This window comes from Photorhabdus tasmaniensis (assembly GCF_011189505.1).
GTDB classification, from domain to species: domain Bacteria; phylum Pseudomonadota; class Gammaproteobacteria; order Enterobacterales; family Enterobacteriaceae; genus Photorhabdus; species Photorhabdus tasmaniensis.
The window spans coordinates 1-52,498 of sequence record NZ_PUJU01000034.1 but is presented as its reverse complement, the minus strand read 5'-3'; the positions used below and the strand labels follow the sequence as shown (position 1 = coordinate 52,498).

The window sequence follows — 52,498 nt, the reverse complement described above, 5'->3', positions numbered from 1 at the left end:
AAAGTGCCCGTCGGGACGAGTTGATAGGTTCTTTAACAGGGTGGGAAAACGCGGCGGAGAAAAAGGCTGCTAAATCAAGGGGAAAAGTCCGCTCAACGGTATGATGGCGTCGGGATAGTCCCTAAGATCCGATCGGGTTGAGAGGGGGCCTGAACGTATACACTTATGCCCCCAATCCGATGATGTGGATCGATCCTCTCGGACTATACAAAGGGGAAGGTCAGCGGGGTTTAGGGAAGTATCATGTTTTCCATGAACATACGCTGAACCCGTCTGAATATCAGTTATCTGATGGCCAGCACTTTAAGCGGGGTAACCAATCTGTATATGAAAGAATGCAGCGAGATCCGGCGTTCAGACGTGAAATGCAAACTAAATATCCGGGGGCAGTTGAGCATGTTCAACCAAATGCCAGAGGGAATTTCAGTAGTCGTCCTCCCAAAAATATGACTTGGCATCATGAAAACACGTCAGGGAAATTAAGTTTGGTTGATTACAATGACCATAAGTCTTATCACAAAATATACCATCCTGATGGTTCTGGGGGGCGTAAAAAGTGGGGCGGTGGCAATGGATGCCGTTAACAGGAGAAATGAATGAAAACAGCCAAAGGGTTTGATGAATTATTGGTCATCTACAAAGAGTGTCCAGATGCAATGGGATTTTTTGTTGATCCAGATTTTATGAATGAAATTAACTATATCAACAGTGCAACCTACTATCTTTCTGAAACGAGAGATGAAGATTTTGATATGGATGAAATGGAAGATAAGTATAAAGGCTGGCTGGATTATCAAACATTTCGTGCCATCATCGACAATAAGCTGGAACATCATCCCAATGCAACCCGCGATGAACTGTTAGAAGCTGTGGTTTATTATCTCGAAGAAGATGATTTCTTGGATTAATAGATCAACCGGAAGATCTCCGCGATCTTCCGGCCTTATATCATGATCTACCGGGGCGCATATTACTTCACTGATCTGGACTGGTCATCAAAGGGCTTTAGCTTTAGGCGAAATTTGCGCTACGCGGGCCAATACTTTGATAAAGACAAATTTGTCGGGAACAAATTTGAATAGCGCGCAGCGCTCCCCTAAAAGGGCGAGTATCAGGATGATACGAGTAAACCGGGCTGCATTTTAATACGTTCAGGTATTACGCCCGACCCGATTGGCTTGGCAGGTGGATTGAATCTGTATACGTATGCGCCGAATCCGTTGTTATGGATCGATCCGCTGGGATTATACAAAGGGGAAGGGCAACGGGGTTTAGGGAAATATCATATGTTCCATGAACATACCCTGAACCCGTCTGAATATCAGTTATCCGATCGCCAGCATTTTAAACGGGGTAATGCATCCGTCTATAAACGCTTACAGACTGACCTAGAGTTCAGGCGTGAAATGCAGACTAAATATCCCGGGACAGTAGAGCATGTCCAGCCTAGTAGCCGTGGCCATTTCAAAGGTGATGCTCCTACGGGAATGACTTGGCATCATGAAAATGAATCAGGCAAGTTAAGCTTAGTTGATCGTAAAGATCATAATTCTTATCATAAAATCTATCACCCCGATGGTTCAGGCGGTCGAAAAAAGTGGGGTGGTGGCAATGGATGTCGTTAAGGGGGAACACTGAATGCGGACAATCAAAGGTTTTGATGGGTTGCTGTCCATCTATAAAGAGCGCCCAGAAGCATGGTATTTTTTTGTTAACGCTGATTTTATGAGTGAAATCAGCTGTATTAATAATGCAATATATTATCTTCCGGAAACGAGAGATGAAGAAGAAGACATGGATGAAATGGAAGATAAATATAAAGGTTGGCTGGAATATGCAACATTTTTAGATATTATCGACAACAAACTAGAGCATCATCCCAATGCAACCCGCGATGAATTGTTAGAAGCTGTGGTTTATTATCTCGAAAAAGATGATTTCTTGGATTAATAGATCAACCGGAAGATCTCCGCGATCTTCCGGCTTTATTCATGATCTATCGAGGTGCATAGCCACGGTAGGCCAGCGCTTCAATATGGGTTAACTAAATATCCTGTAAATTGTGTTGTGTTTTCACCATAAACATTGATTCGCCGTGTATAGCTGCTGAAAACAAGGAATGCTAAAAATATCAGTACAAAGAGAGTAGGCAGTACGCTAATTATCCAAGTTGGCATTCCAGATATTAGCAATGCTTTTTCTACCCATTTGACGCGTTGATGTTCAGCAGCTTCTTTCCGAAATAAATCCCATATAAAATCCATATTCTAGAGATAATCTCTAGATTCGATTGCAATTTAATCGAAAAAATAACATGAGTAGAAATAGTGGGTTATTTTTAATAATCAACTTTCATTTTCACACACTAATATCCAGTAGGAATAACCATATAAAAATCCCATGCGTTATTACTTTGGCTCTAATTATCTTTACATAAAATGCTATTGTCGTTTACGTGTTATATAGAATGGTAATTTTTATAATATGGGGGAATGTAATCAAATGCAACCTCTTTGAAAAGGTGAATAAGGTTCAATTATATCGATATCTACCTAATTTTTCATTTGTTTTTAATTGCTTTTCTATTAATAAAATAGGGTGCTTGAGGTGAGCTATCAGGGAAATATCCATTCCGCCATATTTGGCACGTCATTTATAAAAATAGGCGCTGCTAATACCGTGTTAATGGCAGAATTCGAGAACCGGTGTGCCTAATCCACTTTTTATATGGAGTTGGCTTGATTAATATGGGAAATAAATGTAGCATGTTAGGGTGACTTATTAAATTGTATCTTTATGTAATGATTATATTTGCTTATACCTTGGTTTCTTACTTATATAGAAATATGGGAAGTATTTCTCACTCATTTTATGTGCTCCTCATTTTTACTATTTTTTTCCTTTATTTATAAGTTATTGGAACAAAGCATCATTAATAACATATAAGACGACTTTAATCCAATGTATATCAATACAATGCATCAGGATATAACTAAATGATTATTATATGGAGTAAAAATATGAAATCGGCCATATTGAATATTATTAGTCTTTGTATTGCTCTAGCATTGATTAACTTATCATCAATTAATGTTTTGCATCATGGTGAGAATAATATCCCTGATATAGTTCTTTGCATTCTGTCTTTTTGGGGGGCGAGATATGCGCTCTTAATTTCTATTAAGATTTATTCTGGATTGCAAGGCAATGCAAAATAATTTTCTTGTCATGATAATTGTGTTTTATATCCATTAAGATCTTGTTCACTCGAAAGCTGGGATCGCCTGCTCACACCAAACGTCAGTTTGTCAAAGCGCAGCATTTACCTGTATTGGAGGTTCTGGATGAACGAAACTGGGTACCTTTCGAACGCCATTATGCTTCAACAGGCAGGACACTGTATTCTCCCCGTTCAATGATGGGGCTCCTGCTTTATGGGGTCATGAAAGGCCACTGCTCGTTCAGAGCACTTGAATACCTGGCGCGTTTAGATTTGGGGTGTATTTTTGTCAGTTATGGCGTGGCACCTGATCACGCCAGAATACCAAATATGACTTTACTCTATATCGGTTCTGTTCAAGCAAGATTAGAGGATATATTTTCAGTACCTAGCTGTCCTTCAAGCTACCGAAAGTATATTTAATTGGAAGGATCTTGTTGTAGCTTTAAACTTGTCATTTAGTTATCCCGTAGTCTCAAAACTACGACAATACGACCGATATCCCTCGAAGAAAAAGCAGGTTATGGTTTTGTCGAATTAGCCAGCAGGCTTGCTACGCAAATAGCTTACTGCCGCACGCACCATCCTCGGTCAGCCCAAGGTACAGGAGCCAGCGGTAAGCAACATTGACCTGGATTTCCTGTACCAGACGGTGTTTACTGGGCACCCCCAAATAAATAGCCCAGCAACATCATCAATCTGAAGGAACCCTGATGGGTTCCTTTCTATAGATAAAAAATTATTGGCTCAGGAATGAATTACTTCTCGTCATGTGCACTACTGTTTTCGCGACAATTACCTGCGGAGCAATGACCATATAAATAAAGACTGTGGTTTGAGAGTTTGATCCCATAACGTTCAGCGATATTCTTCTGGCGTTTTTCGATCTGTTTATCTCTGAATTCAATGACTTTACCGCAGTCCAGACAGATTAAATGGTCGTGGTGGTGCTGTTGAGTGAGTTCAAAAACCGATTTGCCACCTTCAAAATTATGACGGGTAACAATGCCGGCGTCATCAAACTGATTCAACACGCGGTAGACAGTAGCGAGGCCAATCTCTTCACCGTTATCAATCAGTTTTTTGTAGAGATCTTCCGCACTGACGTGGTGGTATTCAGGATCCTGTAACACTTCCAGTATTTTCAGTCGAGGAAGTGTAACTTTAAGCCCAGCATCTTTTAATGCCTTATTGTTGTCGGTCATGCGGATTCAGTCCTGTTACTCAGTAAAGTGAACTTAGCGATACTTCAAAAAGTACCAGTTAGTTATCAGATTATGATTATAGGCATGGCTAGTGAAAATGAAAACCACGTTAACCTTAACTATCATTACACATTTTGCCAGAATAATCATTTGTAAAACGCAGGAATAACCTTACTATTTATAATGTTTAGGTTATTTTTTTGCCATTCTTCATAATAAAAGAGCGGATATGAGCAGTGTGTTGACAAAAGCGATAGCTTTTGAACGCGACCCCATTGGGTGAGCAGAGCGAATGGCTCTTCACCTACCGCGTATTCACTATTGGTAAGAAATGGCCTGCACCAATATACGTCTATTGAGGTAAATTCCTATCCGGCAATAATTTCCGCCAGACTCATCTCTTCGTAGATCTGTTTAGTCCAGGAATTAACCCGTTCTTCGGTTAATTCTGGTTGGCGATCTTCATCAATAGCCAGCCCGATGAAATGGTTATCATCAGCCAGACCTTTTGATTCTTCAAAGTGATAACCCGCTGTTGGCCAGTGACCAACAATAATTGCTCCACGGGGTTCAATAATGTCACGGATAGTTCCCATCGCATCACAGAAATATTCCGCGTAATCTTCCTGATCGCCGCAACCGAAAAGAGCAACTAGCTTCCCGTCAAAATCGATCTCCTCCAGAGTAGGAAAGAAATCATCCCAGTCACACTGAGCTTCTCCGTAGTACCAGGTGGGGATGCCGAGCAGCAGAATATCGAACTGTTCGATATCTTCTTTACTGCTCTTGGCAATATCGTGGACTTCAGCAACATCGGAACCCAGAATTTTCTGGATTTTTTTGGCAATATTTTCTGTGTTGCCGGTATCGCTGCCAAAGAATATACCTATAATTGCCATAAAATGATATAACCTCTTGTTTTATTTGTATATTTATGTTTGGGATATACGTATAAAATGTCAAAATCAGCAGAAAAATTCTGATTGTATTAATAAAAAAACAAAATCCTATTCTGACTAAACAGCAAGGACAATTCTGTCAAATTTGTGTGATTTCGTGCCTTCAATGCTATCAAGCAGTGTTGTTACTTTCTGCTAACTGGGCCAGCAAAATCTGCTCAATGAGTTCACTGCGGCTGATATTGCGTTGCTGCGCAAGAAAGTTCAGCGCATCGACTGCGTCAGCATTTATTTTCAATTCCACACGACGCAGACCACGCACCTTATCACGGCGAAGCTGGTTACGTTTATTGATTCTGAGCTGTTCATCCCTGGAAAGTGGGTTGGTTTTTGGGCGCCCCGGTCTGCGTTCATTTGCGAACAAATCCAGAGTAGTGCGATCCATTTGTTCTTTTGCCATAAATTCAACTACTAAAGGGCGTATACCATAAAATATAGCACGCCATGATACCCCAGCTTCCCATGTATCGCTACTGCCTGATAAAGATAAAAAGCCGTGTCACTGTTTATTCGTAAAGGATGTCCATTGCGTTCCGATTTTAACGGTACTGGTATTTTTTGCGATACTCGATTGGTGTTAACCCATTCAATTTCTTAAATAACTCTCTGAAGTAGCGAGTATCTTCATAGCCAACTTCATGGCTGATTTCTTCTATGGTCTTATTCGATTTTTCTAAGCAGTATTTTGCCAGGGATAACCGAATTTGCTGGATATATTGAATCGGTGTCTGGCCGGTCGCTGTTTTAAAGCGCCGCTTCATCTGCCTTTCACACAAATGAATTTTATCTGCCAAATCGCTGACCGATAATATGTCTGATGGGGTAGAATGCATCCAATCCTGTAGTTTGTGGATTAATGTGTCTGAGTGCTGGCGGTATGGTACAAAACTTGCCAGAGTATGTGGGGGGACGCCTTTTATATTACCAAATATCAGTTGGCTACAGGCTTCTCTGGTATTTTGACCATATATCTGTTCAATAATATGCATCATCACATTATTGTATTCATAGGGGCCGGAAGTACAAAAAATATTGTTATCGCGGGTGACTTTTATTTCTGAATGTAACTGTACTTGCGGAAACATGTCCTTGAATAAGTTGGTAAATAGCCAGTGTGTGGTGGCTTTGCGGTTATTGAGTAAATTAGCTTTAGCCAGTATAAAAGAACCTGTACAAACGGAAACGATAGGAATATTTTTTTCTTCCATCATCTGGAGCCAATCTAAGGTTTCTTGAGTACAAAGATCGAAATCGCAATAAGGGGCCCCAATTGAACCCACCAAGACAATATCTGTTTGTTTTATTTCTCCTATGAGTTTATTGGGTTTTAGCCGAACACCACCCATCCCGACAGCGTCCTGATTATCCTGTGTGACAATATTGATTTCTGGATCTGGCGCTCCGGCTAAACGAGCGGCAATGGTTAAAGCTTCTATTGGGCCAGTAATAGAAGTCAGAGATCCGCCTGAAAATACTAACACGCTTAAAGAAACTGGATTCCTGTCCATAAGAATTCTCCAACTTAAAAATTAAGATGTATCAAGATATTTCATTGTCTAACATTTTAATAACTTATTGTAACAATTTAAGTAAGTTAATTACATTGAGATATTTTTTTAAACAAACAAGTAAAATAAGAAATAATTTCAGCCAAAACCTATTCCATCTTTATTAAGCGTTGGCTGAATTGTCATTTAGTTTTCGCCAACTTGTTGATGCCACAGATGCGCGTATAAGCCGCCTTGCTGGAGCAATTGGTCATGCGAGTCAAATTCGATAATTTGCCCCTGATCTAACACACAGATTTTATCCGCGTGGCGAATTGTATTGAGCCTGTGAGCAATGCTGATAACTGTTCTGCTACGGCATATTTCGTCCATATTTGCCATGATTGCCGCTTCGGATTCATAGTCCAATGCTGAGGTGGCTTCATCAAGGATCAGAATAGTTGGGTTGACCAGGAGCGCTCTTGCTAATGCGATTCTCTGTCTTTGACCACCTGAAAGATTTGCGCCTTTTTCCCCAACGGGATGCGCAAAACCGTGAGGAAGCGATTGAATAAATTTAATGGCCCCGGCTAACTCAGCGGCACGATAGACCTCTGCATCTGTTGCGTTGGGCTTACACAGCCGAATGTTATCGGTGATGCTGCCAGAAAACAGGATGCTTTCCTGGAGCACAACACTCATATTGCGGCGTAAAGAGACGGGATCAGCAATAGCTAAATCCATGCCATCAATCAAAACTTGTCCATGTTGAGGTACGTACAGCCTTTGTAGTAAACGGGTGAGAGTACTTTTACCTGAACCGGACGGTCCAGTTATACCAATAAATTGACCCGATTTTATCAATAACGATAAGTTCGCCAGAACTTCCGGCGTGTCGTCATGGTAGCGGAAGCGAATATTTTTGAATTCAATCTGGCCTTCCAGCTCAGGTACAGAAGCTAATCCCTGTTTACTGTTTTCCATTGGCTCATCAAGAATATCCCCCACACGTTTCAAGGCGATTAACGTATGCTGAAAATCTTGCCAAACCTGTGCGAGCCGGAGGATAGGTTGCGTGACGTGTCCGGCCAGCATATTGAAGGCGATCAGTTGCCCCGGAGTCAGTTCACCGCGTAAGACTTTTGTCACTCCCCACCATAGGAGGATCGCGGCGGTAAATTTCTGGACAAAATCGATTCCTTGTCCTGCGATTAAACCGCTTTTCTGTGCCGCGAAGCTTTTAGTCAACTGCTGGCTGAGAATACGTTGCCACTGATGTAAGAAACGGTTTTCAGTCGCGGTGGTTTTAATGGTTTCAATCCCGGTGACGGCTTCGGTCAGAAAGCTGGTTGCATTTGCATCGGTTTCATATTCTGCTTCTACTTTGCGGCGAATAATCGGCCCGGCGACTACCCAGAATGCGAAGTAAACAAAAAGTGAGCCAATAACAATCCAGGTTAGTATCCAGGCATAATAAAACATGATGCCAATAAACATGATGACGAAAATTAAATCCAGCAACAGCATCAGGGTAGAACCTGTCAGAAACTGGCGGATTTGAGACATTTCTCTGACTCTGGCAATAATCTGCCCTGTTTGCCGTTGCTTAAAATATTGCAGCGGTAATCCTGCCAGATGACGATACAGTCGCCCGGAGAGCTCAGAATTTATCTGGCTTGCCATGTGCCCAAATATGGTATTGCGCATAAAACTATACAAAGGCTCGGCAAGGGCGATGGCTAGCATAGCGATACCTAATATATGCAGGCTGGATAAACTTCGGCCTACCAAGACTTTGTCGATGATGTTTTCAAACAGTATCGGGCTGACCAGTGCAAATAACTGGAGAACGATGGCAAACAAAAACAGATCTCTTATCTGACTTTTCTGCCGGAAAATTGAAGGATAAAACCAACTCAAGCCGAATTTGATATGTTTCTTGGTTAATTCCTGATCTGCGATCAACAGAATTTTATAGCCACTTTCTTTATCATCAGCAGGTAAAGGGAATGACCGCGTTTGTTTAGTCGCAGGATCGAGAACGGTAATATTGTCATTATCGACTTCAATAAGTACCCACCACTGTTGTTCCCGTTCGATCAATGCCGGTAAGGGCAGCGTCGGCGTTGTATTGGCGGTTAACCGATCAATTTTACTGTGCAGCCCAATCGCGTTGGCAGCTTCACGCAGTTGTAAATCACTCAGATATAAGGAGTCAAAACCCAGGCTGTGTTGAAGTTGCTCGATAGTGGCTGACTTATGAAATTGTTTCCCCACATAGACGATGCAATTCAGCGCTTGATTATGAGTGTAGTTACTAGAATCAGTAGAAGAAGATAATAGGTTCATGATTATTTCTCCCTCAATGCTTCAGATTGATACTCTCTGATAGGGCTCAGGAGATAATCGATAACACGGCGTTGATCAGTTTTTATTTCGGCGACAATGGACATACCCGGAGTAATTTCAACCTGGGTATCGTCTATGGCAATGCTATTACGTTTAAGACTGACTTGAGCAGGAAAGACCAATCCTAGCTGTTCATCTGTGGTTGAGTCTCTGGATATGCTCAACAGTTCACCGTCGATAGTGCCATAACGCGTATATGGGAAGGCATCGACTTTAATGGTGACTTGTTGCCCCGAATAAATAAATCCGGCGTCTTTGTTTAAAATTTGCACTTCCGCCAACTGTACATTGTCATCAGGAACGATCACCATCAAGTTTTGAGCCGGTTGCAGTACCGCACCTAATGTATGGACGCTGAGTTGTTGAACTGTTCCTGTGACGGGTGAGCGAATGACTTCAAGTTGCTCCCGTACCTGAGCTTTTGCCAGCTCTTGCTCTAAAACGACCAATTGAACTTCGGCTTGTTTTCTTTTATCAAACCATTCACGCTCTTTTTGGGTTTTCAGGCTGTTTAAGCGTTCTTCCAGGCTAATATATTGCGATTGCAGAACATGAAATTCCGCATTTTGTTGGGCAATCAGGCGCTCTGTTTCCAGAAACTCTTTTTCCTGTTCAAGATACTCAACTTTACTGATCACCTGTTTTTGACTTAAGGTCTGACGTGCTTTTAAACGCTGGCTGATATTTTGCCGGAGCTTGGTGAGCGCATGAATATCGCTTTTTCGTGATTGTTGAGAAGAGAGATTCACGTTCATCTCTGCTTTCAGATTTGTTACTCCTGCTTCATATTCTCTTTTCTCACGGGAATAGTTTTCAACCACTTGTGTTTGTTGAGATGCCGGTAATGATTGAAACAGTGTCTGGGCTGTGGGTTCCTGCCCTTCGGTTAAAGCCTGATAACGAATTTTTTCGTGGGCTTGATACTCGATCTGCTTGAGTAACCGGGTGATATCCTGGTTAACACCGAGTGTGTTGAGGGTCAGAAGTGGGGCGTTTTTCTCTACCCGCAGCCCATTCTGAACATGGATAGCGGTCACCCGGCTCTGTTCGTATGCTTGAATTATCTGAGAACGGCCAGAGACAATCAGGCGACCGGTTGCGGTTGCCTGAACATCCAACTTACCCAGATAAGCCCAGAGCAAGGCGATGATCATGCCGATACTGAGTGTTATGGCGGTGTAGCGGGCGAAAGGTGACGGTGGGCGTTGTGATAACGCTAAGTGTGTCGGTAAAAAGTCATAGTGCTGTGGGCGACAGCGCAACCGTGATTTCATTCTATCCTTAAACGCTTTAATCATGGCAAGGCACCTCCTGTTTTAATTCCTGTTGTAATTGCCAGAGTTTCCGGTACTGTTTGCCGTAGTTAAGCAACTGATCGTGAGAGCCTTGTTCGATAATTTCCCCCTGATTAAGCACAATGATGCGATCACAATGACGCACGGTTGAAAGCCGGTGGGCGATAGTGATAACGGTTCTGTCCCGGGCAATTTTTGCCATATTTGCTTGAATGCGTGATTGTGATTCGTCATCAAGCGCGCTGGTTGCTTCATCAAGAATGAGGATTTTGGGGTCAGCAAGGAGAGTCCGGGCAATAGCAAGCCGCTGACGCTGACCACCAGACAAAGATTGCCCGCCTTCTGCAATGGTTGTGTCATATCCCATCGGCTGCCTGAGAATAAATTCATGAGCGCCTGCCAGTTTGGCGACTTTAATCACCGATTCCAGGCTGGCATCGGGTCTCGACTGAGCGATATTTTCATATACTGTTTTGTTAAATAAGAAATTTTCTTGCAAAACGACACCAACTTGTTGTCTGAGTGTTTCGATACCTATGTTTTGCAATGGAATACCATCTATGGTGATTGTGCCTGTTTCCGGGGAATAAAGGCGGAGTAATAAACGTGCCAGCGTGCTTTTCCCGGAACCGGAAGTACCCACAATACCAATGGTTTCTCCAGCTCTGATATTAAGGGTCAGTCCTTTGATGGTTGGCGGAATATCTGGTTGATAGCGAAAGACAATGTTATTAAACGAAACTGCACCATGCAGCGTGACCTGTTGCTGGCCAGATTGTTGCTCGGTGGGTAGATTTAACATATCGCCTAATTTATCTACGGCTACCCGGGTTTTGATAAATTGCCCCCACAACTCCACCAGCCGGGCTAACGGTTGGGAAGTGTGGTTGACCATCATATTGAAAGCGATCAACTGACCAATGGTCATTTGCAGTGATAAAACCTCTGATGCTCCTAACCAGAGAATCGCGGCATTGGTAACTTTTTGCAGTAGCATGACAATATGGTTTGAGCGATTACTCAATTGCTGTACTGCATAACTGGTCTCGACCATCTTCTCTGTCTGGCTATCCCAGCGGCGAATGAATCTCGGTTCTACAGCCAGGCTTTTAAGGGTTTCAGAACCGGAAACGGTTTCGGTCAGAAAAGAGGTATTTATCGCGGCATGAGTGAACTGTTCTTCAACCGCCTTCTCCATACGGGGAGTCAGCCACCACGCCAGAATGGCATAAAAAGGGATAGTGGCGATAAAAACCCAGGTAAGTGTGCTGGATAACAGGCTCATCACATAGATAAAAACAAACATAAACAGGACATCAACGGATAAAGTGAACATTGAACCGGTCAGAAACTCCCTGACGGTATCCAGTTCACGAACCCGCGTGACAATCGCACCCACCTGACGGGATTTAAAGAAGAGTAAAGGCAGACCGAACAGATGCTTGACCAGTTTTAATCCCAGTTTGATATCGATTCGGTTGGCGGTATGAGCGTATTGGTATTCACGTAACCCACGTAAAATCACCTCTATGATGCCTGCGATAATTAAGCCAAAGACTAATACATCAAGGGTTGATAGTGCCTGATGGATTAAGACCTTATCCATAACCACCTGAATAACTAATGGTGAAATTAGGGCAAGAATTTGCAGTACAAAAGAAAATAACAATACTTCACATAGGTTTTTCTTTTGCGCCAAAAATTCTGGAATAAACCAGCTAATGTCAAATTTATTTTGTTTTTGTTTTACTTTAATCCATTTTCCATTCCACTCTTCCATTAGTTTTTCTGTAGACCATACTTTTGGGGTTTCTTCGTTCACTTTCTGAATGAGTGAATTATCTTTGTTCGATTTGGCTAAAACAAAAGGCAGGCCATTATTATCAAACAAGATTGCGGGTAATGGTATGTCATGATATTTCTTTCTGACAGAGTGCTTATTTACAAGAGATAAGTTAAATTTTTTCTCTATATCCTTTATATAAGTATGGTAACAATTAGAGTTTTTTAAGTTATCAATATCACTGATATTGTTCTTTCCATTGCAAATCATCAGTATTAACTTTAATGATGATAGGGTTAATTTCTCAATCTCATTCATGAATAAATATCTTTAGAATTTGTATAAACAATGTTTGCATAATATATTAATAGAACCAGATTATTATGTTACCTGTTTGTTGTGTTGTAATTTAATGTCACTTAATTATCTTATATTTGTTGTCGGTAACAGTGTGGGTAAATAGGACTATATATGGGGGGTAAAGAGACTTTTTATGTGTAAAATATTGATTTTGAGTTTTTTCTCTATATTATTTTATTGATTCACTCACCTTTCAAACATTATGGATATATAAATTCAGGACACTTCTGAATTAAATTTTACTTGTTAGAAATGTTGTTTAATTTTATTGGTAAATTGTTTATTTTTGGTAAATAAAAAATATGTCTGAAAAATTCGTACAAACTATCTCTAGTGTCAATTATAACAAGGGCGTTTTTTCTCTTTATTTCGTTGGTCAGGAACAAAACCGGATGGCGAATGGAATAATGGCAGAAAATGATAATGAACTTGAATTAAAGCAAGTCATCCATATGCCTGCATCAGGATTTATGTATATGGTTTCTATGGTTAAAAATATGTTGGAAGATCCACGTATGGCGGCTGAGTTTGACAAACTGGTCGCGGCCGGGTTTTTACCTGCTCCGCAAGTCACAGAAGAACAAACAGCGTTAGAATCTATGGTGGAAGAACCTGCTAATTCTAAGAAACGCCCATCTAAAAACGCAAAATAACACCTGACGGTTAAGTAACGCATGGCGATTATACATCAACCAGCGAAACTGAATACCGCAGAAATTCAGGCAATGATCGGAGGAGTGATGCTGCTGAGTCAGTATTCTCCTCTGCATCGAAGGTACCTTGTGTCCGAGTGGCAACAGCGTATCTTGCCTGCGTTTGAACTGAATCAGTTTTGCTACTATGCAGATGAACAAGGGCGCCCAATTGCTTTTTGTAATTGGGCTTTTTTATCTGAACAAAACCGGGAAGAGATTCTTTCCGGAGAAAGAGAGATTATCCATACGGACTGGCGTTCAGGACCGTATATTTTTTTTCCCGAAATGATTGCGCCTTTTGGACATGGCCGCGAAGTTGCCAGGGATTTACGCCGCCGTGTCTTTTTGCCGTGGAAAGGCCAGAAGGCTTGTACTGTCCGTGGGAAACTTGATGTCCAAAACAATCGCTGTATTCGTCAGGTGCAGTGGTTTTTTGTTTAATTTCTATATTATTATTTAAAGGCTTTCTCATGGGGAAATCATCGAATAGAAGTACCGAGTACTTCTTTACTGGAAAATACTACGACGATAATGATGGTAATAGTATTACTGCTATTGGTGTTGGTGGTGAAGTTTATGCTTATGGCGGAAATGATGATGTTACTGTTGGTTCATTTAAAGTCGATGTATACCATACAGATGGTGACCTTGCGGTAAAGGGAGCTTCAGGTTACACCGGCATTAGTAAAACGGGAAATGGTAGTCTGTCATTTGCGGGTGCAGCCGGTGCAGCTTTTATTAATCACACGGGTGATACGGGAAATTTAAATTATTCGGGTGCCGCCGGCTACAACAAACTGGTTCGTAAAGGTTTGTCTGGTGATACAAATTTTAAAGGGGTCGGTGGATACAATAAGTTATGGCATGAAACTAACAGGGGAAATTTAGATTTTGCCGGTGCAGGGGCATACAATGACATTGACCATACCTGGTTTAACCGTTATCAAGATTCACAGGGAAATGTGACTTTTAATGGCGCAGGCGCTGCAAACAGCATCAATTCACGAGTAGAGAGCGGTAACGTTACATTTCATGGGGCAGGTGCTGATAATCACATCGTACGCAAAGGTAAAGAAGGTAACATTATCTTACGTGGTGCGGGGGCATCGAATCGCATTGAGCGTGTACGCCAAAATGAAGATCGGTATGAACAGACCGGCGGTGATATTACTTTTGAAGGTGCGGGCGGTTATAACAAACTCTATTCTGATGTCGCACATGGCAATATTAATTTCTCCGGTGCGGGTGCTTACAATGAAATCACCAGAATAGACGCGAATAGCAATTTCGATGATGAGACACTGGAATTTGCTAAAGCTAAAGAAATCGTATTGATGACAGCAACGATGGGAGGAAACGGGAGCCAGGAGTTTCAGCACGTTACAGGTATTAAATCAACCGTCGAACCGGATACCTATCTTTTTGCGTTTGCTGACAAAATGTACACTAAAATCAGCAAAGTCCAGCTTCAAAATAATCCCACCACGGGTAGACTCGGTTATCATGCCACTTCTTGGTATAAAGCAGGTAATCACCTTAAAGATCTTGCTGTGAAAGAAATTTCGTCAGGCAATGGATTTGTCGCGGTAAACGCTAATGGCGCTTACCGTCTCTCCAGTTTGGTTTTTGAGCATCAGCAACCCATCGAGATTCATGCTATTGAGGAAAGCCTGCTGATAGATCAGTGGGTAACCTATGCGGATGGCATGGTGATTAAAGCAGAGGATATCTTGCTAGGTGATGCCAAAATGGGGGGATATGCGATCTTCTCTGATGGTCGCAAAGTCGATGTTTCCCCAGTCAAATCGAACCGGCAGCCCAATACTTATGTATATGCCAAGGTCATGGGGCGATATACCAAAATCGTTGAAGTTCAGTTGAAAAACGATCCTGATACAAGGCAACTGAAATACAACGCACTAGCATGGTACAAAGCAGGCGATCATACGCGTAATTTGGCTAATAAAGAGCTTTCCTATGCTAACGGATATACCTCTATTGGTCCCGGTTACACGTTAAGCCAGCTTCAATATGGTGTTAATACGGTGCGCCGTACCTCCCATCGATTAGTACATAGTGAAGAATATCGTCAGCAAGACTTTGTAAAGTCATCCACAAGCAGTGGTTACGTTAATTTTAGCGGTGTGGGTGGTGGAAACGTTATTAAATCTAATGTCACGCGAGGAAATGTTAATTTTAAGGGTGCAGGGGCGGCGAACGTCATTTTACACGGCTCAGAATTCGGTGATACGAGTTTTGATGGAGCTGGTGCAGCTAACGTCATTGTAAAACGTGGTGAAAAGGGCGATCTGACATTTCATGGTGCGGGTTTAGCCAATGTTCTGGTTCACCAAAGCCAGAGCGGGAAAATGGATGTTTATGCTGGTGGCGCGGTAAATGTTCTTGTGCGTGTTGGGGATGGACAATACCTGGCTCATCTTTTGGCTTATGGCAATATTTCGATCCACAAAGGCGGTGGTAACAGCCGGGTGCTGATGTTGGGCGGGTACAACACTCATACCCAAATCGGTAATGGCAATGGGAACTGGTCTGGTGTGGGCGGTTTTAATGTCATCACCCAGGCGGGAACAGGGGATATCTCCTCCGTACTTTTGGGGGGCGCTAACGTGCTCACTAAGCTCGGTGCGGGAGATCTGGTTTCCGGTATGTTCGGTGGCGCCAATATTATCACTCATCTCAGTGATGAGATCGAAACTGCTGACACCACCGTCATTGCGCTGGGTGGAGCCAACATCTTTACCAAGAAAGGGAAAGGCAATGCCTTGGCGGTAATGGGTGGTGGTGCCAATGTTCTCACGCATATCGGTGACGGTAATACCACGGGCGTTATGCTCGGGGGCGCTAATGTTTTGACCAAAGTTGGAAAGGGTGACACGACCGGCATCATGTTTGGCATTGGTAACGTATTGACCCATGTTGGTGAAGGTTTGACACTGGGTGTGATGGTCGCGGCAGGAAATATCTTCACCACAGTCGGGGAGGGTACATCGATTGCGGCCATGATTGGTGCAGGCAACCTGTTTACTCAGGTCGGCAAAGGGGATGCATGGGCGTTAATGGGCGGTGCAGTGAACGTCTTTACCAAAGTGGGTAACGGTAACGCGCTGGCATTGATGGTAGCTGCGGGCAATGTGTTTACTCATATTGGCGACGGTACCAGCGTTGCTCTGATGCTGGCAAAAGGCAATATCGCCACCAAAGTGGGTAACGGCATGGCTCTGTCAGCAATGATTGGTCAGGCCAATATCTTTACCCATGTGGGGGATGGCGATACTTTTGCCGCCATGATTGGTGGCGCCAATGTGCTGACCAAAGTCGGTAATAACCTGACCGCCGCCTTAATGATAGGGAAAACCAATATCTATTCGCATATGGGTGATGGCACCAGTATCGGTTTGGTTGCCGGTGAACTGAACGTGATGACCAAAGTCGGTGAGGGTACAACGCTGGCGGCAATGTTTGGTAAAGCCAATATTATGACCCATGTCGGGAGTGGTTTAACCGGCGTGTTAGCACTAGGTGAGGCCAATATCGTTACCAAAGTGGGTGATGATTTTATGGGGGTTGTTGCCGCGGCGAAAGCGAATGTTGTTACGCATGTTGGCGGCGCGACAACCGCTGGTATCCTGTTTGGCAAAGGCAATATTCTGACCAAAGTGGGAGACGGTACCACGATCGGCCTGCTTATTTCCGATGTGGGTAACGTGATGACTCATGTTGGAAAAGGGACGACGGTGGGTTTTGCCAAAGGTAAAGCCAATCTTATTACCAAAATTGGAGATGGTGCCGGGGTGAACGCGGCTTGGGGGGAAGTCAATATTCTGACGCAGGTTGGTGATGGCGACCGTTACAACTTCGCCAAAGGTAAAGCCAATCTCATTACCAAAGTGGGGAATGGACAAGAAGTCACGGTGGTTCAGGGTGATGCCAATATCATTACTCATGTGGGTAACGGAGATGACTACACGGGTGCTTGGGGCGAAGCTAACGTTATCACCAAGGTAGGAGATGGACGCAATGTGGTGCTTGCTAAAGGCAAGGCTAATATTGTTACTCAGGTAGGTAAGGGCGACAGTTTTAACGTCTTATGGAGCGAAGGCAATGTCGTCACCAAAGTGGGTGACGGTATGCAGGTGACGGTGGCAAAAGGGAAAGCTAACGTAACCGCGACAGTAGGCAATGGCTTAAATGTAACTGCTGCTCATGGTGACACTAATATTAACACCCATGTGGGTGATGGTATTTCGGTTAACGTGGCGTGGGGGAAATATAACGTCAATACCAAAGTTGGCAATGGCCTCAATATTGCGGTAATGAAAGGCCAGGGCAACGCTAATATTCAGGTTGGCCATGGTTTAGATGTAAATGCCTCTTATGCACATAACAACGTGGCAATTAAGATTGGTGATGGTGATTTTTACAGCTTGGCGGTTGCATCGAGTAATACAGAAAGCAACAAACTTGCTTCTTTCTTCGACAATATTAAACAAACTGTACTCGGTGTAGGAGGTAGTCAGGCGATTAACTATCTGGTGCATGGGGATGAGGCTAATACGTCAGGCACTCACAAAGGCAGAGGTGCAATTAACTTAACCGAAGTTTCTACCATTGATGGTTTTAAGATGGATGAAATTGATCAAGTTGGTTCGGACTTAAGTGGTCGTCTGAGTTGTTCTGTAACAGCGGTAGAAGTGCCTGATATTGACTCAATAGAAAGTTCTTTAGCTGGTTCGCTGAATCGAAAAACGCGATCGGGATCGGATCGGAACCAAAACCTGATCGTCAATGGTGACTTTGAACAAGGTAATCAAGGTTGGCAGTCAACTCATGGTGTTGAGGCATATAATCCGGCGAATGCTTACGGCCTTAATAATGCGGGTCATGGAAAACGAGTCAGTGAACTTGATGTAAATGTTAACACCACGCTTTCGCAGGAGCTGCAAAATCTGTCTGAAGGCGAAGTGGTTTCACTGAGCTTTGACTTTGCTAAACGTTCAGGTCTTGCTTCAAGCGAAGGTATGGACGTGCTATGGAATGGTAAAAGTATCTTCTCAACCTCTGGCAACGAAGTTGAATGGCAAAACAAGACACTGCAATTAACCGCACAAGAAGGTACTAACCGAATTGAATTTAAAGGTATGGGCTGGAATGATGGGCTAGGCTATATCTTAGATAATGTCGTTGTAAAATCTGAAATGTCATTGATTCTGAATGGTGACTTTGAACGAGGTGATCAAAGCTGGCAGTCAACCAATGGCGTTGAAGCCTATAATGCGGCAAGTGCTTACGGCCTTGATAACACAGGTCATGGCTCACGGGTCAGTGAACTTGATGTGGATACCAGTACGACTATTTACCAGGATCTGAAAAACCGGTTTGAAGGTGAAGTCATTTCATTAAGCTTTGATTTTGCAAAACGTGCAAATAGCATTACGTTTAATGAAGGCATGGAAGTTATTTGGAATGGTGAAAGTAAATTTACCATTACAAATGGTGATGCTGCGTGGCAGCATAAGACACTGGAATTAATCGCGAAAGCGGGTATTAACCGAATCGAATTTAAAGGTATCGGTGATGATAATGGTATTGGCTATATTCTGGACAATATTGTTGCGAAATCTGAAAGTCCATTGCAAGTCAATATGGTTACCGAACAGGCGAAGCAGGATAAAACTGCTCAAAGTGCGTTAAGTGATAAAGAAAGAGCCGAAAAAGATCGTCAGCATTTAGAACAAGAAAAAAATAATCAACTGGCGGCCATTGCAAAATCACAATCTCAATTGGAATCAACAGATCGGGAAGCGCTTAACCGGAATGGGCAAGTGCAGAGTGATGCAATAAAAGAAGAAGCTCAGGCAGTGACTGAAGAGCTGACTTTAATAGCTGACAGGTTTAAACAACTTAAAGATGAGACTGATAATAGCCGTGAGTTAGATAGCCATTATCTCGACTATACGGGAGGAATCTCTGAGGAGATCCAGAAACGGCTGGATGACATCAAACCGACATTAGAAAAACGGCTGGCAGATATACATCGGGATACTATTGATACACAGCAAAAAGTAAAAGATACCGTGGTGCTATCAGAAGCTGGTGCCGAAAAAGGTAAACAAAATCGTGATAAGGCAATTCTTGATGGTGTAGGTGCGCAATTCAAAGCAGATCGGAGAAAAGAAGACGCACTTTCACAGCAGCAGCAGGCAGAAAAGGCGAAGGATAACGCCAATATTGCGTATCAGAATGCAGAAAGCCGTGGTAAGCGTGATACCGCAGCGGCGGAGAGTCAAGCCGCTCAGACTCAAGCTGATGCTAAAGGGGCGAAATTGAGTGATTCCAAACCTGCTCGCATTGGTGCAAGTGGCAGCGGTTTGTCAGGAGAAAAAGCCTATGAGTCAACAGGAGCGGGGGAAACCGGCAGCCATATTGATCCTGAATCGATGCCAGAAGCGAGAAACAGATATTATCAAGGGCTGACTGAAGAAGAATTGCAAGCGTTAGAGAATGCTAAACAGGCTGTTAGCCGGTTGCAGATCAACGCGGGAGTTCGTGCGAAAAATACCGGTGTTTCGCTTACTCCGCGGTCTGTTGAAACACAATCTGACAACATTGTGATACCTCCTTTACATGAGACGCGTGAACTCATCAGAAAAGCGCCGATAATGTCTGGTATCAATCTGGAAGGATTGGGGGAAAGCAAAAAGAAGGCGATCGAGTCTTCCGTACTCAGTCGTGCACAGAAAGTCGCTCACATCTACCGTTGGCTTGATAATGGTAACCATAGTGCGTCGGACGGATATATTCCTGTTCCCGGATTTAAGCGTGTTAATGCAGATATTTCTGATAAAACCAGGCAACGTATAGTAACTTTTGTTGAAAAGCATCTCAGGAATCCCAATGCCAAAAACAATGTACCTGAGAATGAAATTGCATCTTTAGCGAAACTGTTTGTTGACGCGACTCTGGATTATGACTGGAATAAACGAGTTGAATTTATTGCCAAAATAGACAGCTATGGCTATAGCTTTGAACCTGCTCGTGATGACAAAAGTATTGTTTCATTCTGGTCCGGGAAGAGTTTTAGAAAGCATCGAGATGTTCTTGAGGCAGCACAACCGGATGGTAAGAAAATTGTTTACGATCTTGATGTGCAGGGAAATGCTTTTGCGATTCAACTCAATCAGCAACTCATGCGTTGGGGAATCATGTACCTTGCCGATCTGGAAAATAGTGAGCATAAAGCGCTAAGAGCGGCAATTGATGCTGCTACGTATAGCAACACTGGTTTCTGGAGTTCCGTCTATGCAGCAGGATCGCGTGGTGATGTTTATTTGATCTCTGAGGGGGGCTTACGTCTTGGTAACTATTTCTGGAATGTTGAATTACCTGTATTGCGTAAACTACAACGTGAAGGATTAGTGGGTGAAATTCGATTGTTGGATAAACCGGCAAGTGAATATAAAGGGTTGCCGACAGAATCTATTGGCCGCAAATTAACCGAGGCGGGGATTACTGTGCAGGCACGGTTTGATGCTTTGACTATTGAAGAGCAAGAAAAACGGCAGGCAGTTAACCCCGGTGGTTATAAAGCCGATACCGTTGTTGATCTCGATATTAAGCTCAGCGCTGTCGACACGATGCTGAATCAAGCATTGCCGTTTTATGGATTACGTACAGAACGTAACTTATTAGTACAAAAGAGTGATGAAGGATTTGAGGTGCGTTCATGGCCTGGTAGTGGCAATGAGATTAAGAGAATTATTGTAAAAAATACGACCAGTAATAATCTGCTGAAAGCAGTTGAACGTTTTATTCTTGCTAATTATGACAATTATGCACAGTTACCTGATGAGTTATATTTCATGGCAGATCGGATTATATCACATCATCAAGGACATACCCGAATTCTTACTGAGAAAGTGAATGGCATCTGGAGGCCCGTGCCAAAATTGATGTCGGTGAGTGAGTTCCAGGAAGCTGCATCTGTTTTGGGTAAAATGCGTGGGGACAGTTACCAAAAAGTCATTGATGCATTAGAGAGTTATCAGAATACCCGACAAGGAAGGAAAGACGATGGATTGGATATGATTGAAAAATTATCCAATTTGCGCCAACAGGTTGAAGGCTATCTCTTAGGTCATCCTGATTCAGATCGTGTACCGGCAATGAAGGCCTTGTTGTCTCAAATTAACACACGCTTTGAAGAATCGATGATATTTACTGAATCTACAGTGAGGATCTCAGAACCAAGGGATTTCAGTAGCTTGTACGATAAGCTTGTCAATGCCAATCTTAAGGATTCAAAACACCTTTATATTGATGAAAATGGTGATTTTGTCACTCGAGGCAAGGCAAATATTCATATTAATCAGAAAGCGGAAAGTGCTGATAAAGCGGTTGAGCAAGTCAAAGCGGCGGTTATTAAAGAATATGGTCAGGATGTTTCTGATGCCGTTTTCTCGAATCTGAAAGCCAGTGATTTATCGAACGATGGTAAAGGTATTGATATTTCTGGTTTAAGAAAGATCCATCAGGCGATTGAGCATGTGTCGATACCTTCTGGCTCTCAGAGCGAAAATCATGATGTGGCAAAAAAAAACTTATTCCAAGAAGTGGGTTATACCATTTTTGACCTTAAAGCAGGTGGAAAACAACTGGCTGATTACTCATTCCACTTTAGTCAGAATGAGGATTTGTTGGGCGAGCTTAAGAAGCTTGTGCCAGAAATTGGTCATGTTCGCCTGACCAATGGTAATGACGTTCAGTCTAAAGAGTTTCTGGAAGGAATATGCTTTGCTCTGTCTTCCCGCTATATGATGGAAGAACGTGTGAATGGCGTGGGAGGCGGAAAAGCTTATATGGCATGGTTGAAGGATGTGGTTAAAGCCTACAACGACAACGCCGTGAATAAGAAAACCGACATCAACTCTGTTGAATCTTCTTTGCTTAATCAATATCGCCGTCAGAAAGCTGGCCCCGCTATCGAAAAGTTGTTGTCAATACAACATTTTCAACAACTTGATGCTGGCAGTTTGATCGAGAAGGCGAAGGGAAATATTGACTATAGTGCAAGGTTAAAAGCAAATGGGTTAACAGGAGCGAGGAGCGGTGATCCGTTGAATCATGATTCTGGTGGCTATGAGTCTGTTATGGAGCAACTGCGCAATGTGAAGCAATCGACTTATATGACATTTATGTCTGAAGATCATGCCATGTCGGTAGTTGTGCATAAGAGCGAAGCTCGGACAATCTGGTCATTCTTCGATCCTAACTTTGGCGCTAACTCGTTTGATCACTATGATGATTTTCGCCGTTTTATGGATTCTTTCCATAAGAGCATTGTCACAGGTTACCGATCTCTTATAGGTTATCAATATGCTCCTGCCAGCCCAGAGGGCAGTTCAAAACTAAGCTTCAATATTAACTATAATATATTTGAAGGTAGTGATGTTACGGATTATGACAGTACTTGGAAACAGGCGCGTGAGGGTGAACAAAGTTATGTATTGCGTGCACTGAAAGAGCAGGAAAAAATGTTTTCGCTGGATTCAGGTGTCAAAGGGCGGATCGTGGATTACCGTGAAGATGTTATCACTCTGGAAGTCACGGATAAGAAAGGCCGGAAGGTTTCTGTTGAAGTAGAAAGCAACAACTTTAAACAAGCAGCCAGTTTCGTACAGTTGAATATCGGTCAGATATTTGCTGATCCGACTGTCAGTAAATTGATATTGAAAGGTTCGGCGAATGGTGATGTAACGGTATCTGTGCTGGGAAAATTATCGTCAGACACTGTTCTAAAAAACAAAGATGTTGAATCTTGGGATCGCATTGCCGTTACACAACAAACCGATGGTAGCGAAACGCGCTTTGATGGTCAGATCATTATCCAGATGGAAGATGATCCTGTGGCAGCCAAAGCGGCGGCAGACTTGGCGGGTAAACACCCAGATTCCAGTGTGGTTGTTCAGCTTGATTCTGATGGTCAACACCGTGTCGTCTATGGTGATGCCTCTAAATTTAAACCATCGGATAAGCTACGCTGGCAGGTTGTGGGGCATGGACGTGATGAATCAACACAGAATCATACCCATATAAGTGGTTACAGTGCGGATGAACTAGCAAGAAACCTGAAACAGTTCAGTCAGAACTTTAGTCAGGCAGGTAAGCCAGATCACATCAGTATTGTGGGCTGTTCACTGATTAGTGATGATAAACGGGATGGTTTTGCCCGTCACTTTATCACTGCTTTAAAGGCGCAAGATATCCACACGAGTGTTTCGGCTCGCCGTAGTGATGTTGCTGTTGATGTCACCGGACGTAAATTTACCCGGGATGAAAATAATCAATGGGTCAATAACCTGGCTGATAACAAAATCGTATTGAGCTGGGATGAGAAAGGCGAACTTGAAACCCATTCAGAGCGGGTTCGTCGTGGTATTGCTGAAGGGGATATTGACCTCTCCCGTGTTGGTATCACGGATGTGGATACACCGGCTAAAGGCGTTATTGCGGATAATGCCGATATTTTCACTGCGCCAGAGAAGCGTAAAAACAAGACTGAAATTGACTCAGGTAACGTATCAAATAATCAGCTCAGTTACTCCGGCAATATCCAGGTGCATGTGGGGAATGGTGAAACGACCTTACTTAACTGGGGGACGTCGAACTTAGGTATCAAGGTGGGCAATGGCGGTTTTAAATCATTAGCTTTCGGTGACAACAATGTGATGGTTCACATTGGTCATGGCGGCAGTAAACATAGCGTGAATATCGGCGGCTATCAGGCGCTTGAAGGGGCACAAATGTTTATTGGTAACCGTAACGTTAGCTTCAACGTGGGCCGCAGTAATGACCTGATGATCATGATGGATAAATCAATCCCGACGCCACCACTGGTTAATCCATTTGATGGTGCCGCACGTATTTCCGGCGTACTGCAAAACATTGCCGATTCCGGTGAGAAACAAGATTGGTTAGCGGTACAAGATCAGCAATGGACATTGTCTGGTGCGAAGAAATTTGTTCAGGATATGTCTGGCTTAGACCAGACCAGCAGTGTGGATTACAACACTTTGGTTGATCTGGATTCTCAGCATGAACGCAGCAGCCGTGGCCAGAGAAATGATACTGAAGCCGCGTTGAATAAGAAATTTAACCAGTGGTTAAGTAGTAATAGCAATAACGCTGATATGGGCAAAATGAGCCGTGCAGATAAATTCCGTCAAGCCAATGAGAAACTGGCCTTTAACTTTGCGGTCGGTGGTCAGGGTGCGGATATTCAGGTGACAACCGGTAACTGGAACTTGATGTTTGGTGACAATATCCACTCTATTCTGGATACTAACCTAGGTTCCTTACTTGGTTTGATGACTCAGCAATATTCGGCAACGGGTATGGCGAAGACCACCTTCACCTATAACCCGCAGGATTTGCCGCGTCAGCTTAAAAACAAGCTGCTTGGTCGATTGGCGGAAGTGGGGGCTGATACCACTTTAGCGGATATCTTTGGTGTGGATTACACCGCGGATGGCCGGATTGTTTCCCGCACAGGCGAGCCTGTGGATGGCGTGGCTATTCTGAAAGAGATGATTGAAGTCATTGGGCAATTCAGTGGTGAACAACTGCAAGCCTTCACTGATCCAAGTAAACTGCTTGATGGCTTGAAATCTCATCTCAACATGGGTAAGGATGGCATCAGATCATTTGCGGAAAGCCATGGCCTGAAAGAGAAAGAGCCTGATGGAAATGAAACAGGCAAAGTTTCAGTAGTCGATACTGAAAAAGCACAAATCAGTGCTCCAGTTACTGACAGCACTAAACTGGAGCGTGCGTTTGGCTTTAATTCACTGAATCTGCCTAACCTGTTTGCGACGATATTCAGTAAAGACAAGCAAGAAGAGATGGCATCGTTGGTGACCAATCTCAAAGAGAATCTGACGGCTGATTTGCTCAATATGCAAGAGAAAACATTCGATTTCCTGCGTAATAGTGGTCATTTGCAAGGGGATGGCGACATCCACATATCGTTGGGTAACTACAACTTAAACTGGGGCGGCGACGGAAAAGATCTCGGTGCTTATCTGGGCGATAACAACAACTTCTGGGGAGGTCGTGGTGATGACGTTTACTACGCGACAGGGGTATCCAATATTTTCACCGGAGGTGAAGGTCAGGATCTGGGGGTCCTGATGGGGCGTGAAAATACGATGTTTGGCGGCCAAGGGGATGATACCGCAGTTGTTGCCGGGCGTATTAACCATGTCTTTATGGGTGAGGGTGATGATCAAGCATTTGTCTTTGGTGAAGGCGGTTTGATTGATGCTGGAAAAGGCCGGGATTATGTCGTGGCCTCAGGGAACTACAACCAGGTGGATGCCGGAGAAGATCAGGATTATGTCGTGACCATCGGTAATAACAACCGGGTTGAGCTTGGTAAAGGGAATGATTTTGCCAGGGTCTTTGGTAATGACAACTGGATCGGCGGTCATTCAGGCAATGATAGCATTAAGCTGATGGGCTACCATGCGGTTATCAATGGTGGTGATGGTGATGATCATCTGATAGCGGAAACCATTTCGAAGTTCAGCCAGTTTGATGGCGGTGATGGTCAGGATCTGCTGGTGCTGGGCGGTTACCAGAATAAATTTACAGGCGGCGCAGGTGTAGACAGCTTTGTGGTCAGCGGCAAGGTGATTGATAACCTGGTAAATGATATCAGTGCAGAAGATATGATCGTCTTTAATGATATTAACTGGCAAAACCTATGGTTCCAGCGTAGTGGATACGATTTGGTATTGTCAGTGAACCGTTATACTCAGGATAAAACCGCTCAGGGTATCTTTGAATCGTTAGGTTCAGTTACCTTTAATAATTACTTTAATGGCAATCGCGCTAAATTGGTGGTTCAGATGAGTGATAAGAACGCATTGGGAGAGCGTGAATTTACTGCGCTTTCAGATAACGCGGTTGATTCATTGATCCAGGCAATGAGTAGTTTTGCACCTACCGCGGGCGATAATGGTTTTATTGAAAATTTAGTCGGTAAAGCGAAAGTTGCTATTACGACGGCGTGGACAGATACCATTATAGAGAAAGGAAAATTTGCTTAGTTAACTCTCTATACTAAAAGTAGAATGAATAATGAAAATGGCTCACAGAATAGGTGAGCCATTCTTTTACGTATGAATAACGAGTGGTTATTATAGATTTCTCGTTAACTAATTGTTATTTATTTGATGAAATTTTTTGCTAAAAAAGTAGGATGTTATTATCTAATTTACTTATATGATTTTACTCGTTATAATTTTTTAATGTTTTTACTTTGGTGGAATAAAATAATTGGTTCTAATTAATAAGAAGTTATATCTTAGTTTAGCAATGACTTTATTATCTTTTCTGTATTTTTAGTGTTCTTGTCGAAAAATACATGTACATTAAATATTTTTGAATTTTTTATTCCTTTAATTTTTCTGGAATGAAACAGGCTAATGGATGAAATAACTTTGAATTAGGTATTTTATATAAGCGATATAATTGATTTTTATTATTGGGGATTTTTCTGTTAAAAGATCAGAAAATTTTAACTGTTTTTCAGGAAATTGAATATTCAAAGCAACCGCTGTATTCATTAAATACCGTGGTTTTCTGCTTAACCTCAGCTATAAATTAAAGGATTATTTATGGGGAAATCATCAAATAGAAGTACAGAGTATTTCTTTACTGGAAAGTATTACGACGATAATGATGGTAATAATATTACTGCTATTGGTGTTGGTGGTGACGTTTATGCTTATGGCGGGGATGACAATGTTACGGTTGGTTCATTTAAAGTCGATGTATACCATACAAATGGTGAACTTTCGGTAAAAGGCGCGGCAGGTTACGCAGGTATTTGTAAAACGGGAAATGGCGGCCTGTCATTTGCGGGTGGGGCAGGCGCTGCTTTCATTGATCATATGGGTGAAAAGGGGGATTTGTATTATTCAGGGGCTGCCGGCTATAACAAACTGGTTCGTAAAGGCTTATCGGGTGACACCCGTTTTAAGGGGGCGGGAGGATATAATGAGTTATGGCATGAAACTGACCAGGGCAATTTGTATTTTGTCGGCGCAGGGGCAGCTAATGATATTGACCGTACCTGGTTTAACCGTTATCAGGGGACTCAAGGTGATGTGACATTTAATGGCGCGGGTGCGGCAAACAGCATTAATTCGCGGATGGAAAGTGGTGATATCACTTTTGAAGGTGCCGGCGCGGATAATCATATTGTGCGGAAAGGCAGAGAAGGCAGCATTATCTTACGTGGCGCAGGAGCATCAAACCGCATTGAGCGTATACGCCACAGTGAGGATGTGTATGAACAGACTCGCGGTGATATCACTTTTGAAGGTGCCGGTGGCTATAACAAGCTCTATGCCGATATTGCCCATAGCAATATCAATTTCTCTGGTGCAGGGGCTTATAACGAAATTACCCGGGTGGGTGCGGAGAATGAAATAGAATTTGCGCAAGCCAAAGATATTGTTATGACATCGGCAACAATGGAAGGGGGTTGGATTGAGCAACCTCAGCCAGTTAACGCAATTAAATCCACCATAGAGCCTGACACTTATCTGTTTGCATTTGCCGATAATGTTAATACTAAAGTCGTTGCCGTGCGACTCCAGAATGATCCTGATACCGGTAAACTCCGTTATTACGCTACTGCCTGGTATAAGGAAGGTCATCATCTTAAAGATTTGGCTGCGGAAAAGATCGCAATGAATAATGGATTTTTTCCGATTGAAAACGAAGAGGATATTAATCTTGCCAGTATTAACCTTCTATATCGACAAACAACCACGATACATGGTATCGAGGAAGCGGTATTGCCAAGTAAGTGGGTGACTTATGCTGGTGGTACCCATGTTAAAGCGGAAAATGTCACACTGAGTGATGCCAAAATAGGAGGATATGCCATCTCTGCGGATGGTTCGAAAATTGATGTATCCGCAGTTAAATCAAACAGTTTGCCGAATACCTATGTGTATGCAACCTTTTTGGAACCCTATACCAAAGTGGTTGAAGTTAAACTGGCCAATGATTATGAAACAGGGAAACTGAAATATATTACAAAAGCCTGGTATAAAAAGGGTGACTATACGGGTCGTTTAGCGAATGAAATATTTTCCTGTCCTCATGGCTATAAATCAATCGGAGCGGGTTATACGTTAAGCCAGCTTCACTATGATTTAAATGTTGATCACAGTATTCCTGATCGTTTAGCTCGTCTTGAAGGCGATTCTGAGCAAGATCTTACCAAATCATCAATAACCAGTGGTGATAGCTCTGGCGATATTTATTTTAGCGGGGCGGGTGGTGGAAACGTTATTAGATCCAGCGTTACGGACGGTGATGTTAATTTCAACGGTGCGGGGGCGGCTAACGTTATTTTGCACAGTTCGAAATTCGGTAATACGCATTTTGAAGGTGCTGGTGCCGCCAATGTCATTGTGAAAAGTGGTGAAGAGGGCAATCTGACATTTCGTGGTGCGGGTTTAGCTAACGTCCTTGTTCACCAAAGCCTGAGGGGAGAAATGGATGCTTACGCCGGTGGTGCGGCAAATGTTCTTGTGCGGGTTGGTGACGGGCGATATCTGGCTCATCTTCTGGCTTATGGCAATATCTCGATCCACAAAGGCCATGGTGACAGCCAGATACAGATGTTGGGTGGTTACAACACCCATACCCAAATAGGTGATGGCAGTGCGAACTGGTCAGGGGCAGGCGGTTTTAATGTTATCACCCAAGCAGGAAAAGGGAATCTCTCCTCGGTACTTTTGGGCGGCGCTAACGTGCTGACTAAACTCGGTGCCGGTGATCTGGTTGCCGGTATGCTCGGCGGCGCCAACATTATCACCCATCTCGGTGATGAAATTGAAACATCAGACACGACGGCGATAGCACTGGGCGGAGCCAATATCCTCACCAAAAAAGGGCCGGGTAATACACTGGCGGTAATGAGTGGCGGTACAAACGTACTGACTCACATCGGTGACGGCAACACGACTGGGGTCATGCTGGGTGGCGCTAATATCCTGACTAAAGTAGGCGACGGCAATACGACCGGTACTATGCTTGAGGTGGGTAACGTGTTTACCCATGTCGGTGATGGGCTGACGTTGGGTGTCATGGGAGCAGCCGGAAACATCTTCACTAAAGTTGGGGATGGCACTGCGATTGCGGCTATGCTTGGTGCGGGGAACATTTTTACTCATGTTGGCAACGGTGACGCGTGGGCGCTGATGGGTGGCATCGCAAACATCTTCACTAAAGTGGGTGATGGCGACGCATTAGCATTGATGATAGCCGCCGGTAACGTGTTTACCCATGTTGGTGATGGCATGAGCGTTGCCTTGATGCTGGCAAAAGGCAATATCGCGACCAAAGTGGGCAACGGCATAACGCTGTCGGCAATGATTGGCAAGGCGAATATCTTTACCCATGTGGGTGATGGCAATACCTTTGCTGCCATGATTGGTGGTGCCAATGTGTTGACCAAGGTTGGTGACGATCTGACTGCGGCTTTGATGGTGGGTAAAGCCAATATCTACTCGCATGTGGGTGATGGCACCAGTATTGGCTTGTTTGCTGGTGAGCTGAATGTCATGACTAAAGTCGGTGATGGCACAACGCTGGCGGCAATGTTTGGCCGGGCCAATATCATGACCCATGCCGGCAAGGGTTTAACCGGTGTTTTGGCGCTGGGTGAGGCCAATATTGTCACCAAAGTGGGTGATGATTTTATGGGGGTGGTTGCGACGGCGAAAGCTAACGTCATCACGCATGTCGGCGATTCGACAACTGCGGCGGTACTGCTTGGCAAAGGCAATATTCTGACTAAAGTGGGAGAAGGCACGACAGTTGGTCTGCTTATTTCCGATGTGGGTAATGTCATGACACATATTGGTGATGGTACAACCGTGGGTTTCGCCAAAGGTAAAGCCAATATCATCACTAAAGTGGGGAATGGTACTGGGGTGAACGCCGTTTGGGGTGAGGCCAATGTCCTGACTCAGGTGGGTGATGGCGATCGTTACAACTTTGCCAAAGGTAAAGCGAACATCATTGCTAAAGTGGGGGATGAGCAGGAAGTCACGGTCGTTCAGGGTGATGCCAATATTATCACTCATATCGGTAACGGTGATGACTACACGGGAGCCTGGGGCAAAGCTAACGTTATCACCCGGGTAGGTGACGGGCGTAATGTGGTGCTGGCTAAAGCCGATGCAAACATTGTGACTCAGGTTGGTCACGGTGACAGCTTTAATGCGTTGTGGAGTAAAGGCAATATCGTCACCAAAGTGGGTGATGGTATACAGGTGACCGCTGCGAAAGGCGAAGCCAATATCACGACTACGGTGGGGAATGGTTTAAATGTGACGGCCACGCATGGCGACCTTAATGTGAATACCAAAGTGGGTGACGGTGTTTCCGTTAACGTGGTGTGGGGTGAATATAACGCTAATACCAAAGTCGGAAATGGCCTGAATGTGGCGGTTATGAAAGGCGCAGGCAACGCCAATATTCAGGTTGGTGATGGTCTGGCTATCAACGCCTCTTATGCCCGCAATAACGTGGCGATTAAGATTGGCAACGGTGATTTTTACAGTTTTTCTGTTGCAGAAAGCAACAAACTCTCTTCCCTCTTTGAAAATATCAAACAAACTGCGTTAGGTGTGGCAGGCAGTCAGGCGATCAACTATCTGGTTCAGGGTGATGAAGCTAACACGCCTGGGACATATAAAGGCAGAGGCGCAATTAACTTAGTGGAAGTTTCTGCAATTGATGGTTTTCAGATGGATGAAATTGCGCCGGTAGATTCAGATTTAAGCCGTCGTCTCAGTGGTTCTGTAACTGCGGTGGAAAGGCCTGATATTGACTCGATAGAAAGCGCTTTGCATCGAAAAACAAGATCTATACCGAACCAGAATGGAAACCTGATCGTCAATGGTAACTTTGAGCAAGGTGGCTTGGGTTGGCAATCAACCAATGATATTGAGGCATATAACCCAGCGAGTGCTTATGGTCTTGATAATACCGGTTATGGCAAACGGGTCAGTGAACTTGATGTTGATAAAAACACGACGATTTCGCAGGAGTTGCAAAATCTGTCTGAGGGAGAAGTGATTTCGCTGACTTTTGATTTTGCGAGTCGTTTAAATGAGATAGGTCATGATCTCAGTGACAATGGAATCATGGTGTTGTGGAATGGTGAATCAGTATTCTCAGCTTCTGGGGAGCGGGCTATCTGGCACAGCCAAAAACTTGATTTAATGGCAAAAGCGGGGACTAACCGGATTGAATTTAAAGGTACAGGCCAGGATGATGGATTGGGCTATATCTTGGACAATATCGTTGCGCAATCTGAGCATCAACGACAAACCAATGCGGTTACCGAACACGCGAAACAGAATAAAGCGGCGCAAAATGCGTTAAACGATAAAGAAAAAGCCGAAAAAGATCGCTTATTGCTGGAGCAGGAAAAAGATAATCAACTGACAGCTATTGAAAAATCGCAATTCCAATTGGAATTAACGGATAAGAAAGCCCTTAGCCAAAATGGATTGATGCAGCGCAATGCGATAGAAGCAGAAGCGCAAATGGAGACTGACAAACTGATTTCCATGACTCAGGGCTTGGAGGTGCTGGATGATTATGCCAATTACGACGGTGAAGCAAGTGACCCGTGGCGCGATCAATTTGCTGCCGAGTTTTTGGGGCGTGTTCAGTATGAGTTGGATTACACCAAATTGATTGCACAGAGAAAATTAGCGTCTGCTCAACAATATATTACTGATAACCAACAACAAATAGAAAAAACGGTAGCGAAATCAGAAGCGGGTGTAGCAAAAAGTGAGCAGCATCATGCCAGTGCAAAACAAGATATTGCCGACGCCAAGAAAAAAGCTGGGTTAAGAAAAGAAGAAGCGTTATCGCAGCAACAGCGGGCCGAAAAAGCTAAAAATAACGCTAATATTGCGTATCAGGATGCTAAAAAGCAGGGTGAGCGCGATACGGCTACGGCTGAAAATAAAGTTACTCAAGTACAAGCAGATGCTAAAGGCGCTAAACAGAGCGACGCCAGACCTGATCGCGTTGGGGCTGGTGGTAGTGGTTTATCTGGTAAAGCCTACGAATCAACAGGGGCAGGGGAAACCGGTAGCCATATAGATCCTGAATCTATGCCGGCAGTTAAAGGCAAATTCTACAAGGGCTTGGCCGAAAAAGAGCTACAGGCGCTGGCGGGCGCTAAACAAGCGATTAATTGTTTACAGATAAATGCAGGCGTTCGCGCAGCAAAGACAGGCGTTTTGGATACTTCAACGTTTGCCAAAACACAATCTGACAACCTGGCGGCTCCAACCTTAAACAGCTCCGGTGAGTTTGTCAGAAGATCCCTGCGAATTTCAGGCGTTGATTTGCAATCGTTGGGGAATGATCTGCAAGGAGAGCAGCATAATTCCGTTATTTTTGACAAGCTAAAATTTAATTTATTGAAAGAAGGAAACAAGCTGTTTATCCATTCCGATGAGGGAACATTAGGCCAGAAAAAACAGCTGAGTAAGGTGTTGAACGCTGTACATGAAATTTTCAACAAAAAAATGATGCCCCATTTTGATGAAGAGCATGTATTGCAATTTGAACAGGCACTTTCTTATTGGCAACAACGTAACCTGGCGGAATTTGCCCGGCGTAGCAGTCAAGTGGACTTAGTACGCTTTAAGACCGGCAGGATGATTGAACACTTGCAAGCCCAGAGAGCCGCCTCAGTTGGGATCCTTGGGATTACGGTGGCACCTCAACATGTTGAACAACTGAATCCGCAGATAATACTGGATGGAATTGGACGTGTTGTCGGTCTGAAAGGTGGTGGTGTAACCAAAGACGACATTGATCGCCTTATTGAATGGCAAGTGACACCGTTGACCCGAACAAACTCAATGGCTGAACGGGAAGTACCCAGGACCGAAAGTGAAAGCCTCATTGCTTTCATGAGCCGACTGGAAGAGGTGGATATCCCGGAAACGACATCTTTGGTTGAGCGGGCTAGGGAACTCTGGCTCACCGGGCAGGTGACATCCAAAAAAACCATCAAGTTATTTAATGACGCTGCCACTCAGTTACAGGCATACCCTGAATTACACGCTTTGGTGCTTTCATTACAGACTGATGCCCGCAGAAAAAAGGCAACTACCCAATATATTGATAACTTATTTGGCCGCCGTTTTGATTCAGAATTGGCTCATGGGTTGGTGAAAACCGTGTCACCGGATGCGATAGTGGCAGCCCGGCGGACAGGTCAATTCCTGGTGCAGGAGTTTGAACAATGGATGAAAAATACCTCTGTTGCACCCGTGCGTGATATTGACCTCAGAATGCAAGCCTTTGCCAATACCATTAAGAAGGATATTCGCCCTTGGTTCAGCCGGGTACCTGAACTGACCACATTCTTGCAACAGCCGACCTTTGATAACTTTAAAACCATGATGACCAAAGTGGATAACGGTTTTGAAATGATCAAAATACCGTTTCTGGCGGTAAAAATGTCGAACGTGGATGGCATGGGGTTGAGTTCATCTCAATGGAAGGCGCAAGGGGATATTTTCTATCGGGAAGAAATCTACAAGAGCCGTTCGACCAGCAGTCAGTTAGCCAAATGGGCTGATGTAACACACAAAGTGAAGATAACGGAGCAGCAAACCAATGATTACGGTATTGCGCTGCCTTACCAGCCATCGGGTGAGCGGTACGAAGACTTTCTGTCTGGCAGGAAGGTTGCCGCCGGCAGAATTCTGACGCCCGGACATGAAACAGCGCTTGAACGTAACGCGCTGGCGCAAGGGCATTCCGTAGTGACGGGGGCCTCTGGCTCGACCAATATCATGGTTCACCTCAATAACTATATCGCCAGTCAAGATCCCACTTTCCCGGCGGATCAGGGATATCTAAATACATTGGTGTTCCTGGTGTTTGATGGCGGTCATTCCGTTAATGAAAGTCTGGTCGTTTACAAAGCGTTACAAGCGACGGGCGATGGACGCAGGCAGGTACTGCAAAACTACACAGCCAGTTATATGGACCTGATGGATATCGCCGGAGATAAAGGGAAGCTATGGATAAGTCAGGCATTAAATAGTGCTTTTGAGAAAACTCAGCACCTCTATCGGCAATATGATTTGGAGAAAAAACAGGGTGGTTCTCCTGTGGAAACGTTACACGCGTTATCTGACAAAAATAACGTTTCAGAGTCAGTGGTAATCAGGAATGACGACACTCCGCCGCATGATCATGGATCTTTAAATCCGCTGACTCAATTCTTTAACAACGAACTTTATGGTCTTAAAGAAGATCGCCGTTATATCAGTGATGAGACTCAGGTGGACTTGAACGAGGCTGTTAATCATGGCAAATCAAGCAAAATCACCCTAAAAGGTGGGCAGGGGCGTTTAACCGGATATTATCATCTGGGGGACGTGGGATCTGGCAGCCCTTCAACAACGGCAACGAAAAAAGTGGTGCTGTTTATTCATGGTTCAGGATTATCCGCAGAGGAACAAGCCAGCGCTATCCAAAGTCATTATCAAAAACAAGGTATTGATATGCTTGCCATCAACATGCGTGGATATGGTGGCAGTGATGGTGGGCCAAGTGAGAAAGGGCTTTATCAAGATGCCCGGACAATGTTCCGGTATTTGGTGAAAGATCGTGGTATTGATCCGGGTAACATCATCCTTCATGGTTATTCCATTGGAGGGCCAGTTGCGGCTGATCTTGCCCGCTATGCAGCACAAAATAATCAAGCCGTGTCCGGTTTGTTACTCGACAGGCCGATGCCGAATGTGGCCGAAGCCATAACCGCGCATGAAATACCAAACCCTGGCGGCATCACAGGGGCATTGGCAAAAGTGATGAATGGGCAATTTTCAGTAGAAAAAAACCTTAAAGGTTTGCCGATCAATACGCCAATCATGTTGTTGACTGACAATCAAAATCTTGGTCATCAGGGGGAAAAGCTACGTACGAGGCTAATCTCCTCCGGTTACCACGTATCGGGTGAACAAACTTTCCACGGTCATGAAGAAAGTAGCGCCTTGATGAGTCAATATGCAGACAGAATAGTCTCGACTTTCTCTGATGCTCAAAATAAACATCGTGCTGTGGTAAAGAACCTTGCGCAAAAGCGTGAAGCCCGTGGAACCCGCTTTGATGGTCAGCTCATTATTCAAATGGAAAATGATCCAGTTGTAGCGAAAGCCGCGATCAACCTGGCGGGGAAACACCCGAGATCCAGCGTCGTCGTTAAACTTGAACCTGACGGGAAATATCATGTCGTTTATGGCGATCCCGACGAATTATCAGGCAAATTACGCTGGCAGATTGTCGGTCATGGCCGGGAAGAATCAGCTCAAAATAACACACGTCTGAGTGGCTACAGTGCCGACGAACTGGCGATAAAACTGAAACAGTTCAGACAAAACTTTCGCCAGGCGGGGGAACCTGAACGAATTAGTATAGTGGGTTGCTCACTGATTAGTGATGATAAACGGGATGGTTTTGCCTATCGTTTTATTGTTGCCTTAAATGAACAAGGTATCCGCAGTGAGGTTTCTGCGCGTCGCAGTGAAGTTGCGGTTGATGCAACTGGCCGTAAATTTACCCGCGATAAAAATCACCAGTGGGTTAACAAACTGGACGATAACAAACGGGTATTGTGCTGGAATGAACAGGGTGAACCGGCGACCAGAACAGAAAAAGTGCGTCGTGGCATTGCAGAGAGTGATATCAACCTTGCCAGTGTGGGGTACAGAGAGGCTGATGCGGTGAGCAGAGGGATAATTGCGGATAACGTTAATATTTTCACTGCACCGGGGAAGAGAAAAAACAGGATTGAAGTCAGCTCAAACCATCGACCGGATAAATCGCTGACTTACTCCGGTAACATTCAGGTGAACGTGGGTAACGGTGAATTTACGGCGATCAACTGGGGAACATCAAACGTGGGTGTCAAAATCGGGACCGGTGGATTTAAATCACTGGCCTTCGGTGACAACAATGTGATGGTTCACATTGGTGATGGCGACAGTAAGCACAGTGTCAATATCGGTGGTTATCAAGCACTTGAAGGGGCTCAGATGTTTATTGGTAACCGCAACGTCAGCTTCAATCAGGGCCGCAGTAATGACCTAATAGTGATGATGGACAAATCAATCCCAACGCCACCGTTGGTTAATCCATTTGATGGTGCTGCTCGTATTACGGGTGTACTGAAAGCCATAGCTCATTCTGGCAAAGAGCGGAATTGGTTGGCGGCACAGAATCGGCAGTGGACGCTATCTGGTGCGAAGAAATTTGTGCACGATATGTCTGGTCTGGACCAAACCAGCAGTGTGGACTACAAAATGTTGGTTGATCTGAATTCGCAACATGAACGTAGTAGCCGTGGCTTAAACAGTGACATGGAAGCTGTACTGAACAAGCAATACAACCAATGGTTAAGTGGTAACGGCAACCATATTGATCCGGGCAAAATGAGCCGTGCAGATAAATTCCGTCGAGCCAATGAAAAGCTGGCCTTCAATTTTGCGATTGGTGGTCAGGGGGCGGATATTCAGGTCACAACCGGTAGCTGGAACTTTATGTTCGGTGACCATATACAATCGATTCTGGATACCAACTTGGGTTCACTGTTTGGTTTAATGACTCAGCAATACTCGACAACCGGTATGGCGCGAACAACATTTACCTATAATCCACGGGATTTACCGCGTCAGCTTAAGAACAAACTGCTTGGCCGATTAGCGAGTGTTAAAGCGGACACCACCTTAGCGGATATCTTTGGTGTGGATTACACCGCAGAGGGGCGGATTGTTTCTCGCACTGGTGAACTGGTTGATGGCAAGGCTATTTTGCAAGAGATGTTGTCAACTATTGGGCAATTCAGTGGTGATCAACTGCGAGCCTTCACTGATCCGGATAAATTAAATGATGGTTTAAAACAGAACATCAAGATGCATGCTGATGGTATGGAAGCCTTTTTTGTCAGTCATGGACTAAAAGAGAAAGCGCCTAATGAACATCAGGAAAAAAGATCGCGGGTGGCCATTAACGGCGGGAAGACACCGGTTGATGACAAATCAGAGCGTGCATTTGGCTTTAATTCGTTAAATCTGCCTAACCTGTTTGCGACGATATTCAGCGAACATAAACAAGAAGAGATGAAATCATTAGTCACCAATTTGAAAAAGAATCTGACCGCAGATCTGCTCAATATGGAGCAGAAAACCTTTGATTTCCTGCGTAATAGTGGTCACTTGCAAGGGGATGGCGATGTCCATGTCTCGTTGGGGAACTATAACTTCAACTGGGGTGGTGACGGTAAAGATCTCGGCGCTTATCTGGGAGACAACAATAACTTCTGGGGAGGCCGTGGTGATGACGTTTATTACTCAATTGGCACATCTAACATCTTTACGGGCGGTGAAGGTAATGATTTGGGTGTCCTGATGGGACGTGAAAACTGGATGTTTGGCGGTCATGGGGATGACACCGCAGTGGTGGCCGGACGCATTAACCATGTATTTATGGGGGAGGGGAATGATCAGACATTTGTTTTTGGCGAAGGTGGTTTTATTGATGCGGGTAAAGGCCGGGACTACGTTGTGACTTCCGGCAACTACAACCGGGTGGATACTGGGGAAGATCAGGATTATGCCGTGACCATCGGCAATAATAACCGGGTAGAGTTAGGTGAAGGTAATGACTTTGCCAGAGTATTTGGTAATGACAACCGCATTGATGGCAACACCGGCAACGATGTGATTAAGCTGATGGGTTACCATGCGGTGATCAATGGCGGAGACGGTGATGACCACCTGATAGCCGCTGCTATTTCGAAATTCAGTCAGTTTGATGGTGGGGAGGGGCAAGATCTGCTGGCGCTGGGGGGGTATCAAAACCATTTCTGGGGTGGCGCGGGCGTAGACAGCTTTGTGGTCAGTGGTAAAGTGATAGAGAATCGGGTTAATGATATCAGCGCAGAAGACATGATTGTCTTTAACGACGTTGACTGGCAAAACTTGTGGTTCCAGCGTAGCGGATATGATTTGGTATTATCGGTGAATCGTCATACTCAGGATGGAACAGAGCAGGGCATATTTGAGTCAGTGGGTTCCGTCACCTTTAATCATTACTTTAATGGCAATCGCGCCAAATTGGTGACTCAGATGGGGCGTAAGGACGGAACAGGAGAGCGTGAATTTACTGCACTTTCAGACAATGCGGTTGATTCCTTGATTCAGGCCATGAGTGGTTTTTCCCCGACAGTGGGTGATAATGGTTTTATTGACAGCCTGGACAGTAAAGCCAAAGCCGCCATTACGACGGCGTGGATAGATACCACGATGGGAAAAGGGAAATTTGCCTGATTAATTTGCTATAAGTAAGTAAAAAAGTTTTTGTAAAAGTAAATAGCATACTTAAAGAACAACCATATTGTTGAAACAACAGAAATAAGTTGTTGTTGAGTATGCTATTGAATTTCCTGTTCATGGTCACTGTCGTGTCTGCATTGAGTGCATTCAGTTTATGGTTGCTTGTGCTATGGTGTGTACATTTCAACTGTACAGGTGATTCTATGAAAATTATCAACTTCACGGATGCTAGGGCAAAACTGTCTGATGTTTACAAAACCGCAGTTGGCGGTGAGCCAGTGATCATTCGCCATAAGTCATTTGGTAAGGCGGTACTCATTTCGGAAGCTGAATATCGTGAGTTTGCGGCCAATAAATTAAAGCAGGACGTGACGGCAATATTTGACGAATTTGATGCTGAACTTAGGGAATTGAGTGACCTATGAGTTTCCATATTTCTCTTGATGAGATTTGCTATATCAGAGAAGAGTTAATTGATCGATACGGTGGCCTGCGTGGTGTTGTGGATATTGGTCGAGTTGATGCTGTTTTGTATCGTATTCAAGCATTGTGTGAATATGAAGCGTTGACCGACTTGTTTGAGATAGCTGGCTATTATTTTGTCGCCATTGCCAGAGGTCGTGTTTTCGCTGATGGAAATAAACGAACCGCTTTAACAACAGCTCTATTCTTTCTGAAAAAAAACGGGGTCATCGTTCAAAGATCGCCGGAATTGGTGGAACTAACAGTATTAGCGGCAGCGGGTAATAATGTGAGAGATAACATTGCTAAATGTTTTTTCCGAAATAGCATGAATAATTGTCCTTTGTAATTGGTTATCTATTTTTCTTCACTGGGTAGTTAACAAAGAACTGATATTGATAGCCCAGTGAGGAAATAATGAATACGGCTTTTCTGTTATTGAGCCAGGCAGTCTAAGGGCTGAAATTATGGAAATCGTCTATTGTGGAGAACTGAATAAAATATTATTAATCTCTACGTGGCTTACGTTAAAATGGTCAACGAATTCAAATAGAAACCCTCAAAACTATATATCATCAGCTCTAACACACCGGATTAATCTCCTGACGCTTTCGGCGTTTCAAATTTCCCCCGAATTAGGCGAAAACATCCGGCGATGTTTATTCATTCCATACCGCAGGGAGTAATTAACAGGTTATTTTTGTGACGAATGTCACATTTTTGTCATGTTAAGAGGATAAATATCGTGATCTTATGGTCATAAAATTCAGAGGCCGAAATTCTCTGTTATTTATTTCCCCGCGACTCAGCTGGAAACTGTTTTAGTGTGCTCTCAAACGCCACATATTCAGTGACGGATATTTCCCGCTTTCATTTTTTACTGCGGAACAGGCCGGAACTATTTTTGTATTCAGGGCCATCAAGTTGAAACAGCGGCTCGGTAATATGAAAAAACGCGGCACGGCGCTATTTAAAAGGGCAGAAGCGAATGATGCGTTTAATGGCCTCCGGTGTTATCTGGGTTTCCCGATTAAGGTTCAATGATATAAGGTTTCAAATATGGATGGATTAGTTTTCACCTGCCACATTGGCGCATTATCCCAAACAACCTTTCAGGTATCGCAATTTACCTTGCAGGAAGAGTTGTCACAGCTTTATAGCCTGACGTTAACGGTGGTTAGCGCACGTGATGATATTCCCTTAAAGGTAGAATATGTTATGGAGTTTAAGGAGAAATAAGTATGGCAATATCCAACAACGGCAAGATGTGCCCAGCCGTGACCTCAATTAATTGCACGATGGAAATAGGGGTCTTTCCCGCTGATGAAGATCCCTGTTATCTGGCGGAAAAAGCCGAATATGCCCAGCGACTGCCTGCAATGATTATCACTAAACTGGGGGCGATTCGCTTTCTTAAACAGATTGTCATGAGCGGATTAATCAAAGTTGAAGAGTATAAGCACGATTTCCTGTGGCCTTATAAAGCAGAAGTGGTGTTTGCTATCCGGGGAAAGAAGGATGTTCCCCTACCTATGCTGGCGACCAGTCAAGTCTCTAAGCAGCGTTATGGTGATAATTTACCGCAATCCAGTAATCCATTTGCCCGGCCTTCTGCCGAAGACGCGGAGAAATTTGGGGTTAAGCGTATTCGTCGTCCCGATATTATTTTGGTTAAAGATGAGGCTCTCCGCTGGCCGGGCAGAAATGCCTCTTACTTTGATGGTTCTGTGCACCCCGATAATCTGAAAATGTTGATTGAGGTGAAATTTCCAGGGGATGCACTCAGTAAAGGGCAAGAAAAGGATTATATCCAGATTGCTACCCGTGATCGTTTCGGTGTGATGCGCGTCGACGATAGCCGCACAGAAGAGCAAAAGCAGTATGATGAAGCGTGGCGAGAACTCTATCAACCCGGTTCACAACACTATAAAAATCCGATACCGCTGGCTCCCCTGCCGCCTGGTTCGCCTCCTGATGATGCCTTACCCGCTCCTACTCCTCCCGAAGAGGGCGTACCGGGGACTATTCCGCAACCGCTGACAAAAAACCTGCCGCTTGTCAGTACCTCTCCCTGGTCTTTTTTACCCAGCTATGAAGATTGGGTTATCCTCGGACAGGAGGTGGCTAGCTTGACAGAACAAGGGATAGATTATATCCGTAACAGTACCCGTGAACTCCTTGCCCAGTTTGGCGTATGGCTCAGTGAAGCCGGCAAGTGGGTATGTGAAGAGATTATTGACCCGATAACCCATCAGGCCAGTTACGCGTTTTCCTGGGTCAGTGAACAAACGGGGAAAATCGTGACCTGGACGGAGAGTGAGATAAAAGCCCGATGGCAAACCGTGCAACAAGGCTCAGATATCACCCTGGAAGAGCTCAAAAATATTAGCTGGATGCAAATATTGAAAAAGGTGGGTGAAGAAATGCTGGAAATGGTTGTGATTATTGCCGAAGTTGCCGTTGTTATCCTCGTCACCCTTGCCGTCGCTGCTGCGCTGATTGCACTAGTGGAAATTTTAGCTGCCGCAGCAGCGGTCAGCGCCGCAACATTAGCGGCTGTCCTGGCAATATTGGCGAGTGTCACATTCGCCACCGCCTCATAATGAACGGAGAGAATATGGATACTCATGATTATTTTTCCCAGTTGAGATCACAACTGACCTCTTTTCTTTTTATCAATGGTGATGGATTGACTGTTTCCCGTCTGGGTATCTCAATTACCCTGTTTTTTAAACAGGGCTACACCCAGGAGAAAAAGCAACGCATTCTGGCCTGCTATCGCCGCTTTCGCGAAGAATTTGGTAACCACCTGCGTTTTCATACTCATGAACTCAAGGGGTTAAAAAAATACTCACCCGAAAATATTGCTAAAGTCGAAGAAGGTATTCTTAATCAGAAAAAAAACCAGCCCTCTAGTTGGGATGTTAGTGACGCAAAAAATCTCTATGAAGCCCCCCGCTATCTGATGCATTATCTGGATTCCGATGAATCTGATGGTGATGACAGTAGCTCCTACCTGAGTCTGGTGCTGCCCTGGGATTATCTGAAAGCACAAGACGGCATGGCTCGCTTTATGGCCTGGCTGGACTTTCTTTGCAAACAACTCGAACCTGACTGGGGAGACTGTGGTTATTGTCTGGTCCTGCCCAGAGATTACCATGATTATTTTCCCTTAGAGTACCAACTGGCCCTGCGCTACCCCACCCTGCAAGTTAACTCTACGGTTCATACCACACTGGATGATTATGCCGACTCTATACGGAGCATGAACTGGATCACCCTGCTGTCCAAACGGTTTGTCGCACGATTGGGCGGGGAAATCTGGATACGTAAAACACTGGCACGCTACCCGGATGTGGTGATGAATCCTTACTCCAATGGTCTGATGATCCGCGCAGGCAAATACCCGGATTTGACACCACTACCGGGCAGTGTCCCGGAGAGTTATTTTGCCATTAACCAACTGATACGCCCGATACGTTTTGTGCCGGGAGAAGGTGATTCCCTGCACTTTCACGGCGCGGGTCATTTTGATGATATTTCCACACAAGCCTGGTATGCCCGCTATGACCGTGGCCCCCTGCATGTCACCCCGGTGAGAACCGGCGAACCGATGCTTGTCAGCGGATTCTGGCGAAATGACAGCCAGCCTGACAAACAGTATTTCTTTGTTCAGGGCGCAACTGCCTTTGATATTCAGGGCGCAGAGCCGGGGACAACGGTATGGCATCTGATACGGGAAGCAGAAAATAGGAATCAGTAAATTGCCGGTGTTGCCGTTGTTATCCTCGTCACCCTTGCGGTCGCTGCTGCGCTGATTGCACTGGTGGAAATTTTAACTGCTGCCGCAGCGGTCAGCGCCGCCGCATTAGCCGCTGTCCTGGCAATATTGGCGAGTGTGACATTCGCCACCGCTTCATAATGAAAGGAGAGAAATATGAAAACTTTGGATTATTTTGCCCAGTTGAGATCACAACTGGCTGCATTTACCTTCCTCAATGGCGATGGGTTGACTGTTTCCCGTCTGGGTATCTCGATAACCCTGTTTTTTAAACAGGGTTACACTCAGGAGAAAAAGCAGCGCATTCTGGCCTGTTATCGCCGCTTTCGCGAGGAATTTGGTGCCTACCTGCGTTTTCACCGTCATGAGCTAGAAGGGCTAAAAAAATATTCGCCCGAAAATATTGCCAAAATCGAAGAGAGCATTCTTAACCAGAAAAAAAACCAGCCCTCTAGTTGGGTGGTCAGTGACGCTAAAAATCTCTATGAAGCCCCCCGCTATCTGATGCGTTACCAAGACTCTGATGAGGATGACGGTGACGATGACAGCTCCTACCTGAGTCTGGTGCTGCCCTGGGATTATCTAAAGGAACAAGAGGGTATGGCTCGCTTTATGGCCTGGCTGGACTTTCTGTGTGAACAGCTTGAGCCTGACAGTGGGGACTGTGGTTACTGTCTGGTTTTACCCAGAGATTACCATGACTATTTTCCCCTGGAGTACCAGCTAGCGCAACGTTACCCTTCCCTGCAAGTCAATTCAGCGGTTCACACTGCGGTATTACAGTATGGTCACTCCATCCGGGGCATTAACTGGATCACCCTGCTGTCCAAACGCTTTGTCAACCGACTGGGTGGGGAACATTGGATACGTAAAACGCTGGCTCGTTATCCGGATGTGGTGATTAGCCCTTACCGAAATGGTCTGATGGTCCGGGCAGGTCAATACCCGGACTTAACACCACTACCGGGCAATGTCCCGACGAGTTATTTTGCCATTAACCAGCTGATACGCCCGATACGGGTTATTCCTCGTGAAGGCCATTCTCTGCATTTTTATGGTGAAGGACATTTTAATTCAACTTCCACGCTGGCCTGGTATGCCCGCTATGACCGTGGCCCTCTGCATATAACGCCGATTAGAGGCGGCGAACCCGCCCTGGTCAGCGGGATCTGGCGAACCGATAGCTTGCCGGGCGAGCAGTACTTTTTTGCTCAGGGGGCTACAGCCTTCGATACTCAGGGCGCAGCATCGGGCACAACCGTATGGCATCTGATACGGGAAGCGGCAAATATGTGGGAATAACGGATTATCCACCGCCTTATCATGAAAGGAGAGAAGATGGAAACTTTGGATTATTTTGCCCAGTTAAGATCACAACTGGCTGCGTTTACTTTCCTCAATGGCGATGGGTTGACTGTTTCCCGCTTGGGTATCTCGATAACCCTGTTTTTTAAACAGGGTTACACTCAGGAGAAAAAACAGCGCATTCTGGCCTGCTATCGCCGCTTTCGGGAGGAGTTCGGTACTCATCTGCGTTTTCATCGTCATTCACTGAAAGGATTAAAAAAATATTCACCCGAAAATATTGCCAAAGTCGAAGAAGGTATTCTTAATCAGAAAAAAAACCAGCTTTCTACCTGGGATATTAGTGACGCCAAAAATATCTATGAAGCTCCCCGCTATCTGATGCATTACCTGGATTCCCGGGAAATAAGTGGTGACAATAGTAGCTCCTACCTGAATCTGGTGCTGCCCTGGGATTATCTAAAGGAACAAGAGGGCATGGCTCGCTTTATGGCCTGGCTGGACTTTCTGTGTGAACAGCTTGAACCTGACAGTGGAGACTGCGGTTATTGTCTGGTCCTGCCCAGAGATTACCATGATTACTTTCCCCTGGAGTACCAGCTAGCACAGCGTTACCCTGCATTGCAGGTTAATTCTGCGGTTCATACAGCCAAATTACAGTATGGACATTCCATCCGGGGCATTAACTGGATCACCCTGCTGTCCAAACGCTTTGTCAACCGACTGGGTGGGGAACATTGGATACGCAAGACGCTGGCGCGCTACCCGGATGTGGTGATCACTCCTTATTCCAATGGTCTGATGATCCGAGCCGGTCAATACCCGGACTTAACACCACTACCGGGCAATGTCCCGGCGAGTTATTTTGCCATTAACCAGCTGATACGCCCGATACGGGTTATTCCTCGTGAAGGCCATTCTCTGCATTTTTATGGTGAAGGACATTTTAATTCAACTTCCACGCTGGCCTGGTATGCCCGCTATGACCGTGGACCTCTGCATATAACGCCGATTAGGGGCGGCGAACCCGCCCTGGTCAGCGGGATCTGGCAAACAGACAGCATCCCTGACAAACAGTATTTCTTTGCTCAGGGCGCGATGGCTTTTGATGTTCAGGGTGCGGAGTCAGGCACAACGATTTGGCATTTAATACGAGCAGCGGAAAATAGAGTGGAGTAAATAATGCGAAGTGTAGTGGAAAGAAAATGTAAACAAACCGGCGCTATTGCGGAAGGTTCTAACTTGTTCAATATACAGGGAATACCTGTTGCACTGGCGGGACACCTTGTTAATTGTGGTTGCCCGACCGGAGCCTGTCGATTAAAGGTACGGTCATAAATATCAAACGCCAAAGCCATTAATTAAAATACCCATAAAATCAGGGCAGGCTTTAAACTGTTATTAAACGTTATTTTTTAAACTGATGATTTTAATCGGTATAAAGTTTTAACCGTTTTTTTACCCCTTTTAACGCCTGCTTTTTATTAAGTTTAATCATCATCCGCTATCATGTTTTACGTTTAACAAACCTTAAACCTCTCCACTTTTTATCTTTACCAACGCTGTTTTACCCGCCTTTTTCAGCACTTAAATCCTGCCACATTAACCGTTTTATCCCTTTTTTATTGCATGGTTTTTAGAGTTTTACCCGTAAAATAACCGTTGATAAAATGCTTTAATACCTATTCCTTTCGGATAATATTCTTTTATATGTGGATTTCTTTTCAACTCTCTTTTAGCGGTTAATCATTTCCGATTAAATACCATTAAATCCGCAGCTAAAAAGTTGCATTTACCGAGTTAAATCCGCCCTTGATAAAAAAGCCAAAAGCTTTAATGCCTTTTCACTTGCATTTTTAAATAATCATGTCAGGTTAGGTAAATGTAAAATAAATCGCGTGTAAAATTTTAATCCGCCCTTGTTTTCACCCCTTTTAATACGGGATTTTTATTACATTTAATCATCATAAAATATCATGTTTTACGTTTAACAAACCTTAAACCTCTCCACTTTTTATCTTTACCAACGCTGTTTTACCCACCTTTTTCAGCACTTAAATCCTGTCACATTAACCGTTTTATCCCTTTTTTATTGCATTGTTTTTAAGGTTTTATCCGTAAAATAACCGTTGATAAAACGCTTTAATACCTATTCCTTTCGGATAATATTCTTTTATATGTGGATTTCTTTTCAACTCTCTTTTAACGGTTAATCATTTTCGATTAAATACCATTAAATCCGCAGCTAAAAAGTTGCATTTACTGAGTTAAATCCGACCTTGATAAAAAAGCCAAAAGCTTTAATACCTTTTTACTTACATTTTTAAATACTCATGGCAGGTTAGGTAAATGTAAAATAAATCGCGCATAAAATTTTAATCCTTGTTTTCACCCCTTTTAATACGGGGTTTTTATTACATTTAATCACCATAACATAATGCCGTATGAAAAAAATTCTTCTCAAATACAAATCCATATCGTGGAATCACAACGCAGCGGGCACATCCGGCTATAGCATATGGGGCGATAGCATTTATTTATAATATATTCCATCCCTCTAACAAAACCTCGTTATTTTCAATTTTAACGAGATTTGTTTTTTTCATGATATACGTGAAATGCTATTAAATAATTATGATAGTTCACCAATAATCAGGCTTGATTGCTGGTTTCTGATGAGTAGACCCAACAGTCGTATCACCAGCCGCCATTTCGATTACAGAATATCAAGACGAGCATTCATATTGAGTCGAACCGCCCATATGGATTGACGTGTTCCCATATCAGTGGCGTTAAAGCTGCATAATCTCGGGACGTAAATTTTTCTTCCCAATGTGGTTGGGACAATATTTTCTGAATCATCAGTGTGTTGATGTAAATCATGCAGTTTTAAATCAGGTGCAGCGCCAGCATACTTACGTTTCATGAGATCTCAAATGGAGACGCTAAACGTATAGCTATTAGTTATACGATTGCTATAATGACTGTCTACCAATTTGCCACACAGGTGATTTATGAGAACACAACCTAAAGAAACCCCGATCAACATCCGGGCGAAAGCCTTTCAGCGGGAGCTTATTGACCATGCAGCAAACCTGCACTCAAAGACCCGAACTGATTTCATCTTGGATGCTGCCTGCCGCGCAGCCGAAGATGCCATACTCGATCAGCGCCACTTTTTCGTTAACGACGAAAAATATGATGTGTTCATGCAGATGCTGGAGCAACCGCTTCCTGATAATGCAGGTTTTAAAAAGCTCATGGGATATAAAGCACCATGGGAATAAGCGCCCCTGAAATATTAACGGCTGAACATAATATAAATGATTTTTATTGCCAGCATGAAACATTAAACGAATGGCTTTCACGCCGGGCTTTAAAAAATAATAAGCTCGGCGCGAGCCGCACATTTGTTATTTGCGAGGAAGGTACAAAAGACGTTATCGGTTATTATTGTCTAAGCGCTGGTTCAATTAATCATATTGAATCTACACCATCGCTTAAACGCAATATGCCAGATTCTATCCCTGTAGTGCTTCTCGGCCGTCTGGCTGTCGATGTGGAATATCAGGGGAAGAAGCTCGGGGCATTGCTTATCCAAGATGCTTGGAAGCGTGTCGCCAGCACGGCGGAACAGGTGGGCATTTCAGCTATAATCGTCCACGCACTTGATAAGAGCGCCCAAACGTTCTATACGCGTCTTGGCTTCGCCCAGTCGCCGTTGGAGCCATACACGCTGATGCTTCCATTAGGCAAACAGAACTAATTGTTGGTATTAAGGCCATCATGGTTCATGCCATGAACGAAAGATCCTGAACGTTCTACGGGCGGTACGAATTTGTACACAGGCGATGACTCTCCATTCTCACTATTTGGCTATTTTTGCCCATCCCCCGATAAGGTTCAAAGTTGATGAGGAAAAAAATGGGTACTCAGTTAGCGCTAAGATTTTAATACTCTTTTGCCGTGTTCCCTGAGTTCCCCATCTGGCCCTACATACTTATAGAGAGCCTGTCTGCTAATCCCAAGCTCTTCACATAATTCAGATACGCTACAATCTCTACTCTTCATGGAAGCTTGTGCCAGGCGAACCTGAGATTTTGTGAGTTTAAAAGAACGTCCGCCTTCACGTCCTCTTGCTCTGGCCGCTGCCAGCCCTGCTTTTGTTCGTTCACTGATCAACTCCCGTTCAAATTCGGCCAGCGCGGCAAAAATCCCAAAGACCAATTTGCCACTGGCCGTCGTCGTATCAATTTCTGCACCTTGCCCGGTCAGTACCTTAAAGCCGATTTTTCGATCCGCCAGATCATGGATAGTATTCACCAGGTGTTTTAAGCTTCGGCCAAGCCTGTCAAGCTTCCATACCATTAACACATCGCCAGCTCTGAGGGCTTTCAAACAGGCATCCAATCCAGGACGTTTGTCTGACGTCCCTGATATTTCATCCTGATAAATGTTTTCTTTATTAACACCGGCAGCAAGTAAAGCATCCAGTTGGAGATCCTGCACCTGACTTCCATCAGATTTGGAGACACGGGTATACCCAATTCGCATGAACGACCTATTTTAATTGTTTAAGTTTTTCAATGGATTTGTTTTCTATCAGGATCTTCATTTGACTGACCGCAACGCGATTCAGCTTTTGGAACCTGTCGTTTGCAGAGAGGCCTTGCTCGATAAGTTCAGCATTGAAGCTTTCTAAATTAGATAACACGACAAGCTGTTCCAGTGTGGCATAGTCCCGTATATTGCCTTTTAGTTCCGGGTTCTCTTTACGCCAGTCGCTGGCTGTCTTGCCAAACAAAGCCAGATTCAATATATCGGCCTCATTAGCGTAAGCAAAGTTTCTTGCTTTTGGGTTAAGCTCCAAGACGGGAATAATGTTCGTTTTTATTGACTCTGTATGAATATGATAGTTGACCTTGGCCAGAGTGCGCGAAACATTCCATTCCAGATTTTTCTGTTCATTTTCTGCTTGTTTGAGCCGTTGGAATTCTTTTAATAAATAGAGCTTAAACTCCGCGCTGATCCAGGAAGCAAACTCAAAAGCAATATCCCGATGCGCATAAGTTCCGCCATATCTGCCCGCTTTCGAGATGATCCCGATTGCATTGGTGGTTGTGATCCAGCGTTTTGGCGTGAGAGAGAAACTGTTTGCGCCCGCTTCATGTTTAAATCCATCGAATTCGATGGAATTAAAATCGGGATTATGGAGCTGTTACCACAAACCGATAAACTCAATGGTACCGCGGTTTCTCATCCAGTTTTGCAGAATGTAATCACCACGGTCGCCATCTTTGTACTTAGCGATGTCAGATAGCGATATATAGTCATCTTGTTTGTCGGAAAAGACAGAGACTTTTATAATACCCCGAACATCAATTTTTTGCGCCATAAACCTTTCTTCTCGCTTTAGGTGTGTCAGTTAAACGAAGGTTTAAATGACAGCCTTGTATTTAGCCTAAATACGGATGGAAAGATGTAATATAAACTGTATATAAATCTATGTCTATTAAAGGTGGTAAGAAAAAGATAAAGTGACATACTCAATGTGACCCTGCCATATTAAGAATTAAAAAAATGAATACCAATAAAAGCGCCTGACGATACTGACTCAACCTGAAATTCAGGACTATTTTGGCCTGCCTCGATTTACTTTGGAGGAGCGAGAATACTATTTCACCTTATCCGATACGGAGCATCAGATAATACCGCAAGGTTGGTCTGTTAACTCCAGAGTGAACTTCATTCTTATGCTTGGGTATTTTAAATCCAGGAAAATATTCTTTACCTACACGCTGGAAGATGTCATCACGGATATCTCTTATATTCTGGCGTGCCATTTCCCTGATCATTCTGCCGCCAATATAAAAGTTCCAGGCAAGACGACCCGGATACAACTGCAAAGACTTATTTGTCAGCATCTGAATTATCAACGCTATGGCAGTGTCATGGCAGAACAATTAGCTGAACTGGCCGCACGGGTTGTTAAAAGGTCAGCTAAGCCTGTGTTTATCTTGCGGGCATTGTTAAGTCACCTCAATAAAAATCAGATCATTACCCCTGCGTACAGTACCTTTCAGGATTTGATTGGACGATGTTTATCGGATGAGAGGAGGCGTATCTGTGAGCAATTAAAATCAGATCTTAATCCTGATATGGAAGAGGCACTCACAAATTTATTATCTGAAGAATCAGGAGGTCTGCACTGGATAACCCAACTAAAAAAGGCACTAAGGGACTTTAGTTATACCGAAATTGTCAGAGAATCCACCTGGGTAAAGCAACTCAGCCCCCTTTATGAATTTGCCTGTCAGTGGTTACCCTCACTTTGCATATCAAATGAAAGCATCCGCTATTACGCAACACTGATTGAATATTATTCAGTTTATAAGCTTCGGCGATTTGACCCTTTGATCGCTTATTTTTATCTTCTTTGCTACACCTACCATCGAACGCATGTCATCAATGACAATCTGGTCGAAGCCTTTATTTGCCATGTCCGCCAGTATGAAGAAGCCGCTAAACTGTTTGCTAAAGATATGGTGTATAAAAGGAAGTCTCAAGCGAATGAAGATATCAAGGCCACGGGTAAAATATTGGGCTTTTTCTTGAACCCCGATATCACTGACAATGTCTCTTTTGGTGAGATACGAACCAAAGCATTTCAGCTGTTGAACAGGGAACAAATGGAGATAGTAACCCTCTTTATCGGGTCATCAGGCTTTGATGAAGAGGAGTTTCATTGGCAACACTTGGATACCTTGCCGGCCGTCTTTAAAAAGAATCTGCGTCAAATTATCCGGGTACTGGACTTTAGTAGTCATACCGATGAGTCAGGACTTCTTGAAGCCGCAATCTTTGTCCAGACTTGTCTTAGGGACGGAAAAATTTTGCGGCGAATACCCGCCAAAGATTTCCCTGTTAATTTTTTCACTAAATCCCTTCAAAAATACCTTTACAGCCGGGCAAAATCACCTCAACTCATTCCTGATCGATATGAATTTGCCGTATACAGGATGCTTAAAACAGCCTTTGAATCAGGGGATGTTTTTAACCAGAACACCACTAAATATCGAAGTTTTACAGACGACTTAATTCCCATGAACAGGTGGAAAGCCGACAAACAAAGTGTCCTGAATGACCTAGATCTGCCCGTATTACAAAGACCAATATCCCAAACTTTGCAAGAACTTAAAGATGAGTTTGAAGAAAAACTACAACATGTAAATCAAAGGATAATCAGCCGAAAAAATAAGGACGTTAAATTTAACAATTACCGTAAAGGCCGTACTGTTAATTGGACTCTGCTTTATAAAAAGGAAGAAGACGAAGATAATCATCGTTTTTATCATCTTGTGCCAACGATCAGCATCGCTAATTTATTAAGCTATGTGGAGAAAAAGACAGGATTTTTAGCGGGTTTCAATCATGTTTTAGGCAGATATACTAAAGGCAACCAGGATAAAAAGTCACTTATTGCCTGTATTATTGCCCTTGGCACCAATATGAGCCTGGGCAGGATGGGCGAGATTTCTGACATAAGTCATCAGGTGCTACAAATGACATATCAAAACTTCTTCCGACTGGAAACGTTAAAGGAGTCCAATGATATGGTCGCTAATGCGACCGCCAAATTATCTATTTTCCGACACTACGATATTGATTCGGATGTGATCCACTCCAGCAGTGATGGGCAACGATTTGAGAGCCAAAGAAATACAGCCAACGCAAGATATGAATCAAAATACTTCGGTCTTAAAAAAGGAATTTCAGCGTTAACACTGGTCGGTAATCATGTGCCAATCAATGCAAAAGTAATAGGCACCCACGAGCACGAGAGTTATTTTGTGTTCGACCTCCTTTACAATAATACGACAGAGATAGATCCCGATCGCCACTCTGTAGATACCCACGGCACTAATCAGGTTAACTTTTGGATTTTATACGCGTTTGGCTATCAGTTTGCCCCACGTTATAAAAATTTTCCAACAAAAACAGAGGGTATCATTGGGTTTGAGCCGCCAGGGAAATACAGTGAAGAGTT

General features: G+C 44.0%; 32 protein-coding genes and 2 pseudogenes. 22 read left to right on the top strand and 12 right to left on the bottom strand.

The features are described 5' to 3' along the window. Positions 1 to 179 precede the first annotated feature (179 nt). The 5 genes from C5471_RS15470 to C5471_RS15450 all read left to right on the top strand — a co-directional run bounded on the left by C5471_RS15470 (position 180) and on the right by C5471_RS15450 (position 3,643). On the top strand, positions 180 to 584 hold the full coding sequence (locus tag C5471_RS15470) for an HNH endonuclease (RefSeq protein WP_242688729.1): 405 nt from the start codon (positions 180 to 182) through the stop codon (positions 582 to 584). 12 nt (positions 585 to 596) lie between these two features. Continuing rightward, positions 597 to 908, top strand: a complete 312-nt coding sequence (locus C5471_RS15465; protein ID WP_133814714.1) for a DUF7716 domain-containing protein — start codon at positions 597 to 599, stop codon at positions 906 to 908. Between the two features lie 282 nt (positions 909 to 1,190). Beyond that, positions 1,191 to 1,625, top strand: coding sequence for an HNH endonuclease (locus C5471_RS15460; RefSeq protein ID WP_242688728.1), 435 nt, complete (start codon positions 1,191 to 1,193; stop codon positions 1,623 to 1,625). A 13-nt stretch (positions 1,626 to 1,638) separates the two neighbouring features. After that, positions 1,639 to 1,950: a DUF7716 domain-containing protein gene (locus C5471_RS15455; protein ID WP_133814716.1), complete on the top strand. Its 312-nt coding sequence runs from the start codon at positions 1,639 to 1,641 to the stop codon at positions 1,948 to 1,950. Between the two features lie 1,309 nt (positions 1,951 to 3,259). After that, positions 3,260 to 3,643, top strand: coding sequence for a transposase (locus C5471_RS15450; protein ID WP_242688727.1), 384 nt, complete (start codon positions 3,260 to 3,262; stop codon positions 3,641 to 3,643). A 163-nt stretch (positions 3,644 to 3,806) separates the two neighbouring features. Here the strand turns inward: C5471_RS15450 and C5471_RS15445 are convergent. From C5471_RS15445 to C5471_RS15410, 8 genes and pseudogenes are all read right to left on the bottom strand, one after another. Next, a pseudogene (locus tag C5471_RS15445) lies at positions 3,807 to 3,915 on the bottom strand (transposase); the annotation flags it as partial. Between the two features lie 63 nt (positions 3,916 to 3,978). Then, a complete protein-coding gene (gene fur / locus C5471_RS15440) occupies positions 3,979 to 4,425 on the bottom strand; it encodes a ferric iron uptake transcriptional regulator (protein ID WP_133814717.1) in 447 nt (148 codons plus the stop codon). A 368-nt stretch (positions 4,426 to 4,793) separates the two neighbouring features. Next, entirely contained in the window at positions 4,794 to 5,324 is a 531-nt protein-coding gene (gene fldA / locus C5471_RS15435) for a flavodoxin FldA (RefSeq protein ID WP_133814718.1), read from the bottom strand. A 172-nt stretch (positions 5,325 to 5,496) separates the two neighbouring features. After that, positions 5,497 to 5,784 carry a LexA regulated protein gene (gene ybfE / locus C5471_RS15430; protein ID WP_133814719.1) on the bottom strand — a complete coding sequence of 96 codons (288 nt, stop codon included), beginning with the start codon at positions 5,782 to 5,784 and terminating at the stop codon, positions 5,497 to 5,499. A 139-nt stretch (positions 5,785 to 5,923) separates the two neighbouring features. Further along, positions 5,924 to 6,892 carry a GlxA family transcriptional regulator gene (locus tag C5471_RS15425; protein ID WP_133814720.1) on the bottom strand — a complete coding sequence of 323 codons (969 nt, stop codon included), beginning with the start codon at positions 6,890 to 6,892 and terminating at the stop codon, positions 5,924 to 5,926. Positions 6,893 to 7,078: 186 nt separating this feature from the next. Continuing rightward, on the bottom strand, positions 7,079 to 9,220 hold the full coding sequence (locus C5471_RS15420; RefSeq protein WP_133814721.1) for a type I secretion system permease/ATPase: 2,142 nt from the start codon (positions 9,218 to 9,220) through the stop codon (positions 7,079 to 7,081). A 2-nt stretch (positions 9,221 to 9,222) separates the two neighbouring features. Then, positions 9,223 to 10,578, bottom strand: coding sequence for an HlyD family type I secretion periplasmic adaptor subunit (locus tag C5471_RS15415; protein WP_133814722.1), 1,356 nt, complete (start codon positions 10,576 to 10,578; stop codon positions 9,223 to 9,225). Then, complete coding sequence (locus C5471_RS15410; protein ID WP_133814723.1) at positions 10,571 to 12,676, bottom strand: peptidase domain-containing ABC transporter; 2,106 nt, start codon at positions 12,674 to 12,676, stop codon at positions 10,571 to 10,573. Before C5471_RS15410 ends, C5471_RS15415 begins: the two co-directional genes overlap by 8 nt. A 344-nt stretch (positions 12,677 to 13,020) precedes the next feature. Here C5471_RS15410 and rtxH point away from each other — a divergent pair, with 344 nt between their 5' ends. The 9 genes from rtxH (at position 13,021) to C5471_RS15365 (ending at position 43,128) form a co-directional block, all read left to right on the top strand. Continuing rightward, a complete protein-coding gene (gene rtxH / locus C5471_RS15405; RefSeq protein WP_133814724.1) occupies positions 13,021 to 13,371 on the top strand; it encodes a protein RtxH in 351 nt (116 codons plus the stop codon). Positions 13,372 to 13,392: 21 nt separating this feature from the next. Next, the gene (gene rtxC, locus C5471_RS15400; RefSeq protein ID WP_133814725.1) at positions 13,393 to 13,854 is read left to right on the top strand and encodes an RTX toxin-activating lysine-acyltransferase RtxC; all 462 of its coding nucleotides are present in this window, start codon (positions 13,393 to 13,395) and stop codon (positions 13,852 to 13,854) included. Between the two features lie 29 nt (positions 13,855 to 13,883). Next, on the top strand, positions 13,884 to 26,540 hold the full coding sequence (gene rtxA, locus C5471_RS15395) for an MARTX multifunctional-autoprocessing repeats-in-toxin holotoxin RtxA (RefSeq protein WP_133814726.1): 12,657 nt from the start codon (positions 13,884 to 13,886) through the stop codon (positions 26,538 to 26,540). A 570-nt stretch (positions 26,541 to 27,110) separates the two neighbouring features. Beyond that, positions 27,111 to 38,897, top strand: a complete 11,787-nt coding sequence (gene rtxA / locus C5471_RS15390) for an MARTX multifunctional-autoprocessing repeats-in-toxin holotoxin RtxA (protein ID WP_166296092.1) — start codon at positions 27,111 to 27,113, stop codon at positions 38,895 to 38,897. Positions 38,898 to 39,106: 209 nt separating this feature from the next. Then, positions 39,107 to 39,328: a type II toxin-antitoxin system Phd/YefM family antitoxin gene (locus C5471_RS15385; RefSeq protein WP_166296089.1), complete on the top strand. Its 222-nt coding sequence runs from the start codon at positions 39,107 to 39,109 to the stop codon at positions 39,326 to 39,328. Further along, positions 39,325 to 39,714 (top strand): type II toxin-antitoxin system death-on-curing family toxin, encoded by a 390-nt coding sequence (locus C5471_RS15380; protein ID WP_133814730.1) that lies wholly within the window; start codon positions 39,325 to 39,327, stop codon positions 39,712 to 39,714. Before C5471_RS15385 ends, C5471_RS15380 begins: the two co-directional genes overlap by 4 nt. A 710-nt stretch (positions 39,715 to 40,424) precedes the next feature. Further along, complete coding sequence (locus C5471_RS15375) at positions 40,425 to 40,604, top strand: hypothetical protein (protein ID WP_133814731.1); 180 nt, start codon at positions 40,425 to 40,427, stop codon at positions 40,602 to 40,604. Between the two features lie 2 nt (positions 40,605 to 40,606). Continuing rightward, positions 40,607 to 41,968 (top strand): VRR-NUC domain-containing protein, encoded by a 1,362-nt coding sequence (locus C5471_RS15370; protein WP_133814732.1) that lies wholly within the window; start codon positions 40,607 to 40,609, stop codon positions 41,966 to 41,968. Positions 41,969 to 41,982: 14 nt separating this feature from the next. Further along, positions 41,983 to 43,128: a type VI immunity family protein gene (locus C5471_RS15365; protein ID WP_133814733.1), complete on the top strand. Its 1,146-nt coding sequence runs from the start codon at positions 41,983 to 41,985 to the stop codon at positions 43,126 to 43,128. On the opposite strand, the gene C5471_RS24020 is transcribed toward C5471_RS15365, so the two are convergent. Continuing rightward, positions 43,122 to 43,277, bottom strand: coding sequence for a hypothetical protein (locus C5471_RS24020; protein ID WP_207627362.1), 156 nt, complete (start codon positions 43,275 to 43,277; stop codon positions 43,122 to 43,124). The genes C5471_RS15365 and C5471_RS24020 overlap by 7 nt on opposite strands. A 25-nt stretch (positions 43,278 to 43,302) precedes the next feature. On the opposite strand from C5471_RS24020, the gene C5471_RS15355 reads away from it, so the two are divergent. From C5471_RS15355 to C5471_RS25085, 4 genes and pseudogenes are all read left to right on the top strand, one after another. Further along, a complete protein-coding gene (locus C5471_RS15355; RefSeq protein WP_133814734.1) occupies positions 43,303 to 44,448 on the top strand; it encodes a DUF3396 domain-containing protein in 1,146 nt (381 codons plus the stop codon). 36 nt (positions 44,449 to 44,484) lie between these two features. Next, complete coding sequence (locus C5471_RS15350) at positions 44,485 to 45,630, top strand: DUF3396 domain-containing protein (RefSeq protein ID WP_166296086.1); 1,146 nt, start codon at positions 44,485 to 44,487, stop codon at positions 45,628 to 45,630. A gap of 3 nt (positions 45,631 to 45,633) precedes the next feature. Continuing rightward, positions 45,634 to 45,789, top strand: a complete 156-nt coding sequence (locus C5471_RS15345; RefSeq protein ID WP_339959290.1) for a PAAR domain-containing protein — start codon at positions 45,634 to 45,636, stop codon at positions 45,787 to 45,789. A 1,115-nt stretch (positions 45,790 to 46,904) separates the two neighbouring features. Continuing rightward, positions 46,905 to 46,994 (top strand): annotated as a pseudogene (locus C5471_RS25085) (type VI secretion system tube protein Hcp); the annotation flags it as partial. A gap of 173 nt (positions 46,995 to 47,167) precedes the next feature. On the opposite strand, the gene C5471_RS25355 reads toward C5471_RS25085, so the two are convergent. Next, positions 47,168 to 47,377 carry a hypothetical protein gene (locus C5471_RS25355; protein WP_422630926.1) on the bottom strand — a complete coding sequence of 70 codons (210 nt, stop codon included), beginning with the start codon at positions 47,375 to 47,377 and terminating at the stop codon, positions 47,168 to 47,170. A gap of 88 nt (positions 47,378 to 47,465) precedes the next feature. Between C5471_RS25355 and C5471_RS15335 the strand changes: the two genes are divergently transcribed. Further along, complete coding sequence (locus tag C5471_RS15335; RefSeq protein WP_133814735.1) at positions 47,466 to 47,738, top strand: type II toxin-antitoxin system TacA family antitoxin; 273 nt, start codon at positions 47,466 to 47,468, stop codon at positions 47,736 to 47,738. Then, entirely contained in the window at positions 47,729 to 48,217 is a 489-nt protein-coding gene (locus C5471_RS15330; RefSeq protein ID WP_133814736.1) for a GNAT family N-acetyltransferase, read from the top strand. Before C5471_RS15335 ends, C5471_RS15330 begins: the two co-directional genes overlap by 10 nt. A 176-nt stretch (positions 48,218 to 48,393) precedes the next feature. Here C5471_RS15330 and C5471_RS15325 read toward each other — a convergent pair whose 3' ends face one another. Together C5471_RS15325 and C5471_RS25500 are read right to left on the bottom strand one after the other, a co-directional pair. Further along, positions 48,394 to 49,005, bottom strand: a complete 612-nt coding sequence (locus tag C5471_RS15325) for a recombinase family protein (protein WP_133814737.1) — start codon at positions 49,003 to 49,005, stop codon at positions 48,394 to 48,396. A gap of 7 nt (positions 49,006 to 49,012) precedes the next feature. Continuing rightward, the gene (locus C5471_RS25500) at positions 49,013 to 49,267 is read right to left on the bottom strand and encodes a hypothetical protein (protein ID WP_242688731.1); all 255 of its coding nucleotides are present in this window, start codon (positions 49,265 to 49,267) and stop codon (positions 49,013 to 49,015) included. A gap of 243 nt (positions 49,268 to 49,510) precedes the next feature. On the opposite strand from C5471_RS25500, the gene C5471_RS25495 reads away from it, so the two are divergent. Next, positions 49,511 to 49,771 (top strand): hypothetical protein, encoded by a 261-nt coding sequence (locus C5471_RS25495; RefSeq protein ID WP_339959289.1) that lies wholly within the window; start codon positions 49,511 to 49,513, stop codon positions 49,769 to 49,771. Positions 49,772 to 50,108: 337 nt separating this feature from the next. Then, the coding region (locus C5471_RS15310) for a Tn3 family transposase (RefSeq protein WP_242688725.1) at positions 50,109 to 52,498 on the top strand (2,390 nt) is incomplete at its 3' end.

Excerpts from the sequence above, each read along its gene's own strand:
- C5471_RS15425 (WP_133814720.1), bottom strand. The coding sequence starts at position 6,892 with ATGGACAGGAATCCAGTTTCTTTAAGCGTGTTAGTATTTTCAGGCGGA.
- C5471_RS15355 (WP_133814734.1), top strand. The coding sequence starts at position 43,303 with ATGAAAACTTTGGATTATTTTGCCCAGTTGAGATCACAACTGGCTGCA.
- C5471_RS15380 (WP_133814730.1), top strand. The coding sequence starts at position 39,325 with ATGAGTTTCCATATTTCTCTTGATGAGATTTGCTATATCAGAGAAGAG.
- ybfE (WP_133814719.1), bottom strand. The coding sequence starts at position 5,784 with ATGGCAAAAGAACAAATGGATCGCACTACTCTGGATTTGTTCGCAAAT.
- C5471_RS25495 (WP_339959289.1), top strand. The coding sequence starts at position 49,511 with ATGCGCATAAGTTCCGCCATATCTGCCCGCTTTCGAGATGATCCCGAT.
- fldA (WP_133814718.1), bottom strand. The coding sequence starts at position 5,324 with ATGGCAATTATAGGTATATTCTTTGGCAGCGATACCGGCAACACAGAA.
- C5471_RS15385 (WP_166296089.1), top strand. The coding sequence starts at position 39,107 with ATGAAAATTATCAACTTCACGGATGCTAGGGCAAAACTGTCTGATGTT.
- C5471_RS15330 (WP_133814736.1), top strand. The coding sequence starts at position 47,729 with ATGGGAATAAGCGCCCCTGAAATATTAACGGCTGAACATAATATAAAT.
- C5471_RS15420 (WP_133814721.1), bottom strand. The coding sequence starts at position 9,220 with ATGAACCTATTATCTTCTTCTACTGATTCTAGTAACTACACTCATAAT.
- C5471_RS25355 (WP_422630926.1), bottom strand. The coding sequence starts at position 47,377 with ATGAAACGTAAGTATGCTGGCGCTGCACCTGATTTAAAACTGCATGAT.
- rtxH (WP_133814724.1), top strand. The coding sequence starts at position 13,021 with ATGTCTGAAAAATTCGTACAAACTATCTCTAGTGTCAATTATAACAAG.
- C5471_RS15325 (WP_133814737.1), bottom strand. The coding sequence starts at position 49,005 with ATGCGAATTGGGTATACCCGTGTCTCCAAATCTGATGGAAGTCAGGTG.
- C5471_RS15365 (WP_133814733.1), top strand. The coding sequence starts at position 41,983 with ATGGATACTCATGATTATTTTTCCCAGTTGAGATCACAACTGACCTCT.
- C5471_RS15345 (WP_339959290.1), top strand. The coding sequence starts at position 45,634 with ATGCGAAGTGTAGTGGAAAGAAAATGTAAACAAACCGGCGCTATTGCG.
- C5471_RS15410 (WP_133814723.1), bottom strand. The coding sequence starts at position 12,676 with ATGAATGAGATTGAGAAATTAACCCTATCATCATTAAAGTTAATACTG.
- C5471_RS15370 (WP_133814732.1), top strand. The coding sequence starts at position 40,607 with ATGGCAATATCCAACAACGGCAAGATGTGCCCAGCCGTGACCTCAATT.
- C5471_RS15455 (WP_133814716.1), top strand. The coding sequence starts at position 1,639 with ATGCGGACAATCAAAGGTTTTGATGGGTTGCTGTCCATCTATAAAGAG.
- fur (WP_133814717.1), bottom strand. The coding sequence starts at position 4,425 with ATGACCGACAACAATAAGGCATTAAAAGATGCTGGGCTTAAAGTTACA.
- C5471_RS15470 (WP_242688729.1), top strand. The coding sequence starts at position 180 with ATGATGTGGATCGATCCTCTCGGACTATACAAAGGGGAAGGTCAGCGG.
- rtxA (WP_133814726.1), top strand. The coding sequence starts at position 13,884 with ATGGGGAAATCATCGAATAGAAGTACCGAGTACTTCTTTACTGGAAAA.
- C5471_RS15465 (WP_133814714.1), top strand. The coding sequence starts at position 597 with ATGAAAACAGCCAAAGGGTTTGATGAATTATTGGTCATCTACAAAGAG.
- rtxC (WP_133814725.1), top strand. The coding sequence starts at position 13,393 with ATGGCGATTATACATCAACCAGCGAAACTGAATACCGCAGAAATTCAG.
- rtxA (WP_166296092.1), top strand. The coding sequence starts at position 27,111 with ATGGGGAAATCATCAAATAGAAGTACAGAGTATTTCTTTACTGGAAAG.
- C5471_RS15375 (WP_133814731.1), top strand. The coding sequence starts at position 40,425 with ATGGATGGATTAGTTTTCACCTGCCACATTGGCGCATTATCCCAAACA.
- C5471_RS15335 (WP_133814735.1), top strand. The coding sequence starts at position 47,466 with ATGAGAACACAACCTAAAGAAACCCCGATCAACATCCGGGCGAAAGCC.
- C5471_RS15415 (WP_133814722.1), bottom strand. The coding sequence starts at position 10,578 with ATGATTAAAGCGTTTAAGGATAGAATGAAATCACGGTTGCGCTGTCGC.
- C5471_RS15350 (WP_166296086.1), top strand. The coding sequence starts at position 44,485 with ATGGAAACTTTGGATTATTTTGCCCAGTTAAGATCACAACTGGCTGCG.